At 74.0% G+C, this 57,307-nt stretch carries 49 protein-coding genes and 2 pseudogenes (1 of these 51 only partly in view); 31 read left to right on the forward strand and 20 right to left on the reverse strand.

Translation table 11 applies throughout. The features are described from left to right. Positions 1–145: 145 nt before the first annotated feature. Together ABZW30_RS15220 and ABZW30_RS15225 are read left to right on the forward strand one after the other, a co-directional pair. Positions 146–1,054, forward strand: a complete 909-nt coding sequence (locus ABZW30_RS15220; RefSeq protein WP_355671552.1) for an ABC transporter substrate-binding protein — start codon at positions 146–148, stop codon at positions 1,052–1,054. 616 nt (positions 1,055–1,670) lie between these two features. Next, entirely contained in the window at positions 1,671–2,216 is a 546-nt protein-coding gene (locus ABZW30_RS15225) for a CAP domain-containing protein (RefSeq protein ID WP_355671553.1), read from the forward strand. 42 nt (positions 2,217–2,258) lie between these two features. On the opposite strand, the gene ABZW30_RS15230 is transcribed toward ABZW30_RS15225, so the two are convergent. Both ABZW30_RS15230 and ABZW30_RS15235 read right to left on the reverse strand, forming a co-directional pair. Further along, complete coding sequence (locus ABZW30_RS15230) at positions 2,259–2,696, reverse strand: hypothetical protein (RefSeq protein WP_355671554.1); 438 nt, start codon at positions 2,694–2,696, stop codon at positions 2,259–2,261. Between the two features lie 287 nt (positions 2,697–2,983). After that, entirely contained in the window at positions 2,984–4,369 is a 1,386-nt protein-coding gene (locus tag ABZW30_RS15235; RefSeq protein ID WP_355671555.1) for an MBL fold metallo-hydrolase, read from the reverse strand. Between the two features lie 387 nt (positions 4,370–4,756). Between ABZW30_RS15235 and ABZW30_RS15240 the strand changes: the two are divergent. Both ABZW30_RS15240 and ABZW30_RS15245 read left to right on the forward strand, forming a co-directional pair. Beyond that, positions 4,757–5,005: pseudogene (locus ABZW30_RS15240) on the forward strand (TSUP family transporter); the annotation flags it as partial. A gap of 62 nt (positions 5,006–5,067) precedes the next feature. Continuing rightward, a complete protein-coding gene (locus tag ABZW30_RS15245) occupies positions 5,068–5,835 on the forward strand; it encodes a rhodanese-like domain-containing protein (RefSeq protein ID WP_355671556.1) in 768 nt (255 codons plus the stop codon). On the opposite strand, the gene ABZW30_RS15250 is transcribed toward ABZW30_RS15245, so the two are convergent. After that, entirely contained in the window at positions 5,747–6,937 is a 1,191-nt protein-coding gene (locus ABZW30_RS15250; RefSeq protein ID WP_355671673.1) for an MFS transporter, read from the reverse strand. The genes ABZW30_RS15245 and ABZW30_RS15250 overlap by 89 nt on opposite strands. Before the next feature lie 99 nt (positions 6,938–7,036). Between ABZW30_RS15250 and ABZW30_RS15255 the strand changes: the two genes are divergently transcribed. From ABZW30_RS15255 to ABZW30_RS15275, 5 genes are all read left to right on the forward strand, one after another. Further along, on the forward strand, positions 7,037–7,780 hold the full coding sequence (locus ABZW30_RS15255; protein ID WP_355671557.1) for a helix-turn-helix transcriptional regulator: 744 nt from the start codon (positions 7,037–7,039) through the stop codon (positions 7,778–7,780). A 38-nt stretch (positions 7,781–7,818) separates the two neighbouring features. Next, positions 7,819–8,565: an SOS response-associated peptidase gene (locus tag ABZW30_RS15260; protein ID WP_355671558.1), complete on the forward strand. Its 747-nt coding sequence runs from the start codon at positions 7,819–7,821 to the stop codon at positions 8,563–8,565. A 102-nt stretch (positions 8,566–8,667) separates the two neighbouring features. Continuing rightward, on the forward strand, positions 8,668–15,192 hold the full coding sequence (locus ABZW30_RS15265) for a tetratricopeptide repeat protein (RefSeq protein WP_355671559.1): 6,525 nt from the start codon (positions 8,668–8,670) through the stop codon (positions 15,190–15,192). A gap of 5 nt (positions 15,193–15,197) precedes the next feature. Further along, on the forward strand, positions 15,198–16,460 hold the full coding sequence (locus ABZW30_RS15270; protein WP_355671560.1) for a CHAT domain-containing protein: 1,263 nt from the start codon (positions 15,198–15,200) through the stop codon (positions 16,458–16,460). Continuing rightward, positions 16,457–17,521: a hypothetical protein gene (locus ABZW30_RS15275; RefSeq protein ID WP_355671561.1), complete on the forward strand. Its 1,065-nt coding sequence runs from the start codon at positions 16,457–16,459 to the stop codon at positions 17,519–17,521. The genes ABZW30_RS15270 and ABZW30_RS15275 overlap by 4 nt, the downstream gene beginning before the upstream one ends. 302 nt (positions 17,522–17,823) lie before the next feature. Here the strand turns inward: ABZW30_RS15275 and ABZW30_RS15280 are convergent, their stop codons facing one another. Beyond that, positions 17,824–19,065: a styrene monooxygenase/indole monooxygenase family protein gene (locus tag ABZW30_RS15280; protein ID WP_355671562.1), complete on the reverse strand. Its 1,242-nt coding sequence runs from the start codon at positions 19,063–19,065 to the stop codon at positions 17,824–17,826. 270 nt (positions 19,066–19,335) lie between these two features. On the opposite strand from ABZW30_RS15280, the gene ABZW30_RS15285 reads away from it, so the two are divergent. Continuing rightward, a complete protein-coding gene (locus ABZW30_RS15285; RefSeq protein ID WP_355671563.1) occupies positions 19,336–19,695 on the forward strand; it encodes a zinc ribbon domain-containing protein YjdM in 360 nt (119 codons plus the stop codon). A 102-nt stretch (positions 19,696–19,797) separates the two neighbouring features. Here the strand turns inward: ABZW30_RS15285 and ABZW30_RS15290 are convergent, their stop codons facing one another. Further along, a complete protein-coding gene (locus ABZW30_RS15290) occupies positions 19,798–20,358 on the reverse strand; it encodes a helix-turn-helix domain-containing protein (RefSeq protein WP_355671674.1) in 561 nt (186 codons plus the stop codon). 118 nt (positions 20,359–20,476) lie between these two features. On the opposite strand from ABZW30_RS15290, the gene ABZW30_RS15295 reads away from it, so the two are divergent. After that, positions 20,477–21,295: an alpha/beta hydrolase gene (locus ABZW30_RS15295; RefSeq protein WP_355671564.1), complete on the forward strand. Its 819-nt coding sequence runs from the start codon at positions 20,477–20,479 to the stop codon at positions 21,293–21,295. Between the two features lie 295 nt (positions 21,296–21,590). Beyond that, on the forward strand, positions 21,591–23,357 hold the full coding sequence (locus ABZW30_RS15300; RefSeq protein ID WP_355671565.1) for a penicillin-binding transpeptidase domain-containing protein: 1,767 nt from the start codon (positions 21,591–21,593) through the stop codon (positions 23,355–23,357). A gap of 1,000 nt (positions 23,358–24,357) precedes the next feature. On the opposite strand, the gene ABZW30_RS15305 is transcribed toward ABZW30_RS15300, so the two are convergent. Then, positions 24,358–24,648: a helix-turn-helix domain-containing protein gene (locus ABZW30_RS15305; protein ID WP_355671566.1), complete on the reverse strand. Its 291-nt coding sequence runs from the start codon at positions 24,646–24,648 to the stop codon at positions 24,358–24,360. Between ABZW30_RS15305 and ABZW30_RS15310 the strand changes: the two are divergent. Then, a pseudogene (locus ABZW30_RS15310) lies at positions 24,647–24,973 on the forward strand (serine hydrolase); the annotation flags it as partial. The gene ABZW30_RS15305 and the pseudogene ABZW30_RS15310 overlap by 2 nt on opposite strands. 68 nt (positions 24,974–25,041) lie before the next feature. On the opposite strand, the gene ABZW30_RS15315 reads toward ABZW30_RS15310, so the two are convergent. Then, positions 25,042–25,407: a hypothetical protein gene (locus ABZW30_RS15315; protein WP_355671567.1), complete on the reverse strand. Its 366-nt coding sequence runs from the start codon at positions 25,405–25,407 to the stop codon at positions 25,042–25,044. 601 nt (positions 25,408–26,008) lie between these two features. Between ABZW30_RS15315 and rox the strand changes: the two genes are divergently transcribed. Together rox and ABZW30_RS15325 are read left to right on the forward strand one after the other, a co-directional pair. After that, on the forward strand, positions 26,009–27,436 hold the full coding sequence (gene rox, locus ABZW30_RS15320; protein WP_355671568.1) for a rifampin monooxygenase: 1,428 nt from the start codon (positions 26,009–26,011) through the stop codon (positions 27,434–27,436). Between the two features lie 95 nt (positions 27,437–27,531). Continuing rightward, entirely contained in the window at positions 27,532–27,822 is a 291-nt protein-coding gene (locus tag ABZW30_RS15325) for a hypothetical protein (protein WP_355671569.1), read from the forward strand. On the opposite strand, the gene ABZW30_RS15330 is transcribed toward ABZW30_RS15325, so the two are convergent. After that, positions 27,771–29,135 (reverse strand): NAD(P)/FAD-dependent oxidoreductase, encoded by a 1,365-nt coding sequence (locus ABZW30_RS15330; RefSeq protein ID WP_355671570.1) that lies wholly within the window; start codon positions 29,133–29,135, stop codon positions 27,771–27,773. The two genes, ABZW30_RS15325 and ABZW30_RS15330, sit on opposite strands and share 52 nt — an antisense overlap. Before the next feature lie 528 nt (positions 29,136–29,663). On the opposite strand from ABZW30_RS15330, the gene ABZW30_RS15335 reads away from it, so the two are divergent. The 3 genes from ABZW30_RS15335 to ABZW30_RS15345 all read left to right on the forward strand — a co-directional run bounded on the left by ABZW30_RS15335 (position 29,664) and on the right by ABZW30_RS15345 (position 31,736). Beyond that, positions 29,664–29,987, forward strand: coding sequence for a glutaredoxin domain-containing protein (locus ABZW30_RS15335; RefSeq protein WP_355671571.1), 324 nt, complete (start codon positions 29,664–29,666; stop codon positions 29,985–29,987). Between the two features lie 173 nt (positions 29,988–30,160). Continuing rightward, on the forward strand, positions 30,161–31,126 hold the full coding sequence (locus tag ABZW30_RS15340; protein WP_355671572.1) for an alpha/beta hydrolase: 966 nt from the start codon (positions 30,161–30,163) through the stop codon (positions 31,124–31,126). A 373-nt stretch (positions 31,127–31,499) separates the two neighbouring features. Then, a complete protein-coding gene (locus ABZW30_RS15345) occupies positions 31,500–31,736 on the forward strand; it encodes a hypothetical protein (RefSeq protein ID WP_355671573.1) in 237 nt (78 codons plus the stop codon). A gap of 12 nt (positions 31,737–31,748) precedes the next feature. Here the strand turns inward: ABZW30_RS15345 and ABZW30_RS15350 are convergent, their stop codons facing one another. Beyond that, positions 31,749–34,721, reverse strand: a complete 2,973-nt coding sequence (locus tag ABZW30_RS15350) for an AfsR/SARP family transcriptional regulator (RefSeq protein ID WP_355671574.1) — start codon at positions 34,719–34,721, stop codon at positions 31,749–31,751. A gap of 291 nt (positions 34,722–35,012) precedes the next feature. On the opposite strand from ABZW30_RS15350, the gene ABZW30_RS15355 reads away from it, so the two are divergent. The 4 genes from ABZW30_RS15355 (at position 35,013) to ABZW30_RS15370 (ending at position 41,461) form a co-directional block, all read left to right on the forward strand. Continuing rightward, positions 35,013–35,150, forward strand: a complete 138-nt coding sequence (locus ABZW30_RS15355; RefSeq protein WP_188310224.1) for a hypothetical protein — start codon at positions 35,013–35,015, stop codon at positions 35,148–35,150. A 111-nt stretch (positions 35,151–35,261) separates the two neighbouring features. Then, positions 35,262–38,309 carry a lantibiotic dehydratase gene (locus ABZW30_RS15360; RefSeq protein WP_355671575.1) on the forward strand — a complete coding sequence of 1,016 codons (3,048 nt, stop codon included), beginning with the start codon at positions 35,262–35,264 and terminating at the stop codon, positions 38,307–38,309. Continuing rightward, on the forward strand, positions 38,306–39,628 hold the full coding sequence (locus ABZW30_RS15365; RefSeq protein ID WP_355671576.1) for a lanthionine synthetase C family protein: 1,323 nt from the start codon (positions 38,306–38,308) through the stop codon (positions 39,626–39,628). The genes ABZW30_RS15360 and ABZW30_RS15365 overlap by 4 nt, the downstream gene beginning before the upstream one ends. A gap of 51 nt (positions 39,629–39,679) precedes the next feature. Then, positions 39,680–41,461, forward strand: a complete 1,782-nt coding sequence (locus tag ABZW30_RS15370; RefSeq protein ID WP_355671577.1) for an ABC transporter ATP-binding protein — start codon at positions 39,680–39,682, stop codon at positions 41,459–41,461. A 167-nt stretch (positions 41,462–41,628) separates the two neighbouring features. On the opposite strand, the gene ABZW30_RS15375 is transcribed toward ABZW30_RS15370, so the two are convergent. From ABZW30_RS15375 to ABZW30_RS15390, 4 genes are all read right to left on the reverse strand, one after another. Continuing rightward, a complete protein-coding gene (locus ABZW30_RS15375) occupies positions 41,629–42,000 on the reverse strand; it encodes a fic family toxin-antitoxin system, toxin component (RefSeq protein ID WP_355671578.1) in 372 nt (123 codons plus the stop codon). Next, entirely contained in the window at positions 41,997–42,233 is a 237-nt protein-coding gene (locus tag ABZW30_RS15380; RefSeq protein WP_355671579.1) for a toxin-antitoxin system HicB family antitoxin, read from the reverse strand. Before ABZW30_RS15380 ends, ABZW30_RS15375 begins: the two co-directional genes overlap by 4 nt. Positions 42,234–42,334: 101 nt before the next feature. Then, positions 42,335–42,964: an ATP-binding protein gene (locus ABZW30_RS15385; RefSeq protein WP_355671580.1), complete on the reverse strand. Its 630-nt coding sequence runs from the start codon at positions 42,962–42,964 to the stop codon at positions 42,335–42,337. 27 nt (positions 42,965–42,991) lie between these two features. After that, positions 42,992–43,981, reverse strand: a complete 990-nt coding sequence (locus tag ABZW30_RS15390) for an ArsR family transcriptional regulator (RefSeq protein WP_355671581.1) — start codon at positions 43,979–43,981, stop codon at positions 42,992–42,994. Between the two features lie 297 nt (positions 43,982–44,278). Here ABZW30_RS15390 and ABZW30_RS15395 point away from each other — a divergent pair, with 297 nt between their 5' ends. Then, positions 44,279–44,944 carry a hypothetical protein gene (locus ABZW30_RS15395; RefSeq protein ID WP_355671675.1) on the forward strand — a complete coding sequence of 222 codons (666 nt, stop codon included), beginning with the start codon at positions 44,279–44,281 and terminating at the stop codon, positions 44,942–44,944. On the opposite strand, the gene ABZW30_RS15400 is transcribed toward ABZW30_RS15395, so the two are convergent. After that, positions 44,878–45,540, reverse strand: coding sequence for a pyridoxamine 5'-phosphate oxidase family protein (locus ABZW30_RS15400; RefSeq protein WP_355671582.1), 663 nt, complete (start codon positions 45,538–45,540; stop codon positions 44,878–44,880). The genes ABZW30_RS15395 and ABZW30_RS15400 overlap by 67 nt on opposite strands. A 299-nt stretch (positions 45,541–45,839) precedes the next feature. Here ABZW30_RS15400 and ABZW30_RS15405 point away from each other — a divergent pair, with 299 nt between their 5' ends. After that, positions 45,840–46,700 carry an NAD(P)H-binding protein gene (locus ABZW30_RS15405; RefSeq protein WP_355671583.1) on the forward strand — a complete coding sequence of 287 codons (861 nt, stop codon included), beginning with the start codon at positions 45,840–45,842 and terminating at the stop codon, positions 46,698–46,700. A gap of 75 nt (positions 46,701–46,775) precedes the next feature. Here the strand turns inward: ABZW30_RS15405 and ABZW30_RS15410 are convergent, their stop codons facing one another. After that, a complete protein-coding gene (locus ABZW30_RS15410; RefSeq protein ID WP_355671584.1) occupies positions 46,776–47,009 on the reverse strand; it encodes a hypothetical protein in 234 nt (77 codons plus the stop codon). 242 nt (positions 47,010–47,251) lie between these two features. On the opposite strand from ABZW30_RS15410, the gene ABZW30_RS15415 reads away from it, so the two are divergent. Both ABZW30_RS15415 and ABZW30_RS15420 read left to right on the forward strand, forming a co-directional pair. Next, positions 47,252–48,046, forward strand: a complete 795-nt coding sequence (locus ABZW30_RS15415; RefSeq protein WP_355671676.1) for a slipin family protein — start codon at positions 47,252–47,254, stop codon at positions 48,044–48,046. 159 nt (positions 48,047–48,205) lie between these two features. Continuing rightward, a complete protein-coding gene (locus ABZW30_RS15420; RefSeq protein ID WP_355671585.1) occupies positions 48,206–49,570 on the forward strand; it encodes an FAD-dependent oxidoreductase in 1,365 nt (454 codons plus the stop codon). Between the two features lie 13 nt (positions 49,571–49,583). Here the strand turns inward: ABZW30_RS15420 and ABZW30_RS15425 are convergent, their stop codons facing one another. Beyond that, positions 49,584–50,201, reverse strand: a complete 618-nt coding sequence (locus ABZW30_RS15425; RefSeq protein WP_355671586.1) for a TetR-like C-terminal domain-containing protein — start codon at positions 50,199–50,201, stop codon at positions 49,584–49,586. A gap of 262 nt (positions 50,202–50,463) precedes the next feature. Between ABZW30_RS15425 and ABZW30_RS15430 the strand changes: the two genes are divergently transcribed. After that, positions 50,464–51,285, forward strand: a complete 822-nt coding sequence (locus ABZW30_RS15430; protein WP_355671587.1) for a lipase family protein — start codon at positions 50,464–50,466, stop codon at positions 51,283–51,285. Between the two features lie 111 nt (positions 51,286–51,396). Next, complete coding sequence (locus ABZW30_RS15435; protein WP_355671588.1) at positions 51,397–51,618, forward strand: hypothetical protein; 222 nt, start codon at positions 51,397–51,399, stop codon at positions 51,616–51,618. Here the strand turns inward: ABZW30_RS15435 and ABZW30_RS15440 are convergent. The 4 genes from ABZW30_RS15440 to ABZW30_RS15455 all read right to left on the reverse strand — a co-directional run bounded on the left by ABZW30_RS15440 (position 51,608) and on the right by ABZW30_RS15455 (position 55,524). After that, a complete protein-coding gene (locus tag ABZW30_RS15440; protein ID WP_355671589.1) occupies positions 51,608–52,291 on the reverse strand; it encodes a response regulator transcription factor in 684 nt (227 codons plus the stop codon). The two genes, ABZW30_RS15435 and ABZW30_RS15440, sit on opposite strands and share 11 nt — an antisense overlap. Further along, positions 52,288–53,565, reverse strand: a complete 1,278-nt coding sequence (locus ABZW30_RS15445) for a sensor histidine kinase (protein WP_355671677.1) — start codon at positions 53,563–53,565, stop codon at positions 52,288–52,290. The genes ABZW30_RS15440 and ABZW30_RS15445 overlap by 4 nt, the downstream gene beginning before the upstream one ends. Positions 53,566–53,731: 166 nt before the next feature. After that, positions 53,732–54,580, reverse strand: a complete 849-nt coding sequence (locus ABZW30_RS15450) for an ABC transporter permease (protein WP_355671590.1) — start codon at positions 54,578–54,580, stop codon at positions 53,732–53,734. After that, on the reverse strand, positions 54,577–55,524 hold the full coding sequence (locus ABZW30_RS15455; protein WP_355671591.1) for an ATP-binding cassette domain-containing protein: 948 nt from the start codon (positions 55,522–55,524) through the stop codon (positions 54,577–54,579). The genes ABZW30_RS15450 and ABZW30_RS15455 overlap by 4 nt, the downstream gene beginning before the upstream one ends. Positions 55,525–55,725: 201 nt before the next feature. Here ABZW30_RS15455 and ABZW30_RS15460 point away from each other — a divergent pair, with 201 nt between their 5' ends. The 3 genes from ABZW30_RS15460 to ABZW30_RS15470 form a co-directional block, all read left to right on the forward strand. Then, positions 55,726–55,914, forward strand: a complete 189-nt coding sequence (locus ABZW30_RS15460; RefSeq protein ID WP_355671592.1) for a hypothetical protein — start codon at positions 55,726–55,728, stop codon at positions 55,912–55,914. An 86-nt stretch (positions 55,915–56,000) separates the two neighbouring features. Beyond that, complete coding sequence (locus ABZW30_RS15465) at positions 56,001–56,378, forward strand: DUF5946 family protein (RefSeq protein ID WP_355671593.1); 378 nt, start codon at positions 56,001–56,003, stop codon at positions 56,376–56,378. A 274-nt stretch (positions 56,379–56,652) separates the two neighbouring features. Then, positions 56,653–57,307, forward strand: partial view of a universal stress protein gene (locus ABZW30_RS15470; RefSeq protein WP_355671594.1) — the 5' portion only. The gene runs 194 nt beyond the window's last position; 655 of the gene's 849 nt are visible here — the first part of the coding sequence; it begins with the start codon at positions 56,653–56,655; its stop codon lies off the right edge, out of view.

Here is a 57,307-nt window from a genome sequence, read left to right on the forward strand (position 1 = left end):
CCCCGTTTTGTTGTGTCGGGGGGGGGGGGGGGGGGGGGGGGGGGGGGGGCCCCCCCCCCCGGGGGGGGGGGGGGGGCCCCCCCCCCCCCCCCCGCCGCAGCGTGTCCACCTACCACCCCACGTCACCCGCGCCCAGGACTCACCCATGCCCCGAACACCCGCCCGCCGGGCAACACTGGCCGCCACGGGCCTCTGCGGCCTGCTGGCCAGCAGCTGCGCCGCCGCACCGGCCCCGTCCGACTCGCCCTCCGCCCTGCGGGCCCGGCTGCCGCAGTCGATCCGCACCACCGGCGAACTGCGCATCGGCTCCTACCTCAACTACGTCCCCGTCGAGTTCAAGGACGCCGGCGGCTCACCCGTCGGCCTCGACCCGGATCTCGCCGCAGCCCTCGGCTCCTACCTCGGCCTGCGCGTCAAGATCCTCGACATGCCCTTCAACGACCTCATCCCGGCCGTCCAGTCCGGGAAACTCGATCTGGCGATGTCGGCCGCCATCGACACCCGCGACCGCCAGCAGGGCAAGGACGCCACCGGCCACGTCACCAACCCCGGCGTGGACTTCGTCGACTACTTCCTCACCGGCACCTCGATCCTGGTCAAGACGGGCAACCCGCTGGGCCTCACCACCCTGGACAGCCTGTGCGGCCACACCATCGCCGTACAGGCCAACTCGGTCCAGATCAAAGTCGCCAAGGCGCAGTCCGCCGCCTGCACCCGGACCGGCAGACCGCTGCGGATCGACTCCACGGACACCGACGACCAGGCCGTGGCCGAGGTCTCCTCCGGAACCGCCGTCGCCGACCTCAACGACTACCCCGCCGCCTCCTACAACACCACCGCGCCGAACCACAAAGGCATGTTCCAACTGGTCGGCAAATACCAGGAGTCAAGCCTCTACGGGATCGTGGTCGGCCGGGACCGGCAGGACCTGTCCGATGTGCTGTCCCGCGCAGTCGACCAACTGATCAGCAACGGTACCTACCAGAAGATCCTCGACAAGTGGAACGTGGGCAACGGTGCCGTCGTCAGCGCCACCGTGAACGCCGGGCTCTGACCCCGGCCCCACATCGACGGCCGGGCACCGCGGGCCCGGGGCAGTGCTCCCCGGGCCCGCCGCCATGCACCGATCCGGCCTGCCGCCCGTGGACCGCTCCCGGCGGGACTCAACACAGCTTCGGGAAAACGTTATCTCCAGGCTCCGTTCCGATCTCCTTCACTGCCGGCCCTCCCACCGGCATTCCCTGGACCGCACGGAGCAACGACACATGCAGTTCCACGAAGACCAGCCGACCCGGCACATACCCCCGGCGAGCGGAGACGGCCGGTCCCCCGACGGTCGCCCCAGCCACCGCAGGAAGGGCAGCGGTCACCGCCGCAACAGCCGAAACGCGCGACGAGTCAGCATCAGCCTCTCCGTCATCGGCATCGCCGGACTGTCCTTCGCCGGCGTAGCCCTGGTCACCACGACGGACGGGGCAGCGCACACAGCCGGCAGCCACGACCCCCAGATCAGCACGGCACTCGCACCGACCGGAACCGACCTCGCCACCCCGGTCACCATACTTCCGACCGCCACGCCGACCTCCCCCGCCGTTACCGCGGCCCCGTCCCCTTCGACGACCCCGTCGCCCACCAGCACCCCCTCCCCCCTCAAGCCCACCCCCGAGCCGGTGCCGACGCCCGCACGAGCCGCACACCGCTCGGCGGCCACCACCGCCGCACCGGCCCCGAAGCCCGCAGCCACCGCGCAGGTCCCCGCCGATCCCGCCTCCGGACCGATCGGACCGGACCCGGTGCTCCCGGGCCCACGATCGTCCTCCCAGTCCGTCAGTGACGCCGAGGCCGCGTCCCTCCAACTGCTCAACGGCGAGCGCGCCACGGTTGGGCTCCCTCCCCTGGCCCTCAGGACCGACCTGAGCGACTACGCCCGCAACTGGGCCCACCACATGCGCGACAACGGATTCGGCCACTCCAGTAGCTCGAACTCCCAGTACCTCGTAACCGGCTCCCGGACCTGGATCGGCGAGAACATCGTGTGGTGGAGCGACGCCTCGATGACCGCCCAGGAGGCGGCGGAAAAGTTCCAGTCGATGTGGCGCCACAGCCCCGGCCACTACAAGGCCCAGACCAACCCCTCGTTCACCGAGGTCGGCGTCGGCATCTACCACGACGAAACCGGCTGGTGGGGAGTCCACAACTTCTCCGACGGCCGGTAGGCCGAGACCGAAATCGTGGCTCGGGGCCTCCGCCCGGGCGCGTCACCACGCGACGGGCCCTCCAGGGACAGTAGCCACAGGGTGAGTGGAGGTTGTCGCAGCCGCAACAGCAGCCGGAGCCACGCCGGAGATCGGCACTCCTCTGACGAGGGCGTTGGGGGGTGTCCTCGACCCCGAGCAGGCCGTCCGGCCGGCCTGCTCGATGCGGTCGAGCACCACAACGTCCGGGTGGTCGCAGAGGGCTGTCCTTAGGCGAGCGGCGGCCACTTCCCGGCGCAGGCGTCGGTGCAGGTTTCTCACGGACGGCTTGGCGGTGTCCTTGTACAGGGTCCGGTCGGCGGAGTCGGTGACACTCGGTCCGAGCGTCACCGACTTCACGGTGGCGATCCGGACGCCGGAGGAGTCACCGGTCGCCGGGGCCTTGCCGCCGGACCCGCCGGCCGTGTCGAGCCCGCAGGCGGTGGCGGCGAGCACGAGCACGGCGAGGCCGGAGACGGCGAGCAGGCGGCGCGCGGCGAAGGCGGAACAGCGAACTCGGGGATGACGAACTCGACCCGGGGCATGGGGCCGGCGTCGTAGACGGCGCCGAGCATGGCCATGCGCTTGCAGCCGCTCTTCTCTCCCGACAAGCTGACGTCCGACCCTGGGGAAGAGCGGCATGTGACTCCGGGGACTCCGGGACTGGGATGGTGTCCTGGGGTCACGTGGCGGGCGCTACCTTCGGGAGCGCCCGCGGCCCGGGCGGGGGTGGGCCAGGACGGCTGGGTTCAGGCCCGGTCGGGGTGGGTGAGGGTGTGCCAGGCGTTGTAGCCACCGAGGAGGTCGGAGATGTCGGTGTGGCCGTGGTGGCGCAGCAGGCTGGCGGCGATGGAGGAGCGGTGGCCGCTGGCGCAGTGGACGACCAGGGGGCGGTCGGTGGGGATCTCGTTCAGGCGGCGAGGGAGTTCGGCCAGGGCGATGTGCAGGGATCCTTCGATGAATCCTGTTTCGCGTTCGCCGCAGGTGCGCACGTCCAGGACGGTGGGGGGCTGCTCGCCGGCGAGTGCGGTGCGGAGCTGGTCGGCGGTGAGGCGGCTGGCGGGGGTGACCTCGTCGGCGAGGGCGGACAGGGCGTTGCCGGGGTCGCGCAGGTAGCCGGCGATGTGATCGAAGCCGATGCGGGCGAGGCGGGTGATGACCTCGTCCTCGCGGTCCTGCGGGGCAATGATCGCGATGTTGCTGTCGGGGGTGAGGACGGTGCCGGCCTGTTCGGCGAAGCGGCCGTCGACGGGGACGTTGACGGCGCCGCGGATGTGTCCCGCACCGAAGTCCTGGGGGCTGCGGGCGTCGAGGACGACGGCGCCTGCGGCGCGGACCTCCTTGAAGCTTTCGGGGCACAGGGGGCGGGCGGCGTTCCTGCGGTCGAGCAGCGGGTGGTCCTGCCGGTTGAGGGCGGCGTCGTGGCCGAAGTAGGCGGGGGTGGCGGACTGGCCGGCGGTGACGATGCGGACGAAGGTGTCCTGGTCCATGGGCTGGCAGGCGTAGTTGGTCAGGCGCTGCGCGCCGATGGTGGACTGCTTCTCGGTGGAGAGGTTCTTGCCGCAGGCGGAGCCGGCGCCGTGAGCGGGGAAGACGCGGACCTGGTCGGGCAGGGCCATGAGCTTGTGGTGGACGCTGTCGTAGAGCATGGCGCCGAGATCCTCGGCGGTGACGCCGGCGGAGGCGAGCAGGTCGGGGCGGCCGACGTCGCCGATGAACAGGGCGTCGCCGGTGAGTACGCCGTAAGGGGCTTCGTCGGTGGCGTGCTCGTAGACGAGGATGCTGATCGACTCGGGGGTGTGTCCGGGGGTCTCCATGATCTGGAGGGTGACGTCCCCGAGGGAGATGCGTTCGCCGTCGGTGAGGTGGCGGATGGGGTACTCGGTCTCGGCACGGTGGCCGTAACCGATCCAGGCGCCGGTGCGGGCGGCGAGTTCGAGGTGGCCGGCGAGGAAGTCGGCGTGGAAGTGGGTGTTGATGACGCCGACGACGGTCAGGCCCCGTGCCATGGCATCGGCGAGGTATTCGTCGACGTCCCGGCGAGGGTCGACGATCACGGCCTGGCCGGTGGTCTCGTCGGCGATCAGGTAGGAGGCCTGGGAGAGGCAGTCGAGGTAGTACTGGCTGAAGATCACGGGGTTGTCTCCTCGTCGGGGTCTGTCGGGCTGGCAACACACTCGAGTGTACCCCCGGGGGTATTTGTTCCAATGGAATCGAGGCAGGCACGGCCAGTCAGATGGCCGCCGCCACCACTACACGAACCTGCCGGAAGCGGTCTTCCATTGCCCGCTATCACGCGGCAACGGTGCGACCAAACTGCCCCTCTCCATTGATATTCGGGCTCCGTGAATTCGGTTGATCACACAGGAGCAGCCCTTGCCCGAGCAGTTCATGAGTGTCAAGCAGACTGCTGAGTACCTGAACATGTCCGTCGCGTGGGTGTACCGGGAAGCGCCTCGGGTGGGACTCGTTCCCTGCCGGTTCGGCGGTGGGCGGAACGCGAAGCTTCAGTCGCCTTCACCATGGCCGAGGCGGTCGGCACCAGCCTGCTGGTCATCACCGCCGACTCCCTCGCCGCCCTGCTGCCCCGCCTCGGCGCGACCGGCGCGATCGACTGGGCCGTGGCCGCGCCCTTCACCGGCGCCGCGATCCTCGGCGCCTGGGACGGCAAGCGGCTCGCCGACAAGCTCAGCGGACGCACCCTGCAGCGGGCCTTCGCGATCGCCCTGCTCGCCGTTGCCACGCTGATGCTGGTCACCACCCTCAGCTGACCCGCTCCCCTGCTCCGGCCACGGCCGGTCCGCCCAGCCATCCCGAGAGGACCCGCACTCCCATGACCACACCGCTGACCGTCGAGCAGCTCAAGCCCCGCCTCGGGCAGCTCACCCTCCTCGACGTCCGCTCCCCCGGCGAGTACGCCGGCGGCCACATCCCCGGCGCCCTCAGCATCCCGCTCGACCAGCTCGACCGCGCGCTGCCCGCGCTGCGCGCCGCCGACGGGAGGAAGGAGCTCGCCGTGGTCTGCGCCGCCGGTCAGCGCGCCCAGACCGCCTGCCGGCAGCTCGCCGACGCCGGGATCACCGCCCTCGTCGTCACCGGCGACACCAACGCCTGGACGGGCGCCCGCTGGCTCTCGGCCGCGGTCGGCGGCGGACCGGTGTTCTCCGCACTGACCGACAGCTGCGCGATGGGCGCGATGTTGGGCAAGCTCCCGTACAACCGCCCCCGCCCGGGCACGCCGATCGTCAACGACACGCTCGCCGCGCTCGGCCACCGAGACCGCCGAGGCCACCGAGACCACCGAGACCACCGAGACCGCCGAGGCCACCGAGACCGGTGTTGCCCGGGAGGCCCCTGCCCACCCCCCGGGCAGGGGCCTCCCGGGCGACACCCGTACCGGAACCCCCTACGTCCCCACCTCCACCGACACGCCCACCCCCGGTCGGTGCCGCGCCAGGTCCGCGAAGAAACTCCGCGTGGACGGCCGTCTCCGGCGGGTGGACGCCCGCCGCCTACGCCTCGGCGGTCGCACCCGCCACGGGCGCCGTCTCCTCCTCCGGCACGGCAGGCTCAGGCAGGGTGCGGAACAGCGCCCAGCTGAGCACCGGCATCGCCACCAGCGGCAGCAGCGCCGTCCGCAGCGAGGTGGCGTCCGCGACCGCGCCGATCAGCGGGCTGACCAGGCCGCCGATGCTGACCGTCAGGCCGAGGGTGATCCCGCTCGCGGTGCCGATCCGGGACGGCAGGTAGTCCTGCCCCAGCGTGACCTGCAGCGAGAACGGCACGTACAGACCCGCCGAGGTGAGCGCCGTGAACAGGTACAGCGCCGGCCCCGGCACCAGCAGCACCCCGGCCACCGCCACCGCCGCGACCAGGTACGACCAGCGCGCCACCGGGACCCGGCCCCATCGGTCCGCCAGCGCGCCGCCCAGCACCGAGCCCACCGCGCCGCCCGCGTACAGCACCACCAGCGTCGCGGTGCCGGCCGCCGTCCCGCCGCCGAGGCGCTGGGTGGCGAACAGCGACAGGAAGGTGCTCAGGCCGATGAAGGCGATCGAACGGCACACCACGGCCAGCGACAGCTTCACGAAGGAGGCCCGGTCGTCCCGGCCCGGCTTGCGCGCCGCACCCACCCCGGCGGCGCGCCGCCGCGCCAGCTCGCGCAGCACCGGCAGGCACAGAGCGGCTCCCGCGAGGGCCGGCAGCACCAGCATCGGGGTCAGCCGCAGCCCGCCGGTGCCGACCACGGCGGCAACCAGCAGCGGCGCCGCCGCGAAGCCCAGGTTGCCGCCCAACGAGAACCAGGCCATCCCCCGGTGGCCGGCCCCGGCCCCCTGCGCGACCGAGCGGGCCGCCCGCGCCGACTCCGGGTGGTACGCGGCCACCCCGACACCGGACAGCGCCACGCAGGCGAGCGTCAGCCCGTACGAGCCGCCCACCCCGCTGAACGCGATGCCCGCGCCGCCGAGCAGGGTGCTGACCGGCAGCAGCCAGGGCAGCGGCCGGCGGTCGGTGAGTATCCCGAACAGCGGCTGCGCGACCGAGGAGAGCACGGAGGCGGCGAGCACCACGCCCGACACGGCGGCGTAGCCGTAGCCGCGCTCGGCCACCAGGAAGGGCACCAGGGCGGCGACGGCACCCTGGTAGACGTCGACGCAGGCGTGTCCGACGGACAGCAGCGTGATCGACGTGTGGTACGGCAGGACGGTCGGCTTCTCCGACGCTTTTTCCGACGGTTGTTTCAGCACCCCGCCATGCTGGGGTCCGCACTCCCTGTCGGACTTCCGATAATCTGCCAGTCGATGTCGAAGATCCGCCACGATCCCGTCGCCCCGACCCGCGCCCAGCTGCTGCCCTCCGGGACCGGGATCGACGCCCACCGCCACGACGACCACCAGATCGCCTACGCCGCCCGCGGCGTGGTCGCGATCACCACCGACGCCGGCTCCTGGGTCGCCCCCGGCAACCGCGCGCTCTGGATCCCGGCCGGTACCATCCACGCCCACCAGGCGCACGGCGACCTCGAACTCCACCTCGTCGGCCTGCCCGCCACCGAGAACCCACTCGCCCTGGACCGGCCCACCGTCCTCACCGTCGGCCCGCTGCTGCGCGAACTGATCATCGCCTACACCCGCGCCCCCGAGGACGACGGCCCCGAACGCTCCCGGCTGCGCGCCGTCCTGCTCGACCAGCTGCGCGCCTCGCCCCAACAGCCGCTGCACCTGCCCACCCCGACCACGCCGCTGCTCCAGGCGCTGTGCGGGCTGCTGCACGAGGACCCGGCCGACCGCCGCACCCTCGCCGAACTCGGCCGCGCCGTCGGCGCCAGCGACCGCACCCTCTCCCAGCTGTTCCGCGCCGACCTCGGGATGACCTTCCCCCAGTGGCGCACCCAGCTGCGGCTGCACCACGCGCTGGTGCTGCTCGCCGAGGACGTGCCGGTCACCGCCGTCGCCCACCGCTGCGGCTGGGCCTCGGCCAGCGCCTTCATCGACGTCTTCCGCCGCACCTTCGGCCACACCCCCGGCGGCCACCCGGCGCGCTGAAAGCCCCGGGTGTCCGGCCCGGGTGGCAGGCTTGGGGCATGTGCGGCCGCTTCGTCTCCACCACCACACCCCAGGACCTCGTCTCGCTGCTCGGAGAGCTCCGCTGGGACCCGGCCGAAACCTTCGCGCCGAGCTGGAACGTCGCGCCCACCGACCCGATCCCGGCCGTGCTGGAACGCCTCGACCGGGAGACCGGCGAGGTGCTGCGCCAACTGCGTCCGCTGCGCTGGGGGCTCGTCCCGTCCTGGTCCAAGGACCCGTCCGGCGGCGCCCGCATGATCAACGCCCGCTCCGAGACCGTCGACACCAAGCCGGCCTTCCGCAAGGCCTTCACCGCCCGCCGCTGCGTCATCCCCGCCGACGGCTACTTCGAGTGGCGCGAGGTCCCCGCCACCGCCGACCGCAAGAAGTACAAGCAGCCGTACTTCCTCAGCACCGGCGGCGTGATGCTGATGGCCGGCCTCTACGAGTTCTGGCGCGACCGCACCCGCGCCGACGACGACCCGCTCGCCTGGCTCGCCACCGCCACCATCATCACCACCGACGCCACCGACTCGGCCGGCCGCATCCACGACCGGATGCCGCTCACCATCGCCCCCGACGACGTGCCCACCTGGCTCTCCCCCGCCCACACCGACCCGGCCGACCTCCACCACCTGCTGCGCCGCCCCGCCGACGGCGCCCTGCGGGTGCGCGCCGTCCCACCCACCGTCAACAGCGTGCGCGCGCCCAACGGCCCGGAGCTGCTCGACACCGCCCCGGACCCGCTGGGGCTCGCCGACTGATGCCCCGCCCGCCGCTGATTCCGCTGACAGCGCGTTTGCTCTGCACTACGGTGGGCGGGCGAATCAGTTCACGGGGGTGGGGGCACCGAAGTGTTGATGGCCATGACGACACACGTCCGGCCCGAGAGCGGCATGCCCGACCCGGAACCGTACGAGCAGCGGCGCCGCACCTCACCGTCGGCGGCGGCGGGCGACCCGCACGCCGCGGTCCTCCCGGCCGAAGCCGCGCAGGCCGCCGTGACGATCGCGGCGACCGCCCCGACGCCCAACCTGCCGCCCCGCACCGCTGACCAGCTCGTGGGCCGGAAGGCCGAGTTGCGGGCGGTCACCGAGGCCCTGGCGCACGACGACGGCGGCGGTCTGGTCACCCAGGCGACCACCCTGCACGGCCTCGGCGGCGTCGGCAAGACCAGCCTCGCCCTGCACTACGCCTACAGCCGGGCCGAGCACTACCGGCTGATCTGGTGGATCACCGCCGAGTCCGAGGGACAACTCGCCGAGGCCTTCGCCGGACTCGCCGTCCACCTCCACCCCGGCTGGGCGCTCACCGCCCCGCCCGGTCAGCAGGTCGAATGGGCCATCGCCTGGCTGCGCGCCCACGACCGCTGGCTGCTCGTCTACGACAACGCCGAGGACCCGGCCCACCTCACCCCCTACCTCGGCCGACTGCTCGGCTGCGGCCACCAGCTGGTCACCAGCCGCCGCGCCGGCGGCTGGCACCCCGGCATCCGGCCGGTACGCATCGACGTCCTCGACGCCCCCGAGGCCGCCCAGCTGCTCTGCGGCACCGCGTACCCGCGCGCCGCCGTGGACGCCGCCGAGCGGAACGAGGCCCGCGCCCTGGCCGACGAACTCGGCCACCTGCCATTGGCCCTCGCCCAGGCCGGCGCCTACGTCCAGCAGACCGGTACCACCTTCGCCGCGTACCGCGAACTGCTGCGCGCCACGGGCCCGGTGGGCCCCGGTGCCGAGGACACCGTCGCCCGGCTCTGGCAGACCACACTCCGCACCGTCCAACACACCGCCCCCTTCGCCGTCGAGCTGCTGCGGACCCTGGCCTGGTACGCCCCGGAGGCGCTGCCGCGCGCGGCCCTCACCCCGTTCGGAGCGCGCCGGCCGGAGGAGGTGGAGCGCGCACTCCGGCTACTGGCCGACTACAACCTGATCACCCTCGGCGACACGGTCACCGTGCACCGGCTGCTCCAGGCGGTGCTCCGCAACTCGGAGGGAGCCCGCCGACTACGGCAGCGGGCGGAACGGCACCTGGCGGGAGCAGCCGCCCGGCTCTGGCCGGACGCCGAACCGGGGCTGCGGCGGGCACTGCTGGCGCACATCCGCGGGCTGGCCGCCGGCGGGCCGTCGGAGGAGCCGACGGCGGAGACCGTCGCGCTCTACGGGCTGGCGGCGGGGGAACTCACCGACCGGGCGCAGCGGGTGTACGCCGTACCGCTGGTGGCGGCGATGGCGGACGGGCAGAGGCGGCTGCTCGGCGAGGACCACCCCGACACCCTGACCGCCCTCGGGCGGCTCGGCAAGCTACACGCCCAGACCGGTGAACCGGCACAGGCGGTCGAGCTGTGCCGGGAGGTGGTCGCCAAGCGGACCCGGGTCCAGGGACAGGACCACCCCGCCACCCTCGCCGACCGGCACACGCTCGCCCAGGCCTACCGCAAGGCGGGTCAACACGCGCTCGCGGTCCAGGAGTTCCGCTCGGTCGTCGCCGAGCGTGCCAGGGCGCTGGGGGCGGACCACGCCGATACCCTCTGGAGCCGCGCGAGCCTGGCCTACGCGCTGCAAGTGGCTGGTCGACACCGGGAATCCGTGGCCGAGTTCGAGCAGTTGGTGGTGGACACGGAACGGGTGTTCGGCGTCGACCACCCGGACCTCCTGGCCCGCCGGAACGGGCTCGCCTTCGCCCAACTCGCGGCGGGTCAGCACGGGTTGGCCATCACGTTCTACGAGCAGGTGGTCGCCGACCGCACCCGCGTCCTGGGCGCCGACCACCCCGACACCCTGAACACCCGCGGCTGGCTCGCCGCCGCCCACGCCGAGGCCGGCGACTACCCGGCGGCGATGGCCGCGTACGAGGCGGTGGTCGCGGACCGCACCCGGGTGCAGGGCCCCGACCACCCGCAGACCTTCCACGCGCGCGGACGACTGGCCTCCGTCCACCGGAAGTCCGGTCAAGCCGTCACCGCCGTCGCCGAGTTCACGGCCCTCATCGCCGACCACACCCGGGTGCTCGGTCCCGACCATCCGCACACCCTCGACGCGCGCACCGGCCTGGCCCGCTCCCACCGCGAGGCGGGTGCGCCCCACCGCGCGGTCGAGCAGCACCGCCTGCTGGTCCGCGACCGTACGCGCGTCCAGGGCGAGAACCACCCCGACACGCTGGAGGAGCGCAGCTACCTGGGGTGGGCGCTGCGCGCCGCCGGATCGCCGGGCCTCGAAGTCGAGGAGCTGGAACGCCTGGTGACGGACCGGACCCGGATCCAGGGCCCCGACCACCCGGACACCCTGAGCGAGCGCTCCGGTCTCGCCCGGGCCCTGCACGCCGCGGGCCGCCCGCGCGAGGCGCTCGTCGTGTGGCAGCGACTCCGCACCGACCGCGAGCGGCTCCACGGCCCCGAGCACTACGAGACCTTCGGCGCCCGCCTCGCCCTGGCCCGGGCCTTCAGCTACGTGGGCGAGCACCGGCGCGCGGCCGAGCTGTGCGACGAGCTGGTCGCCCACCGGGGGCGGGTCCTGACACCCGACCACCCCACCGTCCTGCACACCCGGACCTGGCAGGCCTGGCTGCACGGCGAGGCCGGGAACCACCGGCTCGCCGTACAGCTGCGCGAGCAGCTGGTGGCCGACCGCACCAGGGTGTACGGGCCCGAGCACCCCGGCACGCTCGACTCCCGCAAGGGGCTCGGCTACGCCCTCCAGGCAGCGGGCCGCCTCCGGGAGGCGCGGGTCGTCCGCGAGGGCCTGCTGGCCGACCGCACCCGGCTCCAGGGCCCCGACCACGTCGACACCCTCAACGCCCGGCTCAACCTGGCCATGGCGCACGGCGAGGCCGGCCACCACCGTCTCGCCTTCGAGCTGGCCGCCGAGCTGGTCGCCGACCGCACCCGGCTGCAGGGCCCGGACCATCCGGACACCCTCGACACCCGGTTCTGGCTCGTGTCGGCGCACGGCGACGCCGACGACCACCGCCGCGCGACGGAGCTGTGCGACGCGCTCACGACCGACCGTGCCAGGGTGCTGGGCCCCGACCACCCCGACACCCTCAACACGCGCTACTGGCTCGCCGACAACTGCCGGGAGGCCGGCGACCACCGACGCGCCATCGCCCTGTTCCAGACGCTCGTGGCCGACCTCACCCGCGTCAACGGGCCGGACCATCCCGAGACCCTGAACGCGCGTCTGGGCCTGGCCCAGGCGGTCACGGGTGCGGGTGACCACCGGCGGGCGCTGGAGTTGCACGACCTGCTGGTGGCGGACCGGATCCGGGTGCACGGCCCGGACCACCCGTTCACCCTCAACGCCCGCTGGTGGCGGGCGAACTCCTTCACCGAAGCCGCCCACCACCGCCTCGCCGTCGAGCTGTACACCGAGCTGGCGGCCGAGCAGGACCGCGTCCACGGGCCCGAGCACCCCGACACGCTCCTGGCCCGCTGGTGGCAGGCCATCGGACACGTCCAGGCAGGCGATCACCGGCTTGCCGTGGAGCTGTACACCGTGCTGGTGGCCGACTGCGTCCGGGTCCACGGCCCCGAGCACCCCCGCACCCTGGCCGTCCGGGGCGGCCTGGCCTGGGCCACCTCGGCCGCCAAGAACCACCACTGGGCCAGGGCCCTGTACGAGACGCTGATCGCCGACGACACCCGCGTCCTGGGTGCGGACCACCCGCTCACCCTGGGCTGCCGCGGTTCCCTCGCCTCGGCGACCGAGGAGGCCCGCGAGTTCGCCAGGGCGCTCAAGCTCTACGAGGACGTGCTGGCCGACTGGACACGGGTCCGGGGAGCGGACCACTCGGACGCGCTGGCCACCCGGCGCTCACTGGCGTACACCCACCGCGAGGCGGGTAACCACCGCCGGGCCGCCGAGCTGTACGAGCGTCTGGTCCCGGACACGGAGCGGGTGCTGGGCCCGGATCATGTCACGACCCTGAACACCCGGTTCAGCCTTGCCCGGACCTGGCAGGAGGCGGGCGACCACGGCCGGGCCGGAGAACTGTTCCGCGCCCTGGTCGCCGACGCGCTGCACGCACTCGGCCCGGACCACCCTGTCACCCTGGACGCTCGTCTCGGGCACGCCCGCTCGATGGTGGCGGCGGGCGACTTCCGCGCCGCCCTGGAGCTGTACACGCCGCTGCTCGCCGACTGGGAGAGGGCGCAGGGCGCCGACCACCCCAAGGTTCTCAGCGCCAGGTGGTGGCACGGCGCCGCCTACCGCGAGGCGGGCGACCACCGGCGGGCCGCCGAGCTGTTCGGCGCCGTGGCCGTCGACCGCGCGCGGGTGCTCGGCGCCGACCACGACGACACCCTGAACACCCGCTGGTGGCAGGTCCACTCGTGCCGTGCGAGCGGTGACCTCGGGCGTGCCCTGAGGCTGTGCGAGAGCCTCCTCGTGGACCGGCTGCGGATCAACGGCCCCGACCACCCGGAAACCCTCGCCGTCCGGTTCCTGCTGGCCTGGACCCATCGGACGTCCGGCGACCACCTGCTCAGCATCCGGCTCAACGAGGCCCTGCTGCGCGACCGGATCCGTGTCCAGGGCCCGGACCACCCGGCAGTCCTCACCACGCGGTGCGACCTCGCCGCCGACCGCCGGATCGCGGGGCTGTACCGACAGGCTGCAGCCGACCTCGAGCTGCTGGCCGCCGACCGCGCCCGCGTCCAGGGGCCGGACCACCCCGACAGCCTCGCCGCACGGTCCCACCTGGCCCTGAGCATCCGCGACATCGGCGAACTCGACCGCGCCGCCGCGCTGCTCACGGAACTGATCGCCGACCGGACCCGGCTCCAAGGAGCCGACCACCCGGACACCCTGGCCGAGCGGGGCAACCTCGCCCGTCACCACCGCCGCGCCGGCCGGCGCCGCGAGGAGGTCGGCGCACGGCAGACACTGGTCGCCGACCACGAGCGCGTCCACGGCCCGGACCACCCCGACACGATCACCGCCCGCGACAGCCTCGCCCATGCCCTCCGCCACCGGTGGAACCACGACCGTGCCGACGCGCTCTACCGGGCCGTCCGGGCCGATCGCGCCCGGATCCTGGGGGGCGACCACCCCGACACCGTCGACGTCTGGGACAGCATCGCGCTCAACCTCTTCGAGGCCGGCCGCTACGCCGAGTCCGCCGCGTGCTACCGCGAGACGCTGGCCATCGCCCTCCGGGCCTTCGCCCCCGAGAAGGACCTCGTCCTCGGGCTCCGGCACGACCGGGCCATGGCCCTGGTCCTGAACGGGGATCACGGCGTCGCGATCGCCGAGCTGTCGCCCCTCGTCGACGACTGGGCCCGGCCCAGCGGCACCGGCTTCCCCAAACTCGTCATCGCCGGCTGCACGCTCGCTCTCGCGCGGCACCTGAGCGGGGAGCACGAGGCCGCCCTGCACCTGGTTGCCGGCCTGGTCTCCGCTGCCACCGACACGCTCGGCGACCCTTCGCTCGCGACCGTCACGGCCCGCGAGACCCAGGCGCTCCTGCTGGCCTGCGGTGCACGTCCGCTGCGGGCCGTCGTCCGGCTGGAGGAGCTCGCGGAGACCTGCGCCGAGAGCCACGGCACTCGCCACCTCCTCACCCTGAGCGTCCGTCAGAGTCTCGCTCACGCACGGCTGCGGGCGGGGGACGCGACCGGTGCGGTTCAGGCGTACGAGCGCATCATCGCCGACCGGATCGCGGTCGGTGGCTCCTCGCCGACCGCCGCACTGCTCGCCGGGCACCGGGAGGCCGAGGACGTCGCCGTCTGCATCGGCGCCCAGCGTCCCGGTCCGCTGCCGCTCTTCCCCACCCTCGCGGTCGGCCTGGCCCAGGCACTCGCCGACGGCGGGCTCCGTGCCGCCGCCCGGGAGCTGCTGGAGGCCGTCTCCACCGGACGCGAGGCCCTGATGGACCCGGGCCACCCGCTGGCGGCCGAGGCCCGCGCCGCGCTGTCGCGGCTCGACCGCTGCGCGCCGGCAGCGGCCCCGCCCGCGCCCGTCCGCCCGGAGCTCGGCCGGAGCGCGCCCACCCCGCTCCCCCGCCGCTCCCACGGCTCGATGCACCGCTCCGCCCAGCCGGCCGTCGACCGCCCCGCCTGGCGACCCCGGCTCACCCTCATCGACGACCCCGCCGTGGGCGCCACCACCCATCTGGAGCTCCGCCTGGAACCCGCCGAGGACACCCCGCACGCCGATCCGGGAAGCCTTCCCGACCTGCGCCTGGTCGCCGCCGTGACCGCCGACGCCGCGCTGGACCCGCCCGTCGCCGACTACACCCCGGCCGGCGAGCCCGCCCGGTTCGCGCTGACCCCGGCCTCGCCCGGCCCGCACACCCTCCGGATCACCGTCTTCGACCGGAGCCACGGCGCCGTCCTCCAGGACCTCTCCGCCGTAGTGGACGTACCTCAAGCCGCACTGACCCAGGAGCAGGAGTAATCAGCGTGCCCCGGGAGCTCCACGTCGACATCCTGCAGAACCCCTCCGCGGACTACACCCGGCTGCCCCAGCAGGCGGTCCCTGCGGCGGACCTCCCGCCCAGGGGTCGAGCCCCGCTGGACCTGGTGGTGTCGCTCAGGCGTCTGCGCGATGATTCCGTGCAGATATCCGCTTTCCGTCCCGGCGAGCGCACCCCCAGGACCCGCAGCCACTGGGCCTACCTCGCCGTCTCCGCGACCACCCTGCTGGCCAGGGCGGCCCGGCTGCGCACCGTCTGGCGCGACCGCCTGATCGCCTACGACCCCGACCCGCTCAACCCCTACCCCTTCGCGACCGCCGTCGACTTCAACCCGCTGGCCGCCGTCGCCGAGCGAAAGGTCGCCGAACTCGCCGAGGAGGGGCGGTATTTCCTGGCGACGATGTTCGAGGGCACCGACCCCGACCTGGTGCTCTTCCGCGAGTACCTCAACCGCACCCTCACCGAGCACGGCTCGCTGCGGATCAGCTTCGACTCCGACCTCCACCTGCCCTGGCCGATGCTCGCCGTGGAGAGCGCCCAGGCCGACCCCTGGGCGGACTTCCTCGGCCACCGCCACCAGGTCGAGCAGACCGGCGCCGCCTACCCGCTGATCCAGCCGCCGTACCCGGCCCGGGCCAAGCCCGTCACCAGCCTGAACACCGACGACCAGCTCACCGGCATCGGCCGGGCGCCGGAGGTGCGCAAGCTGTTGGAGGACCGCTCCCAGCTGACCGTGCGCACCGAGTCCGACCTGCTGCTGGAGGCGCTGTCCGCCGCGGTGCTGGACGAGGACGTCATGTACTTCTGGTGCCACGGCCAGTTCGTCGCCAACGACTCCCCGTACCAGCAGCTCGCCGTCCGGCTCTCCGACGAACGGCACATCGACGCCGAGCTGGTGCGCCGCCACCGCCGTCGGCACCTCAACCGGCCGGACGCCGTGTTCCGGCCGTTCGTGCTGCTGAACGCCTGCCACACCGGGCAGTCGGCGGCAGCCGAACTCGACCACCTGGGCCGGGCGTTGGTGGACCTCGGCGCGGACGGCGTACTCGGGCCGCAGCTCCAGATCCCGCAGGAGTTCGCCGCCGAGTACGCCTTCGCCTTCCTCGACCTCTACCTCACCGGCAAGTTCACCGCCGGGGAGATCACTCAGCAGCTGGTCCGGTGGTTCGCCCGCGAGTACCGCAACCCGCTGGCGCTCGCCTACTCCCTGCACTGCGGCATCGACAGCATCCTGGAGCTGAACCCGTGACGACACCCCTGCGACCAGCGCCCCCGACCGCCGTAGGGCCCGCGGCCGCCGTGCGGCCCGCGACCGTGGACCTGGACGAGAGCGGCCGCCTGCTGGTGCCGGGGACGAGGACCCCCGTCCCCGAGGCGCGGGTCGCCGACCACCTCGCCCGTCATCTGCGCATCCCCGAGTGGGCCACCGACCTCTTCGTCTACGTGCACGGCTGGCAGACCAGCCCCGAGGCCGCCGGGCGCACCGCCGCCGCGCTGATCGGCCGGGCGGCCGAACTGCACCGCTCGGCCCCGGTCGCCTACCCGGGGCTCGCGGCCGGCTTCCGTCCCTGGTGCGTGGTGGTGCGCTGGCCCTCGTCGAGCCTGCCGAGCCTGGGCGGCTACCGGCGGATCCGCGAACGGGCGCACGCGATGAGCGCCCGGGGGCAGGCCGGGCGGATCCTCGGTCATCTGCTCGGATACCTCGACGCGGGGCGCGGCCGGCCGGACGCGCCCCGCGTCCTCGCCAACCGCCACGGCCAGTACCTCCACCTGCTCGGGCACTCGTTCGGCGGCCGTTTCCTCTGCGAGGCCGTCCAGTACGCGGCCGACCGCCCGGCCGGCCCCCCGGTGCTGAGCTGGAGCCGGCCCGGCGACCCGGCCCGCCCGTTCACCGTCGACAGCGCCCTGGTCTTCCAGATGGCCGCGCCCCGGGACGCCTTCGTCCGGCTCTTCCCCCGGCTCTTCCTCGGCCCGGGCCGCCCCGGCGCCCCACTGCGCGGCCCGCTGGTCCTCACCCACTCGCGCTGGGACCGGGCCACCGGATTCTGGCACCTGCGGGCCGAGGGCCTCCCGGGTATCGGCCACTCCGGCACGGGCGCCGCCCCGGTCCCGCAGTTCAGCGCCCGGCTCCGCGCGGCCGACTCGCCCTATCCGCACGCCGAGCTCGACCACCCGATCGTCAACATCGACGCCGGGCACGTCTACCGGGGCGGCCTGGCCACCCGGCTGCACCCCTCGGGCGCGCACTCCGACTTCCAGCGCCCGGAGTCCGCCCACCTCCTGCTCAGCCTCGCCTCCCACTCCCGCTGAGCGTCCGCCCGGACGCGGCCGGACGTCCCCGGATGCGGCCGGGGGCGGGTGCCCATGAGCACCCGTCCCCGGCTTCGACCCCGCTCGCCGTCAGCACCGGCGCACCGAGGTGAAGCCGCAGACGGGCGTGCAGAGGGTGACGATGCCGCTGTAGCGGTGGGTCGTCCTCCCCCGGGTGATGCTGTGCACGGTCAGCTTCTCCCGCAGGGTCGGCTGGTGGCACCGCGGGCAGATCGCGGCGACCGGCTTGCCCCAGGGGCGTGACCTCGGACCGACGCCTCGCCGGAGCGGCGGGCCGGCGGTCAGGCCTGCACCGCCACCGAGGCCAGATAGGCCTCCGACCTCCCCGGGTCGAGGAACCACTCCTCCAGGTCCGCCGGGAAGTCGAAGGCGTTGGCGAACCGGTCCCTCACGGCCCGGAGTTCACCACCCGCGACGAGCAGCTGGAGGACGTGCGGGGGCGGCGGCATGAGCATCGCGTTGCTCCAGAGCGTGGCGACGCGCCCGGACGTCGTCCAGAAGCGGTCGAAGGCGGCCTGCTGGAAGTCCCGGTCGAAGGGCTTGTCGCCGTGGGCGAGGATCGCCTCCAGGTAGTCGGCGGCGCACTTGGCCGCATTGTTGGAACCCTGGCCGGCGATCGGGTCGTTGGTGACGACCACGTCCGCGACGCCCAACACTGCGCCGCCGCCCGGAAGTTCGCCGACCGGACGGCGGACCGTCGGAGCGAACCGGCCCGCCAGGGTGGCGCCGGGGTCGGTGAGTTCGACGCCGGAGCGGGTCCGGTCGTACTCCCAAGGTGTGAAGGTCTTCATCAACTCCAGCATCACCCGCAGGTGTTCGGCCGGGTCGCGGAGCCCGTCGAAGGCATCCGCGGGACCGCCCGGGACGGCCTCCCACAACATGGCGTCGCAGGGTCCGGCCGCGGTCAGCACCGGCAATACGAAGAGCTCCCCGATGCCGGGCACCACGTTGCAGCGCACCGCCTGGAAGTCATGCTCAGGACGCGGCGCGAGCCCGTACACGTAGGCGGCGGCCAGCGCGCGCTGCGGCCGGGTGAACGGGGACCGCTCCTCGTCGCGCTCGAACAGCGAGGCCAGCGATCCCTTCCCGGAGGCGACCAGCACCAAGTCGTAGGAGCCGGCGAGGTGTTCGAGGTCGGCGGCGCTGACCTGCCGCAGTTCCACCCGGCCGCCGCGATCGGCGAACAGCTCCAGCCAGGTGGACATCTTCAACCGCTGGTCGACGGACTGCGCGTAGCCGTCCAGCCGACCGACCCAGTCGATCACCCGCGCCGACTCCGGCCCGCTGACCGACACGCCGACCCCCTCGATCCGGGGCGCCTCCTCGGCCCACAGGTCCAGGCCGAGGGCGCGCTCGGTGCGCAGCGCGCCGTCGAACATGCACTGGGTGGACATCACCCGCCCGTCCCGCACCTCCTGCGCGTCACGGTCGGTCAGCAACGTCACGTCGTAGCCGTGGGACTGCAGCCCGAGGGCCAGTTGGAGGCCGGACTGCCCGGCGCCGACGATCAGAATCCTGCGCATCGCCCCTGCTCTCTTGGTGGTCCGTCCGAGCCCGGCCGCCCGCCCCGCCCGGTTGCCAGTGGTCTGGATATCAGTCCCGGGCGCCCGCGTCCATGGCGCCGACACGCCGAGGTGGCACCCGGTCGATCGGGACGCCATCGGGATGTCGATTTGAAAAATTCTTCAAGTTCATAGAGGGTGGCCTGTCGCCGACACCGCACGCCGCCACCCCGCACCGACGGCCCGGACAGCACAGACAGCGCAGACGCACAGACAGGACAGCCAGAGAGAATGAGCGACAACCTCCCCCCGTGCCCGCAGTGCTCCAGCGAGTACACCTATGAGATGAACGCCCTCATGGTCTGCCCCGAGTGCGGCCACGAGTGGATGCCCGCCGAGGGCGGGTCCGAGCAGGCCGCCGGCGCCGGCGAGCGGGTGATCCGGGACGCGGTCGGCAACGTCCTCAGCGACGGCGACACCGTGACCGTGGTCAAGGCCCTCAAGGTCAAGGGCAGCGCCTCCGGCATCAAGGCCGGCACCAAGGTGCGCAACATCCGCCTGGTGGACGGCGTGGACGGCCACGACATCGACTGCCGGATCGAGGGCTTCGGCGCGATGCAGCTCAAGTCCAGTGTGGTGAAGAAGGCCTGAGGCCGGGAGGCCGAACGGTTGAACGACTGAACGACTGAACGACTGGACGGCTGGACGGCGACGGCCCGTACGAGCATCCGCTCGTACGGGCCGCTTCCGTTGTCACTCCCCGGCGCGCCCTTCCTCAGGCGGCGGCGCGACGGGGAAGAGGATCGGGCTGAGCAAGTACGGCTCCCTCCCCGACGTCGGCCCGTTGGCCAGCCGGGGCGCCAGGACCGCCAGCAACTCCCCTCCCAGCTCGGCGAGTTCCTCCGGGCTGAGCCAGAACGTGCCCTGCCGGTAGGACACCCCCTGCGCCACCGGGTCCGCGTCCTCCCGGTCCAGGTAGGCGTTGAACTCCGCGAGCAGGACGGCCATCGCGGCCGCGAAGCCCCGCCGGTGGTCATCCTTGGTCATCGCGGCGGCAGCGGCGGCGTCGATCACCGGGCGGTCCTTGCGCAGCCGGTAGTGCCGCTCCACCGCGCCGCGCACCCGCTGCTCCTGCGCCACCTCCAGGAACCCCGCCTCGGCGAGCAGCGCGACATGCCGGTAGACGGTCACCTTCGACACGCCGGACAGCCGAGCGCACAGCTGCGAGGTGGTGAGCACCCGCCCCCCGGCGAGGGCGTGCACCACGCGCAGACGCACGGGGTGGAGGAGGAGGTCGGCGGCGTCGTGGTCCATGCTCAACGATTTCACAGTCGCTACTATTATCAAAGATGAAAACGGTAGCGTTCCCGGGCGACAGCCGCCCGGACGCGGAGAACGGGGGTGGCGGATGCGCCGGGCAAGCGGGCGAACGGTGAGCGTCAACGGATGGTCGCTCTACATCGAGGAATCCGGCACCGGCCCCGACCAGGTGCTCTTCGAAGCCGGCCAGGGCCTCGGCCGCACTTCCTGGGACGCGGTACTGCCCCTGCTCACGGACCACGCCCGGCTGGTCGCCTACGACCGCTCCGGCTTCGGCCGCAGTGCCCGCAGCGACGCGCAGCTCACCATGGACCAGCTGGCGGCGGACCTGATCGCCCTGGCCGAGGCCGTCGTCCCCGGCCGCTTCGTCCTGGTCGCGCACAGCATGGGCTGCCTGGTCGCCCGGCTGGCCGCCGCGCGGCTGGCGCCCCGGCTGCGCGGAGTCCTGCTGATCGACCCGACGCCGGAGACCGCGCCGTCGTATGACGCCATCGACCAGATCGCCCGCCGGGTCGACCGGACACTCGCCCTCGTGCAGCCGCTCACCCGGTTCCGCCCGCTCGCCCGCCTGGCCAGCGGGAACGTCCGCCAGGTCTTCCCGGCGGACACCTACGCCACCATGCTCGCCGAGGACTTCGTCCCGGTCGGCATCGCCCAGACCCGCCGCGAGTTCCGCGCCGTGGCCGCCGCGGTCCCCCGGTTCCGCACCACCCCTCCGGCACCCCCGACCTGCCCGACGATCCTGCTGTCCGCCGACCGCCCCCGCCGCGGCGGCGAACGGACCCACCCCGCGCTCCAGTCACACCAGCGCCAGTGGGCGGACGCACTGCCGGACGGACGCTACGAGGCCGTCGACTCCGGGCACTTCATCCAGGCGGAGCACCCGGCCCTGGTCGCCGACCGCATCCGGGAGCTGCTCGACCGGGGCTGAGGTGGAACGGCGCGCTCTGGAGGACGCCGTCACCGCGGACCTCACCGACGCCGCACGAGAGCAGTCGCTGCGGGCGCTCACCAGGATTCATCGACCCGCGAGCGCTCTGCTGGACGGCCCCGTCGAACAGGACGACCGCCCCCCACCCCGCATCCCCCGGGGCCGATCATCATCGATCCCGACCCCGGCAGTAGGCTTGTCCGGGCCCGAACGACCCTTCGACCGACCGCACGGTCCGGGCATCGGGGCTTGGGCGGGCCTGTGACCAGGACATCCACAGGGGGGACACAGCAGGATGCACGAGGAACAGGAGTACACCGACTTCGCCGATCACGCGAAGTACGAGGAGTACGGGGAGTACGGGGAGTACGGGGAGTACGGGGAGTACGGGGAGTACGGGGACGAGCCGCCGCGCCGTTCGATCGCGCGCCGGGTCGCGTTGGTGGCGGTCGGCGGGGTGTTCGCCGCTCTGGTCGGGGTCGGCGGGTACGGCGCCTACAACCTGACGAGCGCCGTGTCGGGCGGCTCCTCCGGGGACGGGGGCGGCGACAAGGCGGCCGCCGCGACGCAGTCGCCGCAGCAGCCGCCGGACGCGGCACAGGCCGAGGCGGTCGCCAAGGACTTCCTGGCGGCTTGGGGTCGGGGGGACTTCACGGTCGCGGCCGGGCTGACCGACCGTCCGGAGGCCGCGCGGATGGCGCTGAGCGCGTTCCACGACGGGGTGCCGGCCAAGTCGCTCGCCCTGACCGGGACGGGCCCGGCCTCGTCCGGTACGCCGAGCGAGCCCGCCGTCGGGTTCAAGGTGCGGGCGGAGTTCGACGGGGCAACGGAGGCCTGGGAGTACGACAGTGTGCTGGGCGTCATGCGGGCGGCCGACGGGCGCACGCTCGTGCGGTGGGCACCGAGCGTGGTCCACCCCAAGCTCGGCGCGGGCAAGACGATCGCCGTGCGGCCGCTGCCCAACCCGGTGTCGAAGCCGACCGACCGCAAGGGCCGGCCGCTGGACTCCTTCCCGTCGCTGCGCAGCGTGCTGCCGCAGATCGCGCCCCCCGACGGCGCCACGGTGGTGACCGGACAGGCCGTGGTGCTGTCCGGCGGCGGGGCGCAGGATCCGGAGCAGCTGTTCGTCCTCACTCCGCCGAGCGCGCCGCAGGTCAAGCTGACCCTGGACGCCGACCTCCAGCAGGTGGCCGAGGAGGCGGTCAAACAGCAGTCGGCGGGCGGAAAGCCGGCCTCGCTGGTGGCCGTCCAGCCGAGCACCGGGCAGATCCTCGCGATGGCGTACGCCCCGCAGGGCGGATTCAACCGCGCGGTCGGCGGTGGGCAGCCGCCGGGTTCGACGATGAAGGTGATCACCTCGGCCGCACTGTTGGAGGCCGGGGTGGGCCCGGGCACCGTGGTGCCGTGCAAGGAGACCACCCACTCCCCGAGGACCTGGCACAACGACGAGCCCGGGGACTTCCCCGCCTACACGCTCACCGACGACTTCACCCACTCCTGCAACACCGGCTTCATCGACAAGGGTCTGGAGAAGCTGCAGCCGGGCACGCTGGCGACGGTGGCGCGCGAGCAGTTCGGTCTCGGCCTGCAGTGGCGCATCGGCATCCCGAGCCGGGACGCCACCATCCCGGTGCCGGGGAACAAGGACGAGGCGGCCGCCGAGTTCATCGGCCAGGGCCAGATCCAGGTGAACTCACTGCTGATGGCCTCGGTGGCCGCGACCGTGCAGAGCGGAACGTTCCGTCAGCCCGTGCTGCGGGAGGACGTCAAGCGCGTTACCGCGCCCGGAAAGCTGCCGACGGACGTCGCCCGCGACCTTCGCTCGATGATGGCCGAGACCGCCGCCCAGGGCACCGCCCGGGCCCCGATGTCCGGACTGAGCGGCCAGATCGGCGCCAAGACCGGCACCGTCGAGGCCGGTTCGGGCCAGGCCACCAACAGCTGGTTCATCGCCTACCGCAACGACCTCGCCGTCGCGGCCGAGGTCGAGGGCGGCGGCCACGGCAACAGCGCGGCCGGTGTGGCGGCGGCCCAGGTGCTGAAGGCAGGCGGCAAGGGCTGACGGTCAGTCCCGCACCGACGACCAGGCCCTGCTCAGGGCCGCTGCCATCGCGGGGCCTGGTCGTCGGGCTCGTCCGGGCCGGCGAAGTGGAAAGCCATCGCGAGGTGCTCGGCCGGCGCCCGGCCCGCCCGCTCGGCGCCCCCGGTCGCCATCGGTCCGGCCGCGGGACCACCGACGTCCAGGCCGAGCAGGTGTCCCTCCGATGCGGTCGTGCCGCGACGGTACCCAGCGCGACCGGGCGCGACCGGACACGACCGGGCGGGCCGAAGGTACGGGTACGGAAAAACGGCTCGCCCGGGCGGGGGGCAACTGCCACCATCTGAGCCATGATCAAGAGAATCGAGCCGGCCGACCGCTGGTGAGCCCCGCCGCCGGGCCGCACGCGCCCGAACGTCAACTCCGCCCGTACGACCATGCGGTGCTGCTGCACCGCCTGACTCCCGACCGACCGCTTCACCCGGTCCGCCCTCATTCGGGACGTGCTCTCCCGACTCCGCGAGGCCCCTCCACGCCTGTCGGCCGATCCGGCGTCGGCGGAGCTCAGGCCCGGGCCGGTGGCCGCCTGGTCGGTATGGAGAAGGGCAAGCTCCGCTATCTGGCGCCGACTCCCGCTCAGCTGCCCGAGATCCGGAAGACCGGGTAGCCGGGGGCGATCCGCAGCAGTTCCTCGGTCGGCGCGTCGGGGCCCCGCGCCCCAGGGCGCCCTGCCCGAGCGACTCGCCGGCCTCGCCGCGACCCTCGCCCCCGGGCTCCCCACCACACCCTCGCCCGCGCCGTCTCCGCCTGGGGCCAGCTCATCGGCCTCATCGGCTTCGAACTCCACGGCCACCTGGTCGGCTCCCTCGACCCCGCCGCCGACTTCTTCGCCCGGACCGCCGAACAGACCGCCGACACCATCGGCCTCCGACCGCACCACGACCGCACGACAACAGGACGAGCTCCACGCGCCGCCGCCCCGGCCGAAGCCACCACCTGGCGACCCGACCCCCTCGGCTGACGGTCAGTCGCCCAGCAGCCGCCGGGCGGCGAGGGCGAGCCTGGCGCGGGTCAGCCCGGCGGGGTCGGTCAGGTCGAACTCCAGGACCTTGGCGATCTGTTCGAGCCGCCGGGCGAAGCTGCTGTGGTGCAGGTGGAGGGCCTCGGCGGCGCGGCGGAGCGAGCCGGTGGCGCAGTAGGTGTCCAGGGTCTCCAGGTCCTCCGGGGCGGCGGCCAGCCTGGTGACGGCGACGACGTCGGCGTTCCCGCGCAGGGTGTCCGCGGGCAGCTCGGCCAGCAGCGCCAGCGCGCCCAACTCCGAATTCCCGACCGGGCCGTCCGTCGACGGGCCGCACCCGCGGATGTACGAGTCCTTCTACGGGAAGATCGACCCGCCGCGCGACTACAGCGTCTACGACCCGTCCTGGGTGGGCCCGGCGGCCGCGCTGGTGTCGACGACGGCCGACCTCAACCGCTTCTTCGCCCTGCTGCTCGACGGACGGATCGTCAGCCGCTCCTCGCTGGCTCAGATGCAGCGCACCGCCCCGGTCCACGCCTTCGACGGCACGACCATCGCGTACGGCCTCGGCCTGCACCGGGTCGACCTCGGCTGCGGCACCTACTGGGGCCACGACGGCAGTTCTCCGACCGGGCCGCGACGACTTCCTGACGCTTCCGCGGAACGCAGGACGGGCTGACGCGGCCGTACTCAGCAGTTGATGTAGCTCATCGATACCCTGGTGAAGTAGGTGCCCGAAGGGGCGTACATGGTGATGGCGCGGGACTTGCCCTTGCCGCCGGCCCAGTCGCTGTCGACGACACCGCCGTTGGAGAGGTCGGCGCGCACGAACGGACAACGGCCGTCCGCCCTGGTGTCGTGCACCGTTCCGACGATCTTGGTGTTGTAGTTGCACCACTTGCCGTTGGCGTAGCCCTCGGCGGACTTGATGCTCCAGTTCTGGGTGCAGGAGTCGGCGGCCGGGGTGGCCTGGGCGTCGGCCGCCGGGAACAGCAGGGCGGCGAGGGTCAGGGCGGCGACGGCGGCTCCGGGAACGGCGAGGCGGCGCTTGGACACGGGGACCTCCACACAGGGATGCACGATGGGCGTCTGCGCCGGGGTACCGGGGCGCGACCAACGCGCCCGCCCCCGGCGGCCCTTCGAGCCTGACGTGCCCGAACGACCGCCGTCAACGGCATGGTCGGGCACCCGTCGCCGCAGGCGCACCGGCACCGTCCGAGGACCCCAGGGGTGCGCGCCCGCACCAGACGGCCGACACCCGGGCCCGTCCGTCCGTTCTCGTCCCACCCGAACATTCGACCCCGTCGCATCCGCTGTCGAAGCGTCAGACGCCTCTGCCGTCAGCGCGGTCGGCTGCCGGTGAGCGCCCGCCGACGGCCCTTGGATCAGCACGGCGCCGTCCCGGTAGGCCCGCCGCCGCCCCCGCCACCGGATTGACGGCAGACGGCCCGCCGCAAGTCGACGAAAACGAAAAGCAAGGAGGTCGTCGCCTCCCTGCCAGTACCAACCTACCTCGCCCGGGGGGCCTTGCGGCAAGGCCCCGGTCATGGCGCAGAATCGTCGCCCGAGGCCGGAACATACGAAATCTTCGGTTCGCGACATACCTACGCCTTCGTCCCGCGTACAGGCCTCGCGCGAACCCATGGGGGAAGTACTGATGATCGACGTGATCGTGGTCGGCGGCGGGCCGACCGGTCTGATGCTGGCGAGCGAACTGCGACTGCACGACGTGCGGGTGGTGGTGCTGGAGCGGCTGACCGAGCCGACCTCGCAGTCCCGCGGCCGGGGCCTGCACGTGCGCAGCGTGGAGATGATGGACCAGCGCGGGCTGCTGGACGGGTTCCTCGCGGTGAGCGGGAAGTTCTCGGTCGGCGGCTTCTTCGGCGGCATCCACAAGCCGTGGCCGGAGACCATGGACACCGCCCACCCGTACGGACTGACCACCCCGCAGCCGGTCACCGAGCAGCTGCTGGGCGAGCACGCCCTCGAACTGGGCACCGACATCCGGCGCGGCCAGGAGGTGGTCGGGCTGACCCAGGACGAGGACGGGGTGAACGTCGAGCTGGCGGACGGCACGCGGCTGCGCTCGCGCTACCTGGTCGGCTGCGACGGCGGGCGCAGTACGGTGCGCAAGCTGCTCGGGGTCGGCTTCCCCGGCGAGCCCTCCAAGGTCGACACCCTGCTGGGCGAGCTGTCGCTGACCGAGGAGCCGGCGACCGTCGAGGCCGTCGTCACCGAGGTCCGACGGACCCAGCTGCGCTTCGGCGCCATCCCCCAGGGGGACGGGGTGTACCGCGTGGTCGTGCCCGCCGCGGACGTGGTCGAGGACCGCGGCACCGCGCCCACCCTGGAGGAGTTCCGGCGGCAGCTGACGGGCGTCGCGGGCACCGACTTCGGCGCGCACTCGCCGCGCTGGCTCTCCCGCTTCGGCGACGCCACGCGGCAGGCCGAGCGCTACCGGGTCGGCCGGGCCTTCCTGGCCGGCGACGCGGCGCACATCCACCCGCCCACCGGCGGCCAGGGCCTCAACCTCGGCATCCAGGACGCCTACAACCTGGGCTGGAAGCTCGCGGCCGAGATCCTGGGCTGGGCCCCGGCAGATCTGCTGGACAGCTACCACGCCGAACGCCACCCGGTGGGCGCCCGGGTGCTGGCCAACACCCGGGCCCAGATGACGCTGCTGGGCACCGAGGCCGGCCCCGCCGCGCTGCGGGAGCTGCTCTCGACGCTGATGGACTTCGAGGAGGTGAACCGGTACATGACCGAGATGGTGACCGCGGTCGGGGTCCGCTACGACCTCGGTGAGGGCCACGAACTGCTCGGCCGGCGCCTGCGGGACGTCCAGCTCAAGCAGGGGCGCCTCTACGAGCTGATGCGCGACGGCCGCGGGCTGCTGCTCGACCGGACCGGCGGCCGCCTCGCGGTGACGGGCTGGGCGGACCGGGTCGACCATGTCGTCGACGCGGGCGAGGAGTTGGACGTCCCCGCCGTCCTGCTGCGACCCGACGGGTACGTGGCGTGGGTGGGTGACGACCGGCAGTCCCTGCTGGACGCGCTGGCCCGGTGGTTCGGCGCAGCCGCCTGAGCAGCCCGGGCCGCCCACCTCGGGGTTTGACCCCGGCCTCCCCTTGTGGTGACGCCGAGTCAGTACATGTCACTTCGCTGGTTCTTGGGGAGAGCGTGGACAACCGGTTGCTGATCCGTGTCACCGACGCCGACCGGGGCGCCGCCACCTCGCTGCGGACCTGGCTGCGGGCCGAGCCCGAGCTGCGCGGCCGGGTCGAGCTGACGGCCGCGCCGCCGCGACCCGGTTCACTGGGCACGCTCGCGGACGTGCTCACCGGCGCGGCCGGCCCCTTCGAGTCCTCCTACCCGGGCGGCCGAGGGCCGTCGGCGAGCCGACGGTCCTCGGCGGCCGGTCATCCCAGGTCGGCGAGGGCCGCCTCCACGGCGCGGTGGAAGGTCGGGTAGGCGAAGATCATGTGCCGCATCCGGTCGAGCGGCACCTGGGCCTGGATCGCGACCGCCAGCCCGTACAGCGCCTCGCCGCCGGTCGGCCCGGCGGACGTCGCTCCGACGAGCACTCCCCGGTCGGCGTCGGCGACGAGCTTGATGAAGCCCTCGTTGCCGGCCTTGTGGATCCAGCCTCGGGTGGAGGACGGCAGCTGGGTGATGCCGGTGCGGACGGTCAGCCCGCCGTCGCGGGCCTGCTGTTCGGTCAGGCCGACGGCACCGATCTCCGGGTCGGTGAAGGTGACTCGGGGCAGGGCGCGGTAGTCGGCCTCGGGGCCGGGGTCGCCGAGGATGTCGCGGACGGCGATCTCGGCCTCGTACATGGCGACGTGGGTGAAGGCACCGTGTCCGGTGACGTCGCCGATCGCCCACAGGCCGTCGGCGGCGCGCAGCTGTCCGTCGGTGGGTACGGCGCGGGCGGCGGGGTCGAGTCCGACGGTGTCCAGGCCGAGTGCGCCGAGGTCGGCGCGGCGGCCGGTGGCGACCAGGAGCCGGTCGGCGGTCAGGAGTTCGCCGCCCTCCAGGTGGAGGGTGAAGGTCGGTCCGTCGTGCTCGGCACGGACGGCCCGGGCGCCGGTGCGGATCTCGATGCCCTCCCGTTCCAGGACCGGCGCGATCAGCCCGCCGACCTCTGGTTCCTCGACCGGCAGCAGGCGGTCCAGGGCCTCGACGACGGTGACGGCGGTGCCGAAGCGGGCGAAGACCTGAGCGAGTTCGAGGCCGATCGCGCCGCCGCCGAGCACCAGCAGGGATTCCGGCCGCTCCTTCGCCTCGATGGCGTTTCGGTTGGTCCAGTACGGCACCTCGGCCAGCCCCGGGACGGGCGGCGCGGTGGGGCGGCTGCCGGTGGCGATCACGACGCCGCGCCGGGCGGTGAGCTCCTGGCCGTTCACTGACACTCTCCTCGGGCCGGTGAGGCGGGCCCGGCCGCGGATGAAGCGGCCACCCTTGCCGATGAGCCGGTCGACGGCGACCTGGTCGTTCCAGTCGTCGGTGGCCTCGTCGCGGATCCGGTGCGCGACCGGGGTCCAGTCGGGGACGACCTGGGAGCGTCCGGCCATCCCGGGGACCCGCCGGGTCTCGGCGAGCAGGTTCCCGGCGCGGACCATCATCTTGCTGGGGATGCAGCCCCAGTACGGGCACTCGCCGCCGACCAGCTCGGCCTCGATGCCGATCACGTCGAGGCCGGCCTCCGCGAGGCGTCCGGCGGCGTGCTCGCCGCCGGGGCCGAGGCCGATCACGATCACGTCCGCCTGCTGCTGTTCGCTCATCGCCGGTTCTCCTCGTCGGGTCGACCCGTCACCCCCACCACGCTAGGGCCTGTCCGGCGGATGTGGTCGGATCAGACCGCGGCGTCCGAGTGCGTGCATCGCGAGGCGGAGGACGGGGGCACCTCCCAGCCGCCGCGCTGGGGGGAGAGTCCATGTGGTGGGGGCACCTCCCGGCCGAAGGCCGGGGGAGCGTCGCGGGCCCGGCACGATCCGCCGGACAGGCCCTGGACGCCCGGCCGACGACCGGCAGCGGACATGGCCGAGTCGCCACGCGGGCGGAAACCGGTCGGTGGCGCCACCGCTCGTACGGCCCCCGCAGGGGCCACCATGTGGTGCATTCGCCGGACCGCCCGGCCGAACCCTCAGACCCCAGGAGGAGAGCCTCGATGATGCGTGCGATCTGGAACGGGAGCCAGGAGCCGAAGCGGTGAACGAGGTGAACGATCCGTGCGACCTGATCGTGATCGGCGCCGGCAGCGCCGGGTACGCGGTGCTCATCGCCGAGAAACCGAAGGAGGTGTCGGCCCCATGACCGGCAGCGGCATCGTGTTCTACTGGCGGCCCGGCTGCCCGTACTGCACCTGGCTGCGGCGCGGCCTGCGGGCGAAGCGGTTGCCGTTCGGCGAGACCGACATCTGGTCGGCCCCGGAGGCGGCCGCGTTCGTCCGCTCGGTCGCGGGCGGCAACGAGACCGTTCCGACCGTGACCGTCAACGGGCACGCGATGGTCAACCCCAGCGTCGCCGAGGTGCTGGCCGCGGTGGCCGAGCACGCCCCCGGGTTACTGCCCACCGAGCAGCCCACGACACCGTGGTGGCACCGTCTGCGACGAGTTCGGCGGGTACGACCGTGAGCCGGGAGTCGGCGGCCCTTACTGCCGATGTGACGGCGACGACCCCCGCCCCGGGGCGGTTCGGGGGCACTGCACGTCGGCACGAGCAGGGCTGGCAAGCTGTGCTGGTCGGGCGCTGCTGGGCGCCCCTCGGCGAGGGGGTACTGATGGTGGGTGGAGCGGCGGTTCGGCGTGTGCCTCCTCTGGACCCGCAGGTGGGGGCGGCAGTGGGGGCCGCCGGCGAGCGGGCGCGGGAGCTGCTCACCCCGGAGTGCCTGGCGGCGTGGCAGGAGCGGGACATCGCCGCCCGGCCCCGTCCGACGCTCGACCGGTTGTGCGACGGTGGCCGGTTCGAGGTGGAGGAACTGCACGTGCCGCGGGCCGACGGCGGGGGCGACGTCACGCTCGTCAGCGCGCGGGCCGCCGGGGTCCGCGAGGCGCTGCCGTTGCTGTACTACCTGCACGGCGGCGGGATGGTGACGGGCAACGCGTGGTCGGTCCTGCCCCGGCTGCTGCGCGCGTGGGCGCTGCCGCTGGGGTTGGCGGTCGTGTCCGTCGAGTACCGGCTGGCGCCGCGTACCCGCTTCCCCGGGGCGGTCGAGGACTGCTACGCCGCGCTCGACTGGGTGGTCGAGAACGCGGACGTGTTGGGCGTGGACGCGCGGCGCGTGGTCGTCGGCGGCAAGAGCGCCGGCGGCGGGCTCGCCGCGGCCCTGGCGCTGCTGGCCCGTGACCGAGGCGGTCCGGCGCCGGTCGGCCAGCTGCTGCTGAGCCCGATGCTCGACGACCGCGGCCACACCTTCTCCAGCCACCAGATGGCCGGCCACGACACGTGGGACCGCACCTCCAACGCCACCGCCTGGCAGGCCCTGCTCGGCGACCGCTACGGCGCCGCCGACCTCTCCCCCTACGCCGCGCCGGCCCGCGCCACCGACCTGTCCCGGCTGCCCGCGGCGTACGTCGAGGTGGGGTCCGCCGAGACGTTCCGGGACGAGGCCGTCGCCTACGCCGACGCGATCTGGCAGGCCGGCGGCGACGCCGAGCTACACGTGTGGCCCGGCGCCTGCCACGGTTTCGACACCCTCGCCCCGCACGCGGTCATCTCCCAGGATGCCCACGACGCCCGCACCCGCTGGCTCCGGCGCGTCCTCCGACGGTGAACCCGGCTCGGACCGGCAGCGACGGGGCGATACCCAGAGCGGGAGATCCGCCCCGTCGCGCATCCGATTCCTCGCGCCGTGTCGTTTCTCCCGATCCGCGTATCATCCCGGCTCACGTGCGCTCTGTTGATCGCCGGCCGCCCCTGGGACGGGGGCCGGTCGGTCTCACCGGCGCGAAGCACCCGGAGTGGAGGGCCCCGTGTCAGCCGAGGTGGCCGATCCCGGGACGCTCCGCGCTCGGTGTCCGCTTGGCCCGTGGATGAACGGGTCGAGGGGGCCGGTGCCTGGGCGTTGATCCTGTGTTGATCGGGAAGTGGCAGCGTACGTCTGCCGCCGAAACCCGGCGGGCAACTCGGTAGAGAGGCGCACTCGGATGATCAAGCACCGCAGCAGCTCCCGTATCGCAGCCCGGCTCGCCTCCGTGGCGGTGGCCGTCGGGCTGGTCGTCCTGCCGCAGGTCGGCGCCTCCGCGCAGGCCCGGACGGCGGCCCCGGCGCAGGCGCAGGCGCACCAGATCACCGCGGACGGCACCGGTTCGGGTGGCGGCAACCGGATCGATGAGTGGAACGGCACCGGCGCCTGGTGCGTGTCCTGCCGGACGCCGAAGTAGCAGCAGCGACGATCACGCCTCGGCGGGCAGCCCCACCAGCTCGCCGAGGAGGGTGGCGACGTCGGCGACGTCCGGGAGGCCGAGGCGTTCGAAGATGACGTGCGCCTCGTGCAGCCGGGCCCGGGAGGCGCCGGGGCGGCCCAGTTCGGCGAGGGAGCGGCCGAGGACGACCAGTGCGTACCCCTGGTCGCGCTGGGCGCCGGCCTCCACGGTGATCGCCAGGGCCGTCTCGGCCTCCGCCGCGGCCTGTTCCGGCTGGGACAGGGCCAGCAGGGCCTCCGCGAGGCGCACGCCCGCCAGGGCCTCCCGGTCGCGGCGCCCGGCGGTGGCGGCGAGGGCCCGGCATTCGCGGCAGCGGTCGGCGGCCTCCTGGTAGCGGCCCAGGCCGTGCAGGGCGAGGCCCAGCACGTAGAGGGTGTACGCGGTGTTGGCGGCGTCGCCGAGCGCGCGGGCCTCGGGCAGGACCCACTCGCAGGTCTCGGCCGCCTCCGCCGCCTGACCGTGCCGCACCCGGGCCAGCGCGGCGTTGACGGTGCCGGCCACCGCGCCGGAGCGGTGGCCCAGCCGGCGGGCCAGCTCGACCGACTCCTCGAAGCGGCGGATCGCCTCCTCGTTGCGGCGCAGCGCCTGGGCGATCAGGCCGAGGTCGTTGAGCACCTGGCGCAGGATGACGGTGTCCCCGGCCGCCCGGCTGGCCCGCTCCGCGAGTTCGGCTTCCGTACGGGCCTCGTCCAGCCGGGTGGCGGCGAGCCGCAGGCCGCAGAGCAGGAAACGGGCCCGGCCCTCGGCGAAGCGGTCGCCGGTCGAGGTGGCGGCGCCGACCAGGGCCAGGACCGCCGCCTCCAGCCGGCCGCCGAGTTCGCCGGGGCCGAAGGGGCTGAGCGCGATCAACAGATCGGTGACGGCGCGGAGTTGATCGGCGGGTCCGGTCTCGGTGGCCAGTCGGCCGACCAGGGCGATCGCGCCGGGGCTCTCCGCCCGGACCCAGGTCCGCGCGGCGGGCAGATCGGCGAGCACCGGCCCGGACGGTCCCGGGGAATCGCCGCCGAGCGCCCCGGCCACCGGGTCGCCGGGCACCGCGAGCTGGAACGCCTCACGGGCGCCGGCCAGCAGGTGACCCAGCAGCCGGCTGCGCGCCGCCTCGGAGTCGGCCCCCTGGGCCCGTGAGGTGCGGCGGGCGAAGGCGCGCAGCAGGTCGTGGTAGCGGTAGCGGCCAGCGGTGAGCGAGTCGAGCATGGCGGCGTCCACCAGGGACTCCAGCAGCTCCTCGACCTCCTCCGGCGCGAGGTCCAGCAAGGCCGCGGCGGCGTCCAGGCCGAGGTCGGGCCCCTCGGCCCAGGCGGCCAGCCGGAAGGCGCGGGCCTGTTCCGGCGTCAGTTGGCGGTAGCCGAGTTCGAAGGCCGCGTCGACGGCCAGGTCGCCCATCCGTAGTTCGTCGATCCGGCGCTGCTCGTCGGCGAGCCGTTCGCTGAGGCTGGCGACGGTCCAGCGCGGGCGCGCGGCCAGCCGGGCGGCGGTGATCCGGACCGCGAGCGGCAGGTAGCCGCAGGCCGCCGCCAGGTCCAGTGCCGCCTGTGGCTCGGCCGCCAGGCGCTGGGGGCCGATCACCCGCCCGAGCAGGTCGACGGCCTCCTCGGGTGTGAAGACGTCCAGGTCCAGCTGGAGGGCGGTGGGCAGGCTGGTCGGGCGGGTGCGGCTGGTGACCAGGGTCGCGCAGTCGGGCGAGCCGGGCAGCAGCGGCCGGATCTGCGCGGTGTCGCGGGCGTTGTCGAGGACGACCAGCAGACGCCGGCCGTCGGTCAGTGAGCGGAACAGCGCGGTGCGGTCGTCGATGCTGTCGGGTACGGCCTCGGGGCGGGTGCCGAGCGCGGTCAGGAAGCCGGCCAGCACGTCGGCGGGGCCGGCCGGGAGGGCGTCGGCGCCGCGCAGGTCGGCGTACAGCTCGCCGTCGGGGAAGGCGCCCCGGGCACCGTGGGCGGCGTGCACCGCCAGCACCGTCTTGCCGACGCCGCCCATGCCGACCACGGAGACCACGGGCAGCGCGTCCCGGGCGGGGGCGGTGAGGGCGGCCCGGATGGCCTCGACCTGGGCGGCCCGACCGATGAAGTCGCCGGGTGCGGGCGGGAGTTGGGCTGGGCGGGGAAGACCGGCGGGCGACGCCTCCTCCACGGACTGCTCGGCCCACACGGGCGGGTCGTCCACCGTCTGGGCCTCGTCCGCGGACTCCTCCCCGTTCAGGATCCGCCGGTGCAGCTCGGTCAGCTCCGGCCCCGGCTCCACGCCGAGCTGGTCCACCAGCACCTCGCGCACGCGCCGGAAGGCCGCCAGCGCGTCCGCCTGCCGCCCGCTGCGGCACAGCGCCCGCATCAGCAGGCCGTGCGGCCGCTCGCGCAGCGGGTGCTCGGTGGTGAGCGCGGTCAGCTCGGGCACGCAGCGCGCGGCCCGGCCGAGCGCCAGGTCGAGCGCGATCCGTTCCTCCAACAGCGCGAGCCGCAGCTCCCCGAGCCGGTCGCGCTGGCGTTGCGCGTACGGGCCGGGGATCCCGGCCAGCGGCTCTCCCTGCCACAACTCCAGTGCCTCGTTGAGTAGTTGACGGGCCTGCGCGACGCGTCCGGCGGCGGTCTCGGCCTCCGCGCGGGCGGCCAGCCGCTCGGCCCGCTGCGCGTCCACCGCGCCCGGGGGCAGCACCAGCCGGTAACCGTCACCGAGCGAGACCAGGACGGCGGGTGTCCCGTGGCCGGGTTCCAGCAGTTTGCGCAGTCGCCAGGCGTAGGTGCGAACGGTGGTGGTCGCGGCCTGCGGCGGTTCCTCGCCCCAGAGCGCCTCGATCAGGTCGGCGGCACCGGCGGCACCGCCCGGGCGCAGCAGCAGGACGGCGAGCATCGCCTGCTGCTGCGGGCTGCCGAGCCGCAGCGCCGTACCGTCGCGCCGGCCGCGCATCGGCCCCAGCACCGAGAACCCGAGCTCCGTCTGGCCTTCGCCCACGCTGTCTCCCCCCGGCTCGGCCGCGGGTCGCGGCCGTCGATCTTCGTTGGTTGTCGCACAGGTTAGGCAGAGGACGGGCGCTGTGCCGAGTCCCGGGCGATCTTCGGCGCGCGCGTTGATCGGGCGTCGATCGGCGGCGTGGCGGCGTTGACCTTTGGTCGATCGAATGTTGATCGGCCCTGCCTAGTGTTTCTGGTGTCGGAAGGGCCGCGGAGCCTACGGAACACCGGTCAGGTACCGCGCCGGCCCTTCTGACGGAAACTCACTGGATCCCACGAAAGGTGGTTCGCCATGAACGACATCCTGGAGCTCGACGTCCTGGAGATCAGCGCCCCCGCGCAGGAGGAGACCGAGGCACAGAACGCGGCCGCCAGCGGTTCCTGGCCGTTCTCCTGCAACTCGACCCGCAACTCGCGCTGCTGCGACTGATCCCGCTCCCGGTGCGGCGGCCGATCCCCCGGGCCGCCGCACCGGGCTTTTCCCGCTTCCCCTTCCCTTCTTCCCGTTCCCTGTTCGCGCCCCCTGGTAGGAGATCTCGCCATGTCGGACACGCCGACCTTCGCCTGCGGCGAGGTCGCCCTGCTGCGGGCCGCCGTCCGGCCGGCCCGTGCCCTGCCCGAGGCCCCGGCCTCGCCCGGCTCCGACCTGCAGCAGCTGCACGCCGCCCTCGCCGACCCCCTGCTGTGTGAGGCCGTCGCCGTGTCCAGCCCCTCACTCAGCCGGGTGCTCGACCTGGTGGAGGCCGGTCTGCCGGTCAAGCCCAAGCAGCTGCGCAAGGCGGCCCGCGCGGTCACCCGGTATCGGCTGCGGATGTCCGACCGGGCCACCCCGTTCGGCCTGATGGCCGGGGTCGCCACCGCCCGCTTCGCCGAGCAGCCCGCCGTTCGCTGGGGCGGGCAGCCGCGCAAGGCGGCCCGCCCGGACCAGGAGTGGCTGACCGGGCTGGTCGCTACGCTGGAGCGCGAGCTGCCGGTGCTACGCGGGCTGCGGGTGACCGCCAACGACCTGTGCCAGCTGCGCGGCGACCGGCTGGTGCTGCCGTACCTCCCGGTGCCCGGCATCGAGCAGCACACGGCCGGGCGGGAGCTGTCGATCCGCCACACGGCCGCGATCCGCACCGTGCTGGACCGTGCCGCGGAGCCGCTGCCCTGGACCGAGCTGCACCGGGCGGTCGCCGCCGCACATCCGCAGGTGGACGGCGCGGCGGTGGACTGGCTGCTCGGCGAGCTGGTGCGCACCCAGATCCTGCTGACCGACCTGCTGCCCCCGCTGGAGGAGCCGGACCCGATCGGGCACCTGCTGGCCCGGCTTCCCCTTCCAGCTGCCGATGAACTGCGCTCCGTACAAGCCGATTTGGCTGCCTATGAGCGCACCGCGCCAGGCGAGGGCCTGCCCCGCTGGCGGGCGCTGACCGAGCGGATGCGCCGCCTGTACCCGGCCGAGCGACTGGTGCAGGTCGACCTCGGCCTCGACGTCGAGGTGCGGCTGCCGACCGCCGTCCGCTCCGAGGTCGAACGGGCCGCGCACGCGCTGTGGGCGGTCTCGGCGGGCCGTCCGGGGCCGGCACATCTGCGCCAGTACCACGAGGACTTCATGGAGCGGTACGGGCCGGGCCGCGCCGTCCCGCTGCTCGAACTGCTCGACCCCGAGCGCGGCCTGGGCGCGCCCGCGGGCTACCAGCTGCCCCGCAGCACCCGCGCGCTGCGGCCCGGCGAGCCGGCCGACGCGCGTGACGAGCTCCTGCTGGCGCTCGCCCAGCGCGCCGCCGTGAGCGGGGAGCGCGAACTGCTGCTGGACGACGAGCTGCTGGCCCGACTCAGCGGCACCGGCACCGCCCCTCCCCCCTCGCTGGACCTGCTGGTCGAACTGCGGGCCGCCTCGCCCGAGGCGCTCGCGCACGGCGACTTCACCCTGGTGGTGAGCGGGACCGGCGCCACCGCCGGGGCGACGGCGGGCCGCTTCGCACCGCTGCTGGGCGAGGCCGGACGCCCGCTGACCGACACCATCCGCACCCTGCCCACCGACAACCCGGAGGCCGTCCGCGCCCAACTCGCCTTCCGTACGCCCCGCGCGCACACCGGCAATGTGGCCCGGGCACCGCGGGTCCTGCCGCACCGCGTCACGCTCGGCCAGTTCGCCGACCGCGCGGACCAGGACGCCCTCGGCCCGGCCGACCTCGCGGTGGTCGCCGACCACGACCGGCTGGCGGTGGTCTCCCGCCGGCTCGGCCGGGAGGTGGTCCCGACCGTTCCACACATGCTGGCCACCGACGCGCACGCGCCCAACGCCGCCCGGCTGCTGGACGGGCTCGCCCGCGGCACCTCGGCCGTCTGGCCGCGCTGGCGCTGGGGCGCCGCCGAGCCGCTGCCCTTCCTACCCCGGGTCCGCTACGGGCGCACCGTACTCAGCCCGGCCCGCTGGCGACCCGAGGAGCCGGGGCTGCGCGACGCCGGCCTGCCGTACGAGCAGTGGTCGGCGCTGCTGGAGCGGTGGCGCAGCCGCTGGCGGGTGCCGCGCACGGTGCAGAGCGTGAGCGACGACCAGCGGATCACCCTCGACCTGGCGGACGACCGCCACCGGGAGCTGCTGCGCCACGAGTGGACCGGCAGCGGCGACGGGTACCTCCAGGAGCTGCCCGAGCAGCCGGCCGACTGGTTGGGCGGGGGCGGCCGCACCAACGAGCTGGTCTTCTCCCTGGTCCGCCGCTCCCCCGGCGCGGCCCGCACCCCGACCGTCGCCCCACCCCGGCGGCGGACCGTCCACGGCCCCGGCTCGCCCTGGCTGTACGCCAAGCTGCACTGCTCCACGGCCCGGCAGGACGAGCTGCTCGGCCGGGAACTGCCCGCGCTGCTGGAGCGGCTTCCCGCGACGGTCGACCGCTGGTTCTTCATCCGCTACCTCGACCCGCAACCGCACCTGCGGCTGCGCTTCCACGGCGACCCGACCGCCCTCTGCGCCGAGCTGCTGCCGGCCCTCGGCGGCTGGGCCGAGCGCCTGGCCGCCGACGGGCTCGCCGACCGGCTGGTCCTGGACGGCTACGAACCGGAGCTGGAGCGCTACGGCGGTCCGGCGGCGATGGCCGCCGCCGAGCGGGTGTTCGCGGCCGACAGCCGTTCCTGCCTGGCACAGCTGCGCCTGCTCCGTGAACGCCGCCTGGACATGGACCCGTTGACGCTCGTCGCCGCCAACTACGTCGACCTGGCACACCACTTCGGCGACCTCGGCCTGCTCACCCGACTCTACCGCGCCACCGAACGGCACGAACTTCCGCTGCCCGTACGGGAACAGGCCAAGGCACTGATCGACCCCAGCGGCCACTGGACCGAACTCGGCCGTCTGCCCGGCGGCAGCGAACTGCTCGCCTCCTGGGACGAGCGGGCCGCCGCCCTGGCCGCCTACCGCGCACGGCTGGACGAGCGGTGGAGCAGCACCGACACGGCGCTCGGCGCGCTGCTGCACATGCACCACAACCGGCTGATCGGGGTGGACCGCACCGCCGAGGAGCGCTCGCTCGCCCTGGCACGGCGCACGGTGCGGGCGTACCGGGGCCGAGTGGCGGCGCTCAGCGTGGTCGGGACCGTCGTATGAACGGCATGCACGGTCCGAGCGCCCGCGTCGACACCATCACGCCACTGCGCGAACGCGCCGCCGCGGCCGTCGTCACCACCGCCGAACACCTCGCCGACCCCGCCCGGGTGGCCGCCGAGCTCGCCGCATCCGGCCGCCCGTGGGACCCGAACGGCCTGGCGGGCGGCGCCCCCGGCATCGCCCTGCTGTACGCCGAACTCGCCCGCTACGACGACACGTTCCGCACCCAGGCCCACAACTGGCTCACCTTGGCGGCCCGTTCGGCCCGGACCGCGGCCCCCGGCAACGGCCTGTACGACGCCGTGCCCGCGCTCTGCTTCGCACTACCCCGGGCCGCCGCGACCGCACAGGACTACCGCGCGGCCCGTACCCACCTGCGCGGCCAGACCGCCGTCCTCGCCGACCGCCTGGCCCGGCGCGAGCGGCAGCGGATCACCGACGGCGCCGGCCACACCGCCCTGGAGTCCTACGACCTGGTCTCGGGCCTGACCGGGCTCGGCGCCGTCCTGCTCGACGACGACCGCCCCGCGACGGAGCAGGTCCTGCGGGCGCTGGTGCTGCTCACCGAGCCGATGGCCGGGCTGCCCGGCTGGTGGGTCGCCCAGGACGTGCACAGCTACGCCGCCGTCGCGCCCGAGCTGGGCCACGCCAACCTCGGCCTGGCGCACGGCGCCCCCGGCCCGCTCGCGCTGCTCGCACTGGCCCGGCGGCAGGGGGTGCGGGTGCCCGGGCAGGACGCCGCGATCACCCGGCTGGCGCAGTGGCTGCTCGGCGAACTCCGTACGGACGCGGCCGGGCCCTGGTGGCCGGCCTCCGTCGAGTCCGCCTCCGTCGTTCCGACGCCCGGCCAGGACGCACCCGGCCAGGACGCGCCCGGGCGGCCGTCCTGGTGCTACGGGTCGCCGGGCATCGCACGGTCGTTGCAGCTGGCCGGGCTGGCGCTCGACGTGCCGCAGTGGCGCCGAACGGCCGAGGAGGCGCTACTCGCGGCCCTGGCCCGCGTCCCGGGCCACGACGGCCTCTCGGATGCCGGGCTCTGCCACGGCTGGGGCGGGCTGCTGCAGTGCGCCTGGCGGATCGCGCAGGACAGCGGCGACTCACGGGTGGCGCGGCAGCTGCCCACCCTGGCCGAACACCTGCTCCAACTCAGCGACCCCGCAGCACCCTTCGGCTTCGAGGCACCCCGGACCCGGAACGGCTGGACCGACGACCCGGCCGGCTTCCTCACCGGCGCCGCAGGCGCCGCTCTCGCCCTGCACACCTTCGCCGTCGACCGCGCGCCCGCCACCACCTGGGACCGGGCGCTCCTGCTGGCCTGACCCGCGCCGCCGACTCCCTTCCCCAGAGCCCCCGATCCGAAAGGCACCGCTATGCCCCCCGCGCCCTCACCCCCCGCCTGGCGCCTGCTCGCCCGCCAACTCCGGCCGCAGCGCGGGCGCCTGGCGGCGGCCGGCACGCTCAGCCTGCTCGGCGGCCTGGTCGGTCTGGTCCAGCCCGCGGCGGCGCGCTCCGTCCTGGACTCGCTCACCGACCACCGCCCGGCCACCGCGCCCGCCATGGTGCTCGCCGGGGTGATGCTGGCCGGCGTGCTGCTCAACGCCCTCGGCTCGTACCAGCTCCAGCTCATCGCCGAGACCGTGGTGCGGCGCTCGCGCGGCACGCTCGCCGCCCGGCTGCTGCGGCTGCCGGTGCCCGAGTTCGACCGGCTGCGCCCCGGCGACCTGATCTCCCGGGTCACCTCCGACACCACGCTGTTGCGCGCCGCCACCGCGCAGGCCCTGGTCGGCTCGGCGACCTCGCTGCTGCTGACGCTCGGCGCGCTGGTCGCGATGCTGCTGCTCGACCCGGCGCTGTGCGGCGTGACGGTGGGCGTGCTGCTGCTGGTGGCCCTGCTCTCCGGCAGCCTGCTCCCCCGGGTGATGCGCGCGGCCAAGCAGGCGCAGACGGTGGTCGGCGAGCTGGGCGCGCTGCTGGACCGGGCGTTGGGCGCCTTCCGTACGGTCAAGGCGAACGGGCTGGAGCCGCAGCTCACCGCCCAGGCCGCCGGGGCCGCCGAACGGGCCTGGACGAGCGGAAGCCGGGCGGCCGCCTGGGAGACGGTCACCGAGGCGGCCTCCGCGCTGGCCGTCCAGGTGGCTTTCCTGGCGGTGCTGGGCCTGGGGGCAGCCCGGGTGGGCGACGGACGGCTCGGCGTGACCAGCCTGATCAGCTTCCTGCTCTACCTCGTCTACCTCGGCCCGCTGCTCTCCCAACTGGTCGCCGGCACCGGCCTGTTGCAGCGCGGTCTGGCGGCGGTCGAGCGGATCGCCGAGGTCGAGCGGCTGCCCGTCGAACCGCTCACCCCGGCCTGCGAGGCCTCTGCCGGGCACACCCCTGCCAGCCACACCTCTGCGGGGCAGACCCCACCGCGCACCCCCGCCCGTCTCGCCTTCCGCGACGTGGCCTTCCGCTACCCCGGCCGCGACCACCCCGTCCTCGACCGCCTCACCCTCGACCTGCCCGCCGGCGGCCTGACCGCCCTGGTCGGCCCCTCCGGCGCCGGGAAGAGCACCCTGTTCGCCCTGCTCGAACGCTTCTACGAGCCCGGCGCCGGCGCCATCACCCTGGACGGCCGCGACCTGCGCGACTGGCCGCTGACCGCGCTGCGCGCCGCCATCGGCTACGTCGAACAGGACACCCCCGTACTGGCCGGCACCCTGCGCGAGAACCTCTGCCTCGGCGCGCCCGGCACCGTCAGCGAGACCGAGCTGCGCCGCGTCCTGACCCTGACCCGGCTCGACCACCTGGTCACCACCCTGCCCGACGGCCTGGACAGCCAGCTCGGTGAACGCGGCCGCGCCCTCTCCGGCGGCCAGCGCCAACGGGTAGCGATCGCCCGCGCCCTGCTGCGCCGCCCCCGGCTGCTCCTGCTCGACGAGCCCAGCTCCCAGCTCGACGCCGCCAACGAGCAGGCCCTGCGCGAGGCCGTCGCCCAGGTCGCCCGCACCACCACCGTCCTGGTGATCGCCCACCGACTGGCCACCGCGGCCGACGCGGACCGGATCGTCGTCCTCGACGCCGGCCGCATCCGCGCCGTCGGCACCCACACGGACCTGCTCGCCCAGGACCGCCTGTACGCGGCCCTCGCCTGCACCCAACTGCTGGCCGCCTGACGGCGATCACCCGTCCGCGATCATGTCCGCACGTCCGACGACCCGCCGACCCGCGCCCGCCACATCGACATCCACCTCAAGGAGACCCGGCGCAACGCCGACTGACCCACCCCTGAGGCCGCATAAGAAGTCGGCCCGGCCGACTTCCCACGCAGTGGGGACGGGACTCAGCGGAACCAGGCGCGGATGGCCTCAGCGGTCTCCCGGACGTCGACGTTCCCGGCCCGGACGCGGGCGGCGAGGTCGACGGCCTGCTCGGGTTCGGCGGTGACGATGACACCGGAGGCACTCAGGTAGGAGGCGGCGACCACCGCGGCGAAGTGCTCGTTGACCGACTCCAGGGCCGGGACGCGGATCAGCTGGTGCATCAGCGCTGCCGCACGCTGGTGCACTGCGCCGTGGACGGACACCTCCACGACGGCGTCGGCGTGCCGGGCGACAGCGGCGGCGAGGGTGCCGTGGTCGGTGACGTCCGGGTCGCTCGGCAGGAACTGGTGGGCGATGTCGAGCAGCCACGCCCGGTCGACCCGCAGGATCACGCCCCCGTGGCCTCGCGGGTGCTCCGCGGGTACGGCCCGAACTCCTCCTCGAACGCCGGCCCCCAGGCCTGCGCGAAGTGCGCGGCGGCGGTCAGGAACCGCTCCCGCCGCTCGTCCGCCTCCTCCGCCAGCACCTTGCGGGCGTAGTCCGGCAGGCTCATCCCGGCCGCCTCGGCGCGCCGCTCCAGGGCCTCGTGCACGGCGTCGTCCAGTCGGACGTTCAGCTGCTTCATAGCCGCGAGCGTAGCGTCGCGTATCGCCTGCTACAAGACTCGCTCAGAACACCGGCGGGCGGCCCGGGCGGGCCATCCGCCAGGCCGTGCACCCGCTCCCTTCACGCGCCGTCCCGACGGTCCTCGACCCGGACGTCCAGGACCGGCCAGTGCGCCGCCCACCGGGCCAGCCGGTCCGCGTCCAACGGGCTCCGCGGGACCAACGAGCCGTCCGGCAGGAAGGTCACGCAGGTGCCGGTGGTCCCGTCGGGCTCGATCGGCTCCAGGCCGGTCGCCGGGATGCCGTGCTCGTAGCGCTGGGTCCAGGCCCCGTTGAGGCGGCGGTTGGTGTGGAGCAGCCGGGTGCTGAGCGCTGCGACGACCGAAATACCCCGGCGCGGCCACCCGTCCGGGAGTTGCTCCGCCTCGGGCGAGTCGAAGAAGCGCAGGTCCTTGGTCGCCATCACCGGCTTCTTGACCACCTCGCCGCGCTCGTCGACCCGGGTGTCGGTGCCCCGCCCGTCGTCCCGCACGGTGACCGAGCCGTCCGCGTCCAGCGTGACGACGCACCGCCCCTCGCCCCGACAGGCCGCCTCGTCGGCCGCGTACGCGACCACCTCCAGCACGAGGTGCTCCACCCCACCCGGCGCGAAGTCCCCGGGCTCGCGCCGGATGCCGGCGAGGTGCTCCGCGTCCACGACGGCGGCCCAGTCGTGGGTGGTGTTGGTCCAGTCGGCCCTTGGTCCGTTCATCCGAGGAGTATCCCTCGACGGCGGGCGTCACCCCTCCCCGGCCCCTGCCACCAGTTGGTCGCCCAACGCGCTGCGCCGGTACAGGACTTGCCGCCCGTCGCGGGCGCGCGCCAACAGGCCGGTGCCGTACAGCACGCGCAGGTGCCGGGAGACCGCGCTCGGGGTGACCCGGAGGCGGCGGGCGAGTTCGACCGTGGGCAGCGGTTCCTCCAGGAGCATCAGCAGGCGGGCGCGCGGGGCGCCGAGGAGGCTGGTGAGGGCGGTGGGGTCGGGGGTCGGTGGGGCGTCCCAGAGGGTGGCGACGCCACGGCTGGGGTAGACCAGGCGGGGTGGCACGTCCGGGCTGACCGGGGGCGCGGGTCTGTGGGCGAAGACGGACGGCAGGAGCAGCAGGCCCCGGCCGGAGGGGGCGACGCGGTGGTGGCCGATCATCCGGTCGATGTGCAGCACCCCGGCCTCCCAGCACAGGTCGGGGTGCATGTCCGCGAAGAGCAACCGGGCGCCGCCGAGGGCGAGTTGCCGGGCGCGGTAGGTCATGTCGGCCTCCAGCACCAGCCGCAGCTGCGGCCAGAGCGGCTCGACGGCCACGGTCCAGTACTGCCGCAGGAGTTCGCAGATCGCGTCCCGTAGCCCGAGGACCACCTCGTCATCCTCCGCGAGCGCGTCCCGCAGGGCCTCCGGCAGAGTGTCCGGCGCGTGGGCGAGTCGCAGGTCGTGCCGCACCTCCGCGGTCGGGGCCCGCCGCACCAGGGCGAGTTCCTCCGCGAAGCTCGGCGCGAAGCCCTCCGACGCCGAGGTGAGGACGTCGGGCAGGGTGCGCCGACGCGCGACCAGGGACATCAGCAGTCCGGTATCGAGTGCGCCGAGCCGCTCCAGCGTCGAGCGACGCCACGGCAGGTGCAACGCGGACAGCCCCGGGTCCTGCAGCACCCGCAGGCTCAGCACCGTCTCGTGCAGCGGGGAGAGCGCGAAGCGGGTGTCCGCGAGGTCCTCGACGTCGAGCTCGAAGCTGATCATTGAGCCCCACGCTACATCGATTGGCGGCGCACCGTCGATGCCGTGCACTTCCCTCCATGGCACGCACAACTCCCCGACAGCGCCCGGCGATTGTCCCCGCCCGGCCGACAGACGAAGGGCCGGCCCGCCGGATCACCGTCCTCCTCGCCGTCACCTGCGCCGTCGCCGTCGGCAACCTCTGCTTCCCGCAGGCCGTCGGCCCGCTGATCGCCACCGGCCTGCACCTGTCGCCCGACGCCGCCTCGACCGTCGTCACCGCCACCCAGATCGGCTCGCCGGCCGTACCCGGCCCTGTTGGTGGAGCCGTTCCGGCTGCTGCGCACCGAGCCGGAGCTGCGCCGCTCCTGCCTCTACCAGGCGAGCGTGTTCGCCGGCTTCTCCGCCGTCTGGACCTGCCTGGCACTGTTGCTGACCGGTCCGGTGTACCGGCTGGGCGCCGGGGCCGTCGGCCTGCTCGCCCTGGTCGGCGCGGCGACGGTGCTCTGTACCCCGTACGCGGGTCGGCTGGTGGACCGGCACGGGCCCGACCGGGTGAACCTGGTCTGCCTGCTCGGTGTGCTCGCCTCCGCGGCGGTCCTGCTCCCCGGCGCCCGGGGCGGGCCGTCGGGCCTGGCCGCGCTGGCGCTCGGCACGCTGCTGCTGGACGTGGCGATGCAGTGCGGCATGGTGGCCAGCCAGGCCCGCCGTGTACACCGTGCGCCCGGGAGCCCTGAGCCGGCTCAAGACGGCCTACATGACCTGCTCCTACCTGGGCGGCAGCGCCGGCTCCTGGCTCGGGGTGCGGATCTGGGGGCGGACCGGCTGGTGGGGCGTGTGCGCGCTGCTGGCCGCGCTGACCGCACTCGCCCTCGGCCGTCACCTGCTCGCCGCCCGCAGGGACGGGGGACCGGATCCGGTCAGCCGGTGACCAGCCGCCGCCCGCTGATCTCGGCCGGCCTGATCCGCACCCACTTCGGTCGGTAGCCGCCCGCCCAGGGGGCCGCGCCGGGGAGGCCGTCGAGACGCCGCAGCTCCTCCGGGTCGTCCACGTAGTGCGCCTCCCCGAGGGCGAGCACGCTCCAGCCGCGCCCCAGGCACTCGTCGATGTGGTCGACCTGGAAGGACACCTCGGCGCCCTCCTCCGGGGCGGTGGCGGCGCGTTCGCCGGTGCGGTAGGCGAAGGAGTCCAGGTCGACCACGTAGTTGACGGGGTGGACCACCGGTCCGGGCCGCACCGGGAGGCCGATCCGGCCGACGCCCTGGGTGCCGACCGCCTCCCAGCACTCGGCCTCGGCCAGGTGGAGCAGCCGGGGCCGCAGGCCCGGTCCGCCGCGGCCGGGCGGGGCGTCGGCACGTCCCTCCAGGAGTTCGTCCGGGCTGGTGCCGAGGGCGGCGGCGATCCGCACGAAGCCGCCGGGGTCGAACGCGGGCCCGGCTTCGAGCAGGTGGCGCAGGTAGCGGGGGGCCATCGCCGCCCGGTGGGCCAGGAACTCCTCGGTGAGGCCGAGTTGCTCGCGCCGCTCGGTGATCCGGCGGGCCGCGGCGGCGGGGTCGGGATCGGGATCGGTCGTCTCGTTCACGGTGGTGGCTCCTCGGCTTGCCAAGGGACGGTGTCCGGACGCCCATCCGGACGGTGACCAGGCCGGATCCATCCAAGCGCCCGGCTCACCCCAAGTCGAGGAACAGCACAGCCCCGTGCGTGTCGGAGCGGCTCCGAGCGCACCCCGCAGGCACTCGACGGGCATCCGACCCGGACTCGACGAGCACCCGCCCGGAACCCGACCTTGATCCTCCACCCCTCGGCTGCGATCATCCATCTGACGCGGAATCAGGTCCGCGTCGCGAACGGGGAACAACGGGGAAACGAGGAGAGACATCCGTGATCGTCGTGACGGGTGCCACCGGTACGGTCGGCTCCAATGTGGTCGTGGGGCTGCGTGAGCGCGGCCAGGCGGTTCGGGCGCTGGTGCGCGCCGGGTCCGAGGGTCCGGCGGAGTGGGACGAGGCGGTCGAACGGGTCGCCGCCGACTTCGCCGACCCGGACTCGCTGGACGCGGCCCTCGCCGGGGCGGACACCGTCTACCTGCTGGTGGCGGTGCACCCGGAGATGGCCGCCCATGAGCGGAACGTGATAGACGCCGCCGTCCGCACCGGCCGCCGCCCGCGGATCGTGCTGCACGCGGCGGCCGGCGTCGAGTACCGGCCGGAGGGCGTGCGCTTCGTCGGCTCGCACGTCGCGGGCCTGGACCACCTGAAGGCCTCCGGCCTGCCGTGGACGGTGCTCGGGCCGAACGGCTTCTACCAGAACTTCCTCGGCATGGCCGAGTCGGTCAAGGCCGGCACCCTGGCCGTGCCGGGCGGTGACGGCGCGGTGTCGTACGTGGACGCCCGGGACGTCGCGGCGGCCGCCGTCGCGGTGCTGGTCACCGACGGGCACGAGGGCGCGATCTACACCCTGACCGGCCCGGCCGCGCTCACCCACGGGGAGCTGGCCGAGCAGCTGGCCGCCGTCGCGGGCCGCCCGGTGTCGTACACCGCGCTCGCGCCGGAACAGGCGCTGGCCGGGATGCTCGACGCGGGCTGGCAGGCGTGGCGGGCCGAGGGCATGGTCGAGCTGTACGGGCTGTACGCGGCCGGACAGGCCTCGGCGGTCGGCGCGGACGTGGAGAAGCTGACCGGCCGCCGGCCGCGCTCCTTCGCCGAGTTCGCCGCCGAGCACGCGGACGTCTTCCGCGTCTGAACCACCGCCTCAACCACCGGCTGGGCCACCGGCCGGGCCACCGGTCCATCACCGGACAGCCGTCCGGGCGCGCCGTCACTCCGCGAGCTCGCCGATCACGGTGGTGAGCATCAGCCCGCCGGTGGCCAGGCCCGCCGCGTGTTCGCCGCCGACGGTCTCCCGGGCGTACAGCGGGACGGTGGACAGCAGCAGGTTGAAGCCGATGGAGCCGCCGAGCAGGGAGAGGAAGCGCACCAGCGGGGCCCTGGTCACCAACGGCGGACGGGTTGGACCGGATTCCCAGGGCTGGGAGTTCATCGTCGTGGTCACCCGGCGACGGTACCCGGCGCCGCGGCGGACCGCCGGTGCGCACCGGCCGTCGTCAACGATGCGTCAAGATCCCGCCGCACACGCCTTACCGTGCGGGCCGGCCGGGCGCATACTGTGCTGCGCGCGGCGAGCATCCGGCGACAGGGCCACCCCGGACCCGGCCCGGCTGCGCCGTGACGGGGAGAAGGTAGAACAGCGTGGCAGTACTCGTGGTCGTCGTCGTGGTCGTCCTGCTCTGGCTGATGACCGGCGTGCGGGTGGTGCAGCAGTACGAGCGCGGTGTGGTGTTCCGGCTGGGCCGGGTGCGCGGGTCGGTCCGCGAGCCGGGCCTGACCCTGCTGGTGCCGATGCTCGACCGGATGCGCAAGGTGAACGTCCAGGTCGTCACCATGCCGGTGCCCGCCCAGGAGGGCATCACCAAGGACAACGTCTCGGTGAGCGTGGACGCGGTGCTGTACTTCCGCGTGGTCGAACCGATCAGGGCCACCGTGGACGTGCAGAACTACAGCTTCGCCATGCTGCAGGTCGCCCAGACCTCGCTGCGTTCGATCATCGGCAAGAGCGAGCTGGACGACCTGCTGTCCGGCCGGGAGCACCTGCACCAGGGGCTGGAGGTCATGCTGGAGAGCCCGGCGGCGGGCTGGGGCGTGCACATCGATCGGGTGGAGATCAAGGACGTCAGCCTGCCCGACTCGATGAAGCGCTCGATGGCCCGTCAGGCCGAGGCCGACCGCGAGCGCCGGGCCCGGATCATCACCGCCGACGGCGAGTTCCAGGCGGCCGCCAAGCTCGCCGAGGCGGCGGGGATGATGGCCGAGACCCCGGCGGCGATGCAGCTGCGCATGCTGCAGACGGTGGTCGAGGTGGCGGCCGAGAAGAACTCGACGCTGGTGCTGCCATTCCCGGTGGAGCTGCTGCGCTTCTTCGAGGCGTCCACGGCACGCCTCGCCGACGGTGCCGACGCTGCGGCTCGGACTCCGACCGTCCCGCCGCAGAACCCGGCGGCCCCGCCGCAGGCACCCGCCGACGGCAGCTGACGGCGACCCGGCCGGTCCTGGATTGTTCCCGGGCCGGCCATAGGTTCGCTCTATGACGTCATAGATCAGAACCGACTACACCTCCGCGCGACCAGCGGGTTGGCTGCAAGGGTCCAGACCACTGGCCTCCCGCTGCGCCCGACCGGAGGAACCGCCCGCATGACCCGCCCGATCAGAGTCGCGATCGTCGGAGCCGGCCCCGCCGGCATCTACGCCGCGGACGCCCTGTTGAAGTCCGACGCCGCCCAGACGCCCGGTGTCTCGATCGACCTGTTCGAGCGGATGCCCGCCCCGTTCGGCCTCATCCGCTACGGCGTGGCGCCGGACCACCCGCGCATCAAGGGCATCGTCACCGCCCTGCACCAGGTGCTCGACAAGCCCCAGGTCCGGCTGTTCGGCAACGTGGACTACCCCTGCGACCTCGGCCTGGACGACCTGCACCGCTACTACGACGCCGTGGTCTTCGCCACCGGCGCCACGGCCGACCGGGCCCTCGGCATCCCCGGCATCGAGCTGGACGGCTCCTACGGCGCGGCCGACTTCGTCTCCTGGTACGACGGCCACCCGGACGTGCCACGCACCTGGCCGCTGGAGGCCGAGAAGGTCGCCGTCCTCGGCGTCGGCAACGTCGCCCTGGACGTCGCCCGGATCCTCGCCAAGACCGCCGACGAGCTGCTGCCCACCGAGATCCCGCCGAACGTGCACGAGGGTCTGAAGCGCAACCGGGCCGTCGAGGTGCACGTCTTCGGCCGCCGGGGCCCGGCGCAGGCCAAGTTCAGCCCTATGGAGCTGCGCGAGCTGGACCACTCGCCGAACATCGAGGTGATCGTCGCCCCCGAGGACATCGAGTACGACGACGGCTCGATCGCCGAGCGCCGCTCGGTCAAGCACGTCGACCTGGTCGCCTCGACCCTGGAGAACTGGGCGATCCGCGATGTCGGCGACCGCCCGCACCGGGTCCACCTGCACTTCTTCGAGTCCCCGGTGGAGGTCCTCGGCGCGGACGGCCGGGTGGTCGGCCTGCGCACCGAGCGCACCGAGCTGGACGGCACCGGCAACGTGCGCGGCACCGGTGGCTTCACCGACTGGGACGTCCAGGCGGTCTACCGGGCCGTCGGCTACTACTCGGACGAACTGCCCAAGCTGCCCTTCGACCCGGTCTCCGGGACCGTCCCGCACGAGGCCGGGCGCGTCCTGGAGGGCGACGGCTCGCACCGCACCGCCACCTACGTCACCGGCTGGATCAAGCGCGGCCCGGTCGGCCTGATCGGCCACACCAAGGGCGACGCCAACGAGACCGTCGCCTGCCTGCTGGCCGACCACGCTTCCGGCAGGCTTCCCGGCGCCGTGGAGCCGGATCCGACGGCGGTCGAGGAGTACCTGCGCCGGCAGGGCGTCCGCTACACCACCTGGGAGGGCTGGCAGCTGCTGGACGCCCATGAGCGCGCGCTCGGCGAGGCCGAGGAGCGGGAGCGGGTCAAGGTGGTCGAGCGCGAGGAGATGCTCCGCCGCAGCGGGGCGTGACCGGGTCTCACGGTCACGGCCGGACGATCGGCAGCAGCACCTCGTCCACGATGGCCGCCGGGTCGAGGTTCACGGTGTCGCCGCCGCACATCTTGATCCGGTACAGCATCAGCGCCGGGACGACGTCGGTGACCAGCGGGGTGACCGCCCCCGGGCGGACCTCGCCCCGGGCGGCGCCCCGGTCCAGCACCTCGGCGATCAGCGCGGTGGTGGGCGCGACCACCCGCTCCAGCACGAGCTCCAGGAAGGCGTGCGCACGCTGGTGGTCGAGCTCGCTCATGATCGCCCGGACCGCGGCGCCCAGCTCGCTGAACATCGCGGTGCGCAGCCCGGTCACCACCTCCAGCAGGTCCCCGCGCAGGCCGCCGGTGTCGGGGGCGGGCCGAGCCTGGGGCAGGCTGGCCCGCAGCGCGTCCATCACCAGGTCCTCCTTGGAGGACCAGCGGCGGTAGAGCGCGGCTTTGCCGGTCTGCGCGGCGGCGGCGACGCCCTCCATGGTGAGTCGCGCGTAGCCGTCGGTGGTGAGCTGGTGGAGGGCCGCCTCGTAGATGGCGTTCTCCAGTGCCTCGCCGCGCCGCCGGAGCGGGGCGGCGGTCGCCGCTGTGCGCGCGGTGTCGGTTTCAGCGGACATGGCTGCGCACCTTCCGGGGGGTTCCTGTTCACCAGGCCTACTGCCAATGTTAGTGAACGAATCCGTTCCCTCCCAAGCACCGCGCGAGGTTCGGCCCCGGGCCGGTCCGTGGTCCCGGAGGCCGCGGCGTCGGCTCGGCCCCCACGTCCCGCGCGACCTCCGAGGCTCTGTTCGAGTGACTCCTGGGCGCTGCCGCCCCGGCGACGGCGGGCGGTTCCGCTACGAACGAGGGGCACCGTCCCTCCGAGAGGAAGTCCCCGCCGTGGCCGCACCCACCACCTTCGACCAGAACGCGACCGGCTACAGCCTCGCCCACGCCTACTGCCTGGCCAGAGCCGCCGACCTCGCCTACCAGGACGACACCACCATCGACCGGCAGGCCCGGGGCTGGGGCTTCGACACGGTGCGCCACCACGAGACCCGGTTCACCCCGCCGTTCCCGCTCCAGGACACCCAGGCGTACACGATGGCGAGCGACCGGATGATCGTCGTCGCCTTCCGCGGCACCGAACCCAAGGAGATCCGCGACTGGCTGACCGACTCCACCACCCCGCCCTCGCCCGGGCCCGCCGGGACGGGCTACATCCACTACGGCTTCGCCGAGGCCCTTGAATCGGTCTTCCCGGACGTCCGCGAAGCCCTCACCGAACTGCACACCAACGGCCAGACCGTCTGGCTCACCGGCCACAGCCTCGGCGGCGCCCTGGCGATGCTCGCCGCCGCCCGCCTCCACCTGGAGGACCCGCGGCTGACCGCCGACGGCGTGTGCACCTTCGGCCAGCCCCGAACCTGCGACCGCATGCTCACCGCGGCGTACAACAAGGCCCTCAAGGACCGCAGTCACCGCTTCGTCAACAACAACGACATCGTCCCCCAGCTCCCGCCCGAGCCGGCCTTCACCCACGTCGACGCCCTGCGCTTCATCGACTCCGCCGGCACCGTCCACCAGGGCGCCAGCAGCCTCCTCGCGGGCGTCGCCAACCGCGCCAAGGGCCTGACCTCCGCCGCCTTCGAGCCCACCGGCGAGGGCGTGCGCGACCACTTCATGCGCAACTACCTGACGGCGCTGGAGAGGAATCTGTGAGCGCCCGGATCACCGGGGCCGCCCTCGCCCGGCTGTTCCCGATCCCCACTACCCACCGCGACGCGGAAAACCCCGTCCGCGACGGTGCCACCCACCAGGTCCGGTACGCCGGTGACCACCGCCCTGCCCGCGCCGGGCATCACCCGGCGTCTGATCGAGCGCTTCGCCCGCAGCGTCGCGGCGGGCGAAGCGCCGCACCGCGACCTGTCCGCGCTGACGCCGCGTGAGCTGGACGTGTTGCGGCTGCTGACGCGGGGCCGAGCAACGCGGAGCCGGCCGAGCGGTTCCAAGCCGACAGGCCCTCCGCGGCGGCGTCACCGGATCAATTCGTGATCGGCGGATTGGGCCGGGTCAGCCCTCGGTCGTAGGCGAAGATCACCGCCTGGACCCGGTCCCGGGCGCCGATCTTCCCCAGCACCCGGCTGACATGCGTCTTGACGGTGGATTCGGCGAGCACCAGGCGCTGGGCGATCTCACTGTTGGTCCAGCCGTGGGCGATGGCCACCAGGATCTCCCGTTCGCGCTCGGTCAGCGCGTCCAGCCGGGGGTCCTCGACCGGCGCCGAGCCGGGCGGGCGGACCGGCAGGTGGTGGGCGTAGGCGTCGAGCAGGCGGCGGGTGATCGCGGGGGCCACCACGGCGTCGCCCTCGGCGACCGCGCGGATCCCCGCGAGCAGTTCCTCCGGGCGCGCGTCCTTGAGCAGGAAGCCGCTGGCCCCGGCGCGGAGCGCGGCGTGGGCGTACTCGTCGAGGTCGAAGGTGGTCAGCACGAGGATGCGTGAGCGCCCGCCGGTGGCGACGATCTGGCGGGTGGCCTCTATGCCGTCCATACCGGGCATCCGGATGTCCATCAGCACGACGTCGGGCCGCAGGTCGGCGGTCAGCCGGACGGCCTCGGCGCCGTGGGAGGCTTCGCCGACCACCTCGGTGTCGGGCTGGCTCTCCAGCAGCATCCGGAAGCCGTACCGCTGCAACGGCTGGTCGTCCACGATGAGGACGGTTGTCACGTCGGGCCGCCTGTCCGGTCGGGGGTGAGGTCGAGTACGGCCTCCACGGTCCATCCTGCCCCAGGGCCGGGGCCCGCCGTGACGGTGCCGCCGTACAGGGCCGCGCGCTCGCGCATGCCGGCCAGGCCGTGCCCCTCGCCGGCCGGTCGGACCGGCCGGGGGCTGCCGCCGGGCGGGCCGCTGTCCTGAACACGCACCCGCAGCCGGGTGGCGTCGGCGGTCAGGGTCACGTGCGCCCGGGTCTCGGGGCCGGCGTGTCTGAGGGTGTTGGTGAGGGCCTCCTGCACGATGCGGTAGGCCATCAGCTGGACGCCGCGGTCGAGCTGGTCCAGGTCGCCGCCGACGGTGTACCGCACCTGGGGGCCGGCGGCGCGGATGCGGGCGCACAGCCCGTCGAGGTCGGCGATGCCGGGCTGGGGGTTGAACTCGGCGGTCCGGTCGCCCTGGTCGCGCAGCACGCCGAGCATCCGGCGCAGTTCGCCGAGCGCCTGGCGGCTGGTCTCGCCGATCAGCTGCAGCGCCTCCCGGCCGCGCTCGGGGGAGGCCTGGGCGGCGTAGGCGCCGCCGTCGGCGAGGGTGACGATGACGGAGAGGTTGTGGCCGATGATGTCGTGCATCTCCCGGGCCACCCGGGTACGTTCGGTGGCCGCGGCGAGGCGGCTGCGCTGGTCGCGCTCGATCTCCAGCCGGGCGGCGCGCTCGCGCAGCCCGGCGAGCTGGGCGCGGCGGATGCGCACCGCGATGCCGAGGGCGACGGCCGCGGTCGCGGCGCTGACCAGGAAGAACAGCGCGTCACCGACGGGCAGCCCACCGCCGGAGACCTCGACGGCGACCAGGGCCATCGCGCCGGCCATCACCACGCAGGACCAGGCCAGGTGCCGCAGCCGTCCGTGCAGGGCCAGGCTGTAGAGGGCGACCAGCAGGGCGGCGTCGGCGCGCAGGGCGACGCCGAACGACCACTGCAGCACGAACACCGCCATGATCGCGGCGAAGGCCTCGGTGGGGCGTCGGCGGCGCCACAGCAGCGGCAGGACCAGGCCCGCCTGGAGGGCCAGCATGGCCGGCAGCGGGGGGCGGAGCAGGACGACCCGGTGCTCGTGCGGGGGCTCGCCGTGGCCGGGGAAGAGGTCGGGGAGGCAGAACATCAGGAAGACCACCGCGACCACGGCGGTGTCCAGCACCCAGGGGTGGGCGCGGTCCGCCTCCCGCACCCGCTGGCCGATCCGGGCCAGCCTGGCGAACAGCGGGTGGCCGGACAGCGTGTCGGCGGCCACGAGCGGGCCGGTGGAGGGGGCGTGGTCCTCGCTCACCGGTGGCGTCTCCCTGGTGGTGGTACGGGTGGTGCGGCGCCGGTCGGTTCCGACGCCGCACCGGGAGTGTCTCAGGCCTCGGCCCGCTGACGGCCTCGGGCGGGGTGCGGGCCCGGGCGTCCGTGCGGCCTCAGGCGTCCGTACGGACCAGCCGTACGGCCGCGCCGGCCAGGGCGAGCACCGTCCAGCCGAGGAAGACCAGCAGTCCGGCCGTCGGCGAGAGGGTGGTCGTGTCGTGGTGGAGGGCGAACATCGCCTCGCCCGCGTGGCTGGGCAGGTAGGGGCTGATGTGGTCCTGCCAGGAACTGGGCAGCAGCGAGACCAGCCCGGGGATCAGCATCAGCGAGGCGACCAGCACCGAGATGCCGCCCGCCACCGACCGCAGCAGCGCACCGAGGGCGACCCCGATCACGCCGACCAGCCCGAGGTAGAGCCCGGCGCCCAGCAGGCCGCGGACCACCCCGGCGTCGGAGAGCGTCATCGCCGCCCGGGTGCTGGACAGGATGCCGCTGTCGGCCACGAACGTGGCGAACACCCCGACCGTGCCGAGGACCAGCGCGATCACGCCGTACACCGCGGCCTTGGACCACAGCACCGGCAGGCGGCGCGGCACGGCGGCCAGGGTGGAGCGGATCATGCCGGTCGAGTACTCGCCGGCCGCGACCAGCACACCGAGCACGCCCAGCGCCAGCTGGGCGAAGTTGGTGCCGAACAGGGACAGGCTCAGCGCGCTCGCGCTGGCGAAGTCCCGGTCCATCGGGCGGCCCGAGGTGATCCGCGACTTGAACTGGAACGCGGCGATCAGGCCGAAGGCGACCAGGAAGAGCAGCGCCAGACCGAGCGTGATCCAGGTCGAACGGAGCGACCACAGCTTGGCCCACTCGGAGCGCAGCACACGCAGCGCCGTCACCTTGTAGGCGGGTCGGGCGGGGCGCAGCTCGGCTGCCGCGGTCGGCTCGGACGTCACGACGGTACTCATGCCGCGCTCCTCGGGGTCTCGGTCTCGATGCGGGCGGTGGTGGTGCCGTGATACTCCACGGCGTCCCTGGTCAGGTCCATGAACGCCTCCTCCAGGGAGACCGTCCGGGCGGTGAGCTCGAAGACGGCGATGCCGTGCTCGGCGGCGGTGAGCCCGATCTCGCGGGCCGTACGGCCGGTGACCAGCAGTTCCTCGGAGCCGGACCGGCCGGTGATCTCCACGCCGGGCCCGGCGAGCGCCGAGCGCAGTCGGGCCGGGTCGGCGCTGGCCACCTTGACGACGTCGCCGCCGGCCTCGCGGATCAGGTCCTGCACGGTGGTGTCGGCCAGCAGTCGGCCGCGTCCGACGATGATCAGGTGGTCGGCGACCAACGAGACCTCGCTCATCAGGTGCGAGGAGACGAAGACGGTCCGACCCTCGGCCGCGAGGGAGGTCAGCAGGTTGCGGATCCACAGCACGCCCTCGGGGTCGAGGCCGTTGACCGGCTCGTCCAGCATCACCGTGGCCGGGTCGCCCAGCAGGGCGGCCGCGATGCCGAGCCGCTGGCCCATGCCGAGCGAGAACGCCCCGGCCCGCTTGCGGGCCACCGACTGCAGGCCGGTCAGCTCGATGACCTCGTCGACCCGGCGGCGCGGGATGCCGTGGGTGTGGGCCTGGGCCATCAGGTGGTTGAACGCGGAGCGGCCGGGGTGGATCGACCTGGCCTCCAGCAGCGCGCCGACCTCCTGCAGCGGCGCGGCGTGCTCGGCGTAGCGACGGCCGTTGACCCGTACCGACCCGCTGGTGGGCGCGTCCAGTCCGACGATCATCCGCATCGTGGTGGACTTCCCGGCCCCGTTGGGCCCGAGGAACCCGGTCACCGTCCCCGGCCGGACCGTGAAGTCCAGCCCGTCCACGGCGGTCTTCTCCCCGTACCGCTTCGTCAGCTGGTGCGCCTCGATCATCGCTCACCCTTACGCTCAGGGGCCGGTCCGTCCCGGCCGCCCACGCTTCCACGCTAGGTGCGGCCGGCGCCCGATCCGTGGCACCGCGGGCTGATCATCGGTCGGGGCGTAGTACCGCGGTACCACTCCGCCGCCCCACCCCCGGCCGCTCTGGCGCGAAATCCGGTTCCGCCGCCGCCCGCGGCCGGTCGAAGATGGGGCATGGACGCACCGAAGGTGCCCCTGCGACGGATGACGCCGTCGGCGTACGAGGCCGCGACCAGGCACCGCGAGGCCGCGGTGGTCCTCGAACTCACGAAGCGCATGCCTGAGGAGCCGGCCCGGGAACGCGTCCGCCGCGGCGGCTACGGGGTGTCGGCGATGTACCTGCACAAGGACGTGCAGCGGTGACGGACGGCGCGGGGGACCGTGACAGGGGCCCGGGGCCCTGCGGGGAGTGTGGTGCGCGGGACTGCGAGGGGCTGTTCCACGCGCTGTTGGCGTTGGACCACGCGCGGGAGGAGCCGTGGGGGCCGTTGCACGGGGTGTCGGTGTCGTGCTTCCTGCTGCAGCATCCGAGTCGGCTGCCGGCCGACAACGGGGCGAGGGCTCGGGAGTTCCTGCGGGCCCACCTCGACGGGGGCCTGGCCGAGGTGGACCGGCTGGTCGGGCGGGCGCGGGGGGCCAATTCGCACCGGGTGAAGGAGCGGGCGCCGGAGGCGGTGCGGGAGGCCCGGGTGGAGGCGCCGCAGGGCGGGTACGCCGTCACGATCGCGGAGGCCGCGGTCGACGGGACCTTCCCGGCCGAGGGCTTCCCGGAGCGGGTACGGGCCTGGGCGGCGACGGTGGGGGCGTGGGGGCGCTGCGGAACGTAGTCGCACCGGGACCCGGACGGGACGGTCGTGGTGCCGGGCCCTTGGTGAAGAAGATCAAGACCGACTCCTGACCGACACCGCCGTCGACGGCCGCCACCCCGCTCACGGTCAGCGCGGTCACCTCTCCCCCGAGCAGCGCCGAACGGCTCTGACCGGCCCCGATGGGCCCCGACAGGCGCCGGTCGCGGCCAGCGCCGATACTGGGGCCGCAACCCGAGGTGGCCCCGGCGGCCGGGTACAGCCGTCGAGGTGCCGCGGAACCGAGGAGTACACCGTGACCGGATCCGTTGTCGTCGGCTTCGACGGCTCGCCCGAGAGCCTCGCCGCCACCGAGTGGGCGGTGCGCGAGGCGCAGCGCCGCGGGCTCGGTCTCGAAGTCGTCCAGGCCTGGCCCTGGCCGAAGCGGGACGTGGTCGGCAGCGACCAGACCTACCACCGCGCCCTGGCGCACCTGGCCGACCGCGAGGCCGGACTGCGCGCCCTGGCGCCCGGGGTGCCGATCACCTCCTCGCCCGTGGCCGCCGACCCGGTGGAGGTACTGGAGACCGCTTCGCGGACCGCTGCCGTTCTGGTGCTCGGCTCGCGAGGGCTGGGCACCGTGCGCGGTTTCCTGACCGGTTCGGTGAGCCAGGAGGTGCTGCGCCGGGCCGCCTGCCCGGTGGTGCTGGTCCGGGCCCACGAGAGCGAGCCGACCGGTGCCGTGACGGTGGGCCTCGATCTGGCGCACCCCGCGCGGGAGGTGCTGGCCTTCGCCTTCGAGGCCGCCGCGTTCCGCTCGGCGCCGCTGCGCGTGGTCCACGTCTGGTCCCCGCCGGCCGGCAGCGAGTACATGTCCTACGGCGCCATCGGCGGGCTGGAGCACGAGGTCTCCGCCGTCGAGCGGACCGGGCTCGCCGAGGCCCTGGAGCCCTGGCGGGCCCGTCACCCCG

Origin of the sequence: Kitasatospora sp. NPDC004669, assembly GCF_040609455.1 — a bacterium.
GTDB lineage: Bacteria > Actinomycetota > Actinomycetes > Streptomycetales > Streptomycetaceae > Kitasatospora.

Bases quoted from the DNA above. Each gene is read 5' to 3' on its own strand.
- ABZW30_RS15220 (WP_355671552.1), top strand. From the start codon at position 146: ATGCCCCGAACACCCGCCCGCCGGGCAACACTGGCCGCCACGGGCCTC.
- ABZW30_RS15245 (WP_355671556.1), top strand. From the start codon at position 5,068: ATGACCACACCGCTGACCGTCGAGCAGCTCAAGCCCCGCCTCGGGCAG.
- ABZW30_RS15255 (WP_355671557.1), top strand. From the start codon at position 7,037: ATGTCGAAGATCCGCCACGATCCCGTCGCCCCGACCCGCGCCCAGCTG.
- ABZW30_RS15260 (WP_355671558.1), top strand. From the start codon at position 7,819: ATGTGCGGCCGCTTCGTCTCCACCACCACACCCCAGGACCTCGTCTCG.
- ABZW30_RS15265 (WP_355671559.1), top strand. From the start codon at position 8,668: ATGACGACACACGTCCGGCCCGAGAGCGGCATGCCCGACCCGGAACCG.
- ABZW30_RS15280 (WP_355671562.1), bottom strand. From the start codon at position 19,065: ATGCGCAGGATTCTGATCGTCGGCGCCGGGCAGTCCGGCCTCCAACTG.
- ABZW30_RS15285 (WP_355671563.1), top strand. From the start codon at position 19,336: ATGAGCGACAACCTCCCCCCGTGCCCGCAGTGCTCCAGCGAGTACACC.
- ABZW30_RS15290 (WP_355671674.1), bottom strand. From the start codon at position 20,358: ATGGACCACGACGCCGCCGACCTCCTCCTCCACCCCGTGCGTCTGCGC.
- ABZW30_RS15300 (WP_355671565.1), top strand. From the start codon at position 21,591: ATGCACGAGGAACAGGAGTACACCGACTTCGCCGATCACGCGAAGTAC.
- rox (WP_355671568.1), top strand. From the start codon at position 26,009: ATGATCGACGTGATCGTGGTCGGCGGCGGGCCGACCGGTCTGATGCTG.
- ABZW30_RS15330 (WP_355671570.1), bottom strand. From the start codon at position 29,135: ATGAGCGAACAGCAGCAGGCGGACGTGATCGTGATCGGCCTCGGCCCC.
- ABZW30_RS15335 (WP_355671571.1), top strand. From the start codon at position 29,664: ATGACCGGCAGCGGCATCGTGTTCTACTGGCGGCCCGGCTGCCCGTAC.
- ABZW30_RS15345 (WP_355671573.1), top strand. From the start codon at position 31,500: ATGATCAAGCACCGCAGCAGCTCCCGTATCGCAGCCCGGCTCGCCTCC.
- ABZW30_RS15355 (WP_188310224.1), top strand. From the start codon at position 35,013: ATGAACGACATCCTGGAGCTCGACGTCCTGGAGATCAGCGCCCCCGCG.
- ABZW30_RS15360 (WP_355671575.1), top strand. From the start codon at position 35,262: ATGTCGGACACGCCGACCTTCGCCTGCGGCGAGGTCGCCCTGCTGCGG.
- ABZW30_RS15365 (WP_355671576.1), top strand. From the start codon at position 38,306: ATGAACGGCATGCACGGTCCGAGCGCCCGCGTCGACACCATCACGCCA.
- ABZW30_RS15370 (WP_355671577.1), top strand. From the start codon at position 39,680: ATGCCCCCCGCGCCCTCACCCCCCGCCTGGCGCCTGCTCGCCCGCCAA.
- ABZW30_RS15380 (WP_355671579.1), bottom strand. From the start codon at position 42,233: ATGAAGCAGCTGAACGTCCGACTGGACGACGCCGTGCACGAGGCCCTG.
- ABZW30_RS15385 (WP_355671580.1), bottom strand. From the start codon at position 42,964: ATGAACGGACCAAGGGCCGACTGGACCAACACCACCCACGACTGGGCC.
- ABZW30_RS15390 (WP_355671581.1), bottom strand. From the start codon at position 43,981: ATGATCAGCTTCGAGCTCGACGTCGAGGACCTCGCGGACACCCGCTTC.
- ABZW30_RS15415 (WP_355671676.1), top strand. From the start codon at position 47,252: ATGACCGGCGTGCGGGTGGTGCAGCAGTACGAGCGCGGTGTGGTGTTC.
- ABZW30_RS15420 (WP_355671585.1), top strand. From the start codon at position 48,206: ATGACCCGCCCGATCAGAGTCGCGATCGTCGGAGCCGGCCCCGCCGGC.
- ABZW30_RS15425 (WP_355671586.1), bottom strand. From the start codon at position 50,201: ATGTCCGCTGAAACCGACACCGCGCGCACAGCGGCGACCGCCGCCCCG.
- ABZW30_RS15450 (WP_355671590.1), bottom strand. From the start codon at position 54,580: ATGAGTACCGTCGTGACGTCCGAGCCGACCGCGGCAGCCGAGCTGCGC.
- ABZW30_RS15455 (WP_355671591.1), bottom strand. From the start codon at position 55,524: ATGATCGAGGCGCACCAGCTGACGAAGCGGTACGGGGAGAAGACCGCC.
- ABZW30_RS15460 (WP_355671592.1), top strand. From the start codon at position 55,726: ATGGACGCACCGAAGGTGCCCCTGCGACGGATGACGCCGTCGGCGTAC.